The sequence below is a fragment of the Pseudomonas sp. SM4 genome (assembly GCF_051913165.1).
Taxonomy (GTDB): Bacteria; Pseudomonadota; Gammaproteobacteria; order Pseudomonadales; family Pseudomonadaceae; genus Aquipseudomonas.
Genome location: NZ_JBODOE010000012.1, coordinates 1 through 57,671 on the forward strand (window position 1 = coordinate 1; position 57,671 = coordinate 57,671).

Consider the following 57,671-nt stretch of genomic DNA (forward strand, 5'->3'; position numbering starts at 1 on the left):
TGGCTTCGATGAACTGAAGCACTTGCTGCCGAAACCTACACAACTCATTGAATCTCAAGGAGTTTTCCGTTTCGACTGCGCCGGAAGTGGGGCGAATTATAGACATCTGAAATCTACCGTCAACCCCTAATTCAGGTTTTCTATCAACGCACGCAAAAAGCCTGCTTATATATAGACGCCAATGCGCCGAATGCGCAGTATATTGCCCAACAATCAATAAAATGCCTGATCTGACCTTGGACGATGCCACGCAATGACTGACCAACCTCGCACTCTCGCCTCAATGCTGTTCCCGGTTGGCCTGCTATTAATAGCCATGGCATCGATCCAGTCCGGCGCTTCCCTGGCGAAAAGCATGTTCCCGGTGATCGGCGCACAGGGGACAACCACGTTGCGGCTGATCTTCGCCAGCGTGATCATGCTGTTGCTGCTGCGCCCATGGCGAGCCAGGCTCACCGCCAAGTCGCTGCGCACAGTGATCGTTTACGGCATGGCCCTGGGCGGCATGAACTTTCTCTTCTATATGTCTTTGCGTACGGTACCGCTGGGTATTGCCGTCGCCCTGGAATTCACCGGCCCGCTGGCCGTTGCTATTTATGCCTCCCGCCGAGCCATCGACTTTCTATGGATAGCCCTGGCCGCAGCGGGCCTGTTGCTTCTTATACCTACAGGTGCGACAACCGCGGGAATCGACCTGGTCGGGGCCGGGTATGCATTGGGAGCAGGTGTTTGCTGGGCGCTCTATATTCTGTTCGGCCAGAAAGCCGGCGCTGACAACGGCGTCACGACCGCCGCATTGGGCGTCATGATCGCAGCGCTGTTCGTTGCGCCCATCGGCATCGTCCACGCCGGTGCCGCACTGCTGACACCTTCGTTGATTCCGATCGCCATTGGCGTCGCCATCCTGTCCACCGCCCTGCCCTACACACTGGAAATGGTCGCCCTCACTCGCCTGCCCGCACGAACCTTCGGCACACTGATGAGTATCGAACCCGCGTTCGGCGCCTTGTCCGGTCTGCTGTTTCTGCAGGAATACCTCACGCTGTCACAATGGATGGCGATTCTGTGCATTATTCTGGCGTCCGTTGGAGCCACGCTGACCATGGGCAGTAGCGCCAAGCCTGCCATTGCGGCAGATTGAAACGGGATTTGACGAAGGTCTGGCAATTGGCGCTGATTTAGGCCATGTTTAAGCGTCTAACTCAGTGCCAGATATGGATTTTTTCGGACAGGGATTTCAGAACGCTTCAAGCGCGATCGAATGCAGGCAGACCCGAACGTCAGACTCGAGGCTGTCATAAGGACGGTAATGAAACGAATTTTGATAGTGATCGCCATACTGGCAGTAGCAGGTTGTGCGGCGACCTCGGAAACTCAGGTAAAACGCGGAAAAAAAGGGTTGCACATCAACTGCTCGGGGCTCTCGTCCTCCTGGGACAAGTGTTATGCCAGCGCTGCCAATTCCTGCGCGCCAAAGGGCTACAAGGTGATCGCCAAATCGGGTGACGCCGTGGAAGAACCCGGCGACTACCCGTTTGGCCTCAACCCTGCCGGCTATACCAGCCGCAGCATGATCGTCATCTGCAAATAGATCGGTGCGGCTGGGCGATCTGACGACCAATCTCTTCATGGCTGGACGTAAGCACCGCTCGTTGCATGTCCGGCGTGGCCAGCATGCGTGCGACGACCAGTGCACCAACACACTGGGACAGGACCGACCATGCCAGGCTGTCACTCTCAAGTATCTGCGCCCAACTCTGCTGCAGTCGACAGATCCACAGCTCGGCTTGCTCTCGCACTTGCAGGTCAGACCGGGCAATTTCTGCGCCCAACGCCGGCAACGCACACCCCGCCTCAGGCTGCTCGACATGGGCCATGCTCAGATAGTGTTTGAGGCAACGCTCCAGACGCTGGCGGTCCTGCACGCCCTGTCCACCCAAGCGTTCCAGACTCTGACCCAACTCCCGCTCGACAATGGCCGTGAACAGCGCGTCCTTTGACGAAAAATGGCTGTAGAACGCCGCGCCACTCAGACCGATCGCCTTCATCAAGCCATCCACACCAACGGTGGAAAAACCGGATCGCTTGGCCGACAAAGCACTGCTTTCGAGCAACTTCTCGCGGGTTTCCAGCTTGTGACTGGCGGAGTAACGCATGTGTTTGGCCTCGACATTGACTCGCTTGACGTTGTCGAAATCCTAGCATAACGTTCGTTCACTTAACGATCGTTTACTAAAGGGATCTGCCCATGAATAACAAGAAGGTCGTATTGGTTGTCGGCGCTGGCGACGCCACTGGCGGGGCGATTGCAAAGCGCTTTGCCAAAGAAGGCTTCATCGCCTGCGTCACGCGGCGCAGCGCCGACAAGTTACAGCCGCTGGTGGAGGCCATTCAGGCCGACGGCGGCGAAGCGCATGGATTCGCCTGCGACGCGCGCAAAGAAGAAGACGTTATCGCGTTGATCGAAGACATCGAAACCCGCGTCGGCCCGATTGAAGCGTTTGTCTTCAACATTGGCGCCAACGTGCCCTGCAGTATTCTCGAAGAAACCGCGCGCAAGTATTTCAAGATCTGGGAAATGGCCTGTTTCTCGGGTTTCCTCAATTCACGTGAAGTGGCCAAGCGCATGGTCGCCCGTCAGCGCGGCACGATTCTATTCACCGGCGCCACCGCCGGGCTTCGCGGTGCCTCCGGGTTCGCCGCGTTTGCCGGTGCCAAACACGGGATTCGCGCCTTGGCACAAAGCATGGCGCGAGAGCTGGGCCCAATGAACATCCACGTCGCCCACGTGGTGGTCGACGGCGCCATCGATACCGACTTCATTCGCAACAGTTTCCCCGAGAAGTACGCCACCAAGGATCAGGACGGTATTCTCAATCCTGAACACATCGCCGAAAACTATTGGTATCTGCACAGCCAGCCACGTGACGCCTGGACGTTCGAACTGGACCTGCGTCCATGGAATGAACGCTGGTAAGCCCTCCCCCTGCATAACAATAAAGAGAGTGCAGCAATAATGACGAAAACCGTGGAGTTCTATTTCGACCTCGGCAGCCCTGCCACGTATCTGGCCTACACCCAACTGCCGAAAATCTGCGCACAGACCGGCAGCGAGTTGATCTACATTCCAATGCTGCTGGGGGGCGTGTTCAAAGCCACCGGCAACGCATCACCGGCGATGATTCCGGCCAAGGGCCGCTACATGTTTGAGGATCTGGATCGCTACGCCAAGCGGTATGACGTACCGCTCACGTTCAATCCGCACTTCCCGATCAACACGTTGATGTTGATGCGCGCGGTCACCGGCATTCAATTGCATCATCCAGAACGCTTTCAGGCCTTTATCGATTGCCTGTTCCACGCTCTTTGGGTTGAAGGACGCAGCCTAGATGAACCCGAGACAGTCGCGGCAGTATTGACTGAACAAGGTTTTGACCCGCAGACCGTACTGGCATTGGCCAATGACGAATCAGTCAAAGCCGTGCTCAAGGAAAATACCGAAACAGCAGTTAAACGCGGCGTCTTCGGCGCCCCCAGCATGTTTGTCGGCCAGCAGTTGTTCTTTGGTCAGGATCGACTCGACTTCGTCGAACAGGCATTGCGCCAGAGCTAGAACGAAGCCACGACCCGGGCGCTGGCAACAGCGCCCGGGCGACAATCGCTTAAATAGCGGCAGTGCGGGTATTCAGCCACTCCAGCGCAGCGCCGTTGAGCAATGGACTCAAACGCTCACGTACTTGCGCGTGGTAGGCATTGAACCACTGCTTCTCCTCCTGACTCAGCAACGCCGGCAACAGACACCGCGTGTCGATCGGGCAGAGGGTCAAGGTTTCAAACTTGAGGAAATCGCCAAACTCGCTGCTACCGGCCTCGCGATTCATCGCCAGGTTCTCGATGCGCACACCCCAACGCCCAGGGCGATAGGTGCCCGGTTCGATCGAAGTGATCATCCCCGGCTGCATGGCGGTCTGCGGTGCAGGCGCTGCTTGATAGGCGATGACCTGCGGGCCCTCGTGAACGTTGAGGAAATAGCCAACGCCGTGACCGGTGCCGTGACCGTAATCGACGTTATCCGCCCAGATCGGCGCCCGCGCGATGGCATCCAGCAGCGGCGACAGAATGCCTTTCGGGAAATGCGCTCGGGACAGGGCAATCACGCCCTTCAACACCCGTGTGCAATCGCGTTTCTGCTCTTCGGTCGGCGTACCGACCGGCACCATCCGCGTGATGTCGGTAGTGCCGCCGAGGTATTGGCCACCCGAGTCGATCAACAGCAGGCCATCGCCTTCGATCACCGCGTGTTCTTCTTCAGTGGCGTGATAATGCGGCATCGCGCCGTTGGCGTTGAACGCAGCGATGGTGTTGAAACTCAACGACACATAATCCGGACGACGCTCACGCGCTGCGGTGAGTTTTTCGTCGATGGTGAGCTCGGTGATGCGTTCGCGCCCCCAGGCCGATTCCAGCCAGGCGAAGAATTCGCACAGCGCCGCACCGTCCTGCTCCATCGCCTTACGGATGTGCTGAGCATCCGCTTCACTTTTTTGCGACTTGGCCAAGGTGGTCGGGTTCAGACCTTCGACCAGCGTTACTTCACCGTCGAGATTATCCAGCAGGCCACGGGTGACCCGCGCCGGATCCACCAGCAAGCTCTCGCCACTCGGTACCGCACGCAAGGCCTCTGCGACTTCGCTGTAATCACGCAGCGTCACGCCATCCTTCTCCAGCACCGCGCGCAAATCTTCATCAACCTTGCTCAACGCCACGAACAAAGTCGCTTGCTGTTGATTGATCAGCGCAAACGAAACAAACACCGGGTTGAACGAGACATCACCGCCGCGCAAGTTGAACAGCCAGGCGATGTCGTCCAGGGTCGCGATGAAATGCCAATCAGCGCCGCGTTCCTGCAAGGTTTTGCGCAAGCTGGCGAGTTTTTCGCCACGGCTGACCGTCGCTTGCGGCGGCAGATGCTGATAGATCGCTGCGTTCGGCAGGCTCGGGCGATCACTCCAGACTTCATTGAGCAGATCGATGTCCGTACGCAAACGAGCGCCCCGCGCTTCCAGTTTGCTGCTCAACGTGCGGGCCGAGGCCACGGCCATCACCGCACCGTCCACCGCGACCACGCCACCTTCTGGCGTCTGTTCGGCCAGCCAGTCCAGCGGGCTCGGTTGGCCCGGTTGCAACTTGACCAGTTCGATGCCGCTGCCGTTGAGCTCCTTGGTCGCCTGTTCCCAGTAACGACTGTCGGCCCAGACCCCGGCGAAATCGTCAGTGACAATCAACGTGCCGACCGAACCGTGGAAACCCGACAGCCACTGCCGGCCCTGCCAGTAACCCGGCAAATATTCCGACAAATGCGGGTCGGCGGACGGCACCAACAACGCATGAATGCCTTCGCGGCGCATCAACTCACGGGTGTGCGCCAGGCGCTGGGGCACCGATCCTTCGGTCGAGGTCTGGGTACTCATCATGTCTCCTGCTAATCACTTATTCGTTATTGTTCGTAGCCGTCAGGACGGCTGGTTAAAGCCCTGTCGCCCAGAATGCCGGAGCACTGGCGCAGGCGCTCTTTATCAGTTCGCAAGCCTTGTCGATGTCCTCGGCAGTGGTGAAACGGCCGAGACTCAGGCGAATGGTGCGCCCGGCCAGATGCGCGTCGTGGCCGAGTGCCAACAGCACGTGGGAAGGCGCGTTGCTCGCCGAGTTGCAGGCCGAGGTCGCGGAAAACGCGATCGAATGACTCAACGCAGCGCTGTTGAATTCGCCCTCGCTGAAAGTCAGGCTCAAGGTGTGCGGAATGCGCTGGCTGGCGCTGCCATTCAGGCGCACACCCGGCAGGCTCGACAGTTGTTCGAGCAAGCGTTCGCGCAACGCGACGATCGAAGCTTTTTCCTCATCGAACGCAGCAGCCGCCAAGGCAAACGCCGAACCCATTCCAGCTATCTGATGAGTTGCCAGCGTCCCGGAGCGCAATCCACCTTCGTGACCGCCGCCGTGAATCTGCGCCTGCAAACGCTGTTGCGCCCGCGGGCCGACGTACAACGCGCCAATACCTTTGGGGCCGTAGAGTTTGTGCGCCGAAAACGACATCAGGTCGACCGGCAACTGCGCCAGATCGATCGCCACTTTGCCGGCACCCTGCGCCGCATCGACATGAAACAGCGCCTCGCGGCTGCGCACCACCTCGCCAATCGCCTGAATGTCGTTGAGCGTACCCAGTTCGTTGTTAACCAGCATCAGTGACACCAGAAAGGTGTCCTCGCGCATCGCTTCGCTGACCGCCTGCGGCGTGATCAGCCCGTCGGCGTCCGGCACCAGATAGGTCACGGCGATGCCGCCGTCCTGCAACTGGCGGGCGGTATCGAGGATGGCCTTGTGTTCAATCTGGCTGGTAATGATGTGGCCGCCGGGCACACCGCGTGCCTGCGCTACACCCTTGAGGGCGAGGTTATTGGACTCGGTTGCACCGGAGGTCCAGACAATCTGCTCGGCATTCGCGCCGACCAGCTCGGCGACTTGCCGGCGGGCCTGCTCGACCGTGTGCCGGGCCTGCTGGCCGAAGGCGTGGGAGCTGGAGGCCGGGTTGCCGAAGTTACCGTGAAACCCCAGACATTCGATCATCACCTGGATGACCCGCTCGTCCACCGGGGTGGTGGCGGCGTAATCGAAATACAACGGACGTGTGTTCATAAAAGACTCGCAGAGCGTGTTCCGGGATCAGGAGGCTCGTGTCTGCAAACGGCACCGCGCAGCCTTGTGAGCTGCGCGTCGGTTCGAGAGCGTCATCAATACCTGATCGGATGCCGTTAAAGAAGAACAACTTCATTTAAAAGTGCGTAGGAACGCTCCTGAAGTCGAGCTTAACAGGCATCGGCCCGGCGGTTGAAGCAATGCATCAGCTAAAGCTTTCGAGAAGTAACGGATACAGCGAAATCACCAACAACACCGCCATGCCCCAGTTGAACACGCGCAACCAGCGCGGCTCCTTCAGGACATTGCGCAGCAAGGTGCCGCAGGCTGCCCAGAGGCCGACACTCGGCAGGTTGATGATGGCGAACACTGCTGCGATCACCAGCACATTGGTGAAATAACCCTGCATTGGCGTGTAAGTGCTCATAGCACCGATGGCCATGATCCACGCTTTGGGGTTGACCCACTGAAACGCCGCAGCGCCGAGATAGCTGATCGGTTTCGCTTCGCCCTGCGCGCTGTCGCCGACCGGCCCGGAGTGGGCGATTTTCCACGCCAGATACAACAGATACGCCGCGCCGACGTAACGCAGCACCGTGTAAAGAATGGGATATGTCTGGAATACCGCCCCGAGGCCGAAACCCACCGCCACAACCAATACGAAGAAGCCGCAGGTGATCCCGAGCATATGCGGAATGGTTCGGTTAAAGCCGAAGTTCACCCCAGATGCCAGCAACATGGTGTTGTTGGGCCCCGGTGTGATCGAGGTGACGAGGGCGAACAGGGCAAAGCCCAGCAACAAATCAAGCGAAAGGGTCATGGCAGACAATCCATCTGGGTCATTCAGGTGTTGACCCTATCCCACGCCGCCCGGCAAACCCACGGACAGTTGGGTAAAACTTCTGGCAGTACAGTTTGTTATCAGCTTGGCCGACCGTGCAGCTGTACGGCACGCTCAGCGCTCATTTCAGCTTTTTTGTCGAACTGTGTCTGACCGAGCAATCGGGCTTTCTTGGCGTGGTATTCGTCGAACGACAGACCGCTACGGTTCAACGCCTCCATCGCCAGCTCCTGGGATTCTTCGGCGGTATAGGGCCGCAGTTCCGGGGAAACATGACCGGCACAACCAGCGAGTACGGAAACAGCGAGCATCAGCGAAACAGTCAGTAAATGATTCATGGGAGCGTCCTGGCGAGCAGTGTGGGTCGATGGAGAAAGGCTACGCCCGGGCACGCTCGCGCAGAAATCAACGCTTTCGATAGTGGCTATCGGGTTTCGCGCATCTAACACCACATATTTCTAATCGATCTATAAATATCTAATAACAGTCTTTTACGGAATAACAGCTAGCCTTTATAACTCCCTCTCATGCGCTCATCACTGTTGCTCCAGCAACTGTTGCTCAGGCAACACGCGTTCAACAAAGCGTCCTGAAATCTGCACAGCTGCTCGCCCGCGCAATACGCAAAGCCCCGTAAACCGGGCCCCACAGGAATTGGTACAGCGCTTGCTCAAGCCTGGTGACTTACTCACTGCTCGCTGAGCAACTGTTGAAAAAGGAACTGATCATGTCGCGTCCCCTGAAAGTCGTCGCTGTGTCCGGCGGTACCTGGCGTCCATCGCGCACGCTGGTGCTGACCCAAGCCCTGCTGTCCGAACTGGGCGGACATTTACCGATCGAGAGCCACCTGATCGAACTCGGCGACATCGCCCGTGCGCTGGGCGGCGCCCTCTCGCGTCAGGAACTGAGCGCTGAGGTCGAGGCCGAGCTGCAAGCCATCGAACAGGCCGATTTGCTGATCGTCGCCGCACCGGTTTATCGCGGTTCCTATCCGGGCCTGCTCAAGCACTTGTTCGACCTGATCGACCTCAATGCCCTGATCGACACCCCGGTGTTGCTCGCCGCCACCGGGGGCAGCGAACGCCATGCGCTGGTGCTCGATCACCAATTGCGACCGCTGTTGAGTTTCTTCCAGGCGATGACGTTGCCGATTGGCGTGTACGCCACCGAAGCCGATTTTGCCGATTACCAGATCACCAGCGAAGCGCTGAAAGCGCGTATCCGCCTGGCCGCTGAGCGCGCCGCGCCGCTGTTCGTTAGCCAGATCAAACCGTTGCTGAAGATCGCTTAAGGAGCTGTTCATGGATGTTTTCTGGTTCCTGCCGACCCACGGCGACGGTCACTACCTGGGCACCACCCAAGGCGCGCGCCCGGTCACCCTCAATTATCTGAAACAAGTGGCGCAGGCCGCCGACAGCCTCGGTTATCACGGTGTGCTGATTCCCACCGGACGCTCCTGCGAAGACTCGTGGGTGATTGCCTCAGCGCTGGTGCCTTTGACTGAGCGCTTGCGGTACCTGGTGGCGATTCGTCCGGGGATTATTTCGCCGACGGTTTCGGCGCGTATGGCTGCGACGCTGGACCGATTGTCCAACGGCCGCTTGTTGATCAACGTGGTGACCGGTGGCGATCCGGATGAAAACCGTGGCGACGGCAGCTTCCTCAGCCACAGCGAACGCTACGAAGTCACCGATGAATTCCTGAAAATCTGGCGCCGCGTATTGCAGGGCGAATCGGTGGATTTCGAGGGTAAACACCTGAAAGTGCAGAACGCCAAAGCGCTCTACCCGCCCGTGCAGAAGCCTTATCCGCCGCTGTACTTCGGCGGCTCGTCTGACGCTGCGCATGACTTGGCGGCCGAACAGGTCGATGTCTATCTGACTTGGGGTGAGCCACCGGCCGCCGTCGCGGAGAAGCTCGCCGACGTGCGCGAGCGCGCGGCACGGCACGGGCGCACGGTGAAGTTCGGCATTCGCCTGCACGTGATCGTGCGTGAGACCGCCGAAGAGGCTTGGAAAGCCGCCGACAAATTGATCGAGCACATCAGCGACGAAACCATCGAGGCCGCACAGAAATCCTTCTCACGTTTCGACTCCGAAGGCCAGCGGCGCATGGCCGCGTTGCACGATGGCCGCCGCGACAACCTCGAAATCGCCCCCAACCTGTGGGCCGGGGTCGGGCTGGTGCGCGGCGGTGCCGGCACCGCACTGGTCGGCGATCCGCAACAAGTGGCGGCGCGGATCAAGGAGTACGCGGACCTGGGCATCGAAAGCTTCATTTTCTCCGGCTACCCGCACCTCGAAGAGGCTTACCGCTTTGCCGAACTGGTGTTCCCGCTGCTGCCCGAACCGTACGCAAGCCTGGCCGGGCGCGGTGTGACCAACCTGACCGGACCGTTCGGCGAAATGATCGCCAACGACGTACTCCCCACAAAAGCCACGGCATAAACAAATCCCCTGTAGGAGCTGCCGCAGGCTGCGATCTTTTGATCTTTTTTTAAAAAAATCAAAGGCAAAAGATCGCAGCCTGCGGCAGCTCCTACAGGGGGTGCTTGAATTCAGGAGTGTTGGTGTGACTGCCAAACCGCAAAGTACGTTGCTATCCCCGTTGCAAACCGCCCGCCAACTGGCCGCCGAGTTTGCCCTCACCGCTGTCGAACGCGACGAACGCGGTGGCACGCCGAAAGCCGAGCGCGATGCCCTGCGCGACAGCGGCCTGCTGGCCCTGAGCATACCCACTCGCTACGGCGGCCTCGGCGCGAGCTGGAGCGAAACCCTGCAAATCGTCCGCGAGTTCGCCAAGGTCGACAGCTCGATCGCCCACGTCTTCGGTTTTCACCACCTGATGCTCGCCACCGTGCGCCTGTTTTCGCGGCCGGAACAATGGCAGCCGTGGTTCGAACAGACCGCCCGCCAGAACTGGTTCTGGGGTAACGCGCTCAACCCGCTGGACACCCGCACGGTGGTCAAGGATCTCGGTGGCTGGCGCGAGTTTTCCGGCAAGAAGAGTTTCTGCTCCGGCGCCAGCGACTCGCAGATGCTGATCGCCTCGGCGGTCGATGAAAGCGCCGGCGGCAAATTGCTCATCGCCGCAATCCCCAGCGGCCGCAGCGGCATCACCCTGCACAACGACTGGAACAACATCGGCCAGCGCCAGACCGACAGCGGCAGTGCGACGTTTGAACGGGTGCGGGTCGAAGAGTCGGAATTGCTTCTCGACCCCGGCCCGTTGAGCACGCCGTTCGCCTGCCTGCGACCGCTGATTGCGCAGCTGACATTCACCCATATGTTCCTCGGGATTGCCGAAGGTGCCTTCGAAGAAGCGCGCCAATACACCCTCAGTGAAACCCGCCTCTGGCACAAATCCTCGGCGCGCAGCGTGCGTGAAGACCCTTACGTGCTCGCGCATTACGGCGAGTTCTGGGTCGCCCTCGAAGGTATTCGCTTGTTGGTCGAACGCGCGGCGGCGCTGCTCGACGAGGCCTGGGCCAAAGGCCCGAACCTCAGCGCCGAGGAGCGCGGCCAGGTCGCCACGGCGATCGCCACCGCCAAAGTCGCCGCCAGCCGTCAGGGCCTGGACATCTGTAGCCGACTGTTCGAAGTGACTGGCGCGCGCTCGACCCACGCCTCGCTGCGCCTCGACCGGCACTGGCGCAACCTGCGCACGCAAACCCTGCACGATCCGCTGGATTACAAGCTCCATGAGCTGGGCGACTGGGCGCTGAACCAGTCGCTGCCGGTGCCGACGTTCTATTCCTGATTCTTTCCTTTGTGGAGCGAGCCCATGCAACTGCTGACCCTACCGCCCTCACCCGCCCTGGCGACGTCGATCCGCGCCACTGCGCAGGTGTTCGAAGACCCGAAGTCCCAGGCCCTGCTCGCGCATCTGCAACAAGTCGCGCCGAGCGAAGCCAGCGTGTTGATCATCGGCGAGACCGGCACCGGCAAAGAGTTGGTCGCCCGGCATATCCACAACTTGAGCCATCGCCGCCATCGGCCCTTCATTGCGGTGAACTGCGGGGCATTCTCCGAATCGCTGGTGGAGGCCGAATTGTTCGGTCATGAAAAAGGCGCCTTCACGGGCGCCTTGAGTGCCAAGGCCGGCTGGTTCGAGGAAGCGGACGGCGGCACCTTGTTTCTCGATGAGATCGGCGATCTGCCGATGGCGATTCAGGTGAAGTTGCTGCGGGTCTTGCAGGAGCGCGAAGTGGTGCGGCTGGGCTCGCGCAAAAGCATTCCGATTGATGTGCGGGTATTGGCGGCGACCAACGTGCAACTGGAAAAAGCCATCAACGCAGGGAATTTCCGCGAGGATCTGTATTACCGACTGAACGTGGTCAATCTGGAGCTGAGCCCGTTGCGCGAACGCCCCGGCGATATCCTGCCGCTGACCCGGCATTTCATCGAAGCCTACAGTCAGCGCCTCGGGTACGGGCGGGTCAGCATCAGCCCCGGTGCCGAGCACAAACTGCGCGGCTACAGCTGGCCGGGCAACATCCGCGAGCTGGAAAACGTCATCCATCACACTCTGTTGATCTGCCGCAACGGCGTGATCGAGCGTGATGATTTACGCCTGTCCAATCTGCGCATCGAACGCCCGGACGACCAGCACGCCAGTGTTGATGACTCTCCGGAAGCACTGCTTGAGCAAGCCTTTCAAAAACTCTTCGCGCAGCAGGCCGGTGCGCTGCACGAAAAGGTTGAAGACGCTTTGCTGCGCGCCGCTTATCGCTTCTGCCATTACAACCAGGTACACACCGCCGCGCTGCTCGGGCTGAGCCGCAACGTCACGCGCACGCGACTGATCAAGATCGGCGAACTGGCGGTGAACAAACGGCGCCTCACGGAAAACCTGCACGGCGAGCGTTTGATTCAACTGTCGATCTAACCGACCAGGTTGCAGTGCAGCGCATCGTCGTGACTGCGGGCGATGCTGCTCAGCACCTGGAAGGAATTGAAGGTGATCGTTTTCGCCTGATGCGTGTGAATCAGTTGCCAGAAATCCTGCTCACCGCTTTCAAAGCTGCGTAACGCCGCCTCCCCCGCTTCGCGGGTCTGCCATTGCAGAAAGCTCAATACGCGGCGGCCGTCATCGCTGGCCTGCACGCTGGCACTGACAAAGCCCTCATAACGCTGGGCCAGACGCTCTGACTGTACAGACAGCGCATTGACCAATGCCGGTTGCTGGCGCGGCTCGATCTCGAATTCGATCAACTGAGTGAAACTGCGGTTTTTCGCTGATGCTTGCATGAAAATCCCCACTTGGCGGTAAGGCGAATCTTGCGACTCGAAGGCCTGCAGGGTAAAACCTCTAGTTAAGTCAAGGTCAAGAGCTGTTTTCAGATGATCAGCAAAGAAAACCTGCACAAACAGTTAACCGTCGGCGAAGTCGCGGCACGCAGTGGCGTGGCGGTGACGGCGCTGCATTTCTATGAGTCGAAGGGGCTGATCAAAAGCCAGCGCAACGCCGGCAATCAGCGGCGTTATCCGCGTGAGGTGCTGCGGCGGGTAGCGTTGATCAAGGTCGCGCAACGCCTGGGTATTCCGTTGGCGGAGATTGGCGAAGCGCTGAAGATTCTGCCTGATGATCGCGCGCCGACGGCGGCAGACTGGAAAGTTTTGTCCGAGCAGTGGCGGCGGGAACTGGATGAGCGGATCGAGCAATTGACGCTGCTGCGCGATCGGCTGAATGGCTGTATTGGCTGTGGCTGCCTTTCAATGCAAGCCTGCCCGCTGCGCAATCAGGGCGATGTGTTGGGTGAAAAAGGGCCCGGGCCGCATTTCCCAAAGGATTAATCGATTTCAGGAGGCTTTTGTGGTGAGGGGATTTATCCCCGATGGGCTGCGAAGCAGCCCCTAAGCCAGTCAATTAGGTATTACTGTAAAAATGGGGACTCAGGTTTTGGGGCTGCCTTGCAGCCCATCGGGGATAAATCCCCTCACCACAGGGGTTGCATGCTCTTGCTGCTCGTCGGGCAAAAGTCAGCACTGCGCGGACAGTTCTATAGTGATTCTTCACCTCGCAAAACAACAATCAGGGAGTACGTCATGAGCGTCAAACCCATTCCCGAGGGGTATCACAGCATTACCCCGTATCTCGGCATTCACAAAGCCGCCGAGGCCATCGACTTCTACAAAAAGGCTTTCGGTGCCACCGAAGTCATGCGTTTATCCATGCCGGACGGCGGTATCGGCCATGCCGAACTGCGCATCGGCGACAGTGCAATCATGCTCGGTTCGCCGTGTGATCAAGGGCCGTTGAGCAGCCCGGACAATGCCGTGTCGGTCGGTTTGCATTTGTATGTGACGGATGTCGACAAATCCTTTCAGCGAGCGCTGGATGCCGGGGCGACGACGGTGTCGGAGGTCAAGGATCAGTTTTACGGTGATCGCAGCGGGACGTTGAAGGACCCGTATGGGCACCTGTGGTTTCTGGCCTCGCGCAAGGAGGATTTGACGCAAGAGCAGATCAGGCAGCGGGCGATGGAGATGTTCAGCCAGGGTTGAATTTCTCGGTGAAATTGATGGCCTCATCGCGGGCAAGCCCGCTCCCACAGGGATCTGTGGTGTGACCGCTTTCTACGCTACACCACACAACCCTGTGGGAGCGGGCTTGCCCGCGATGGGGCCGGTACAGACGAACACATCACATTTCATGAACCGGCCCATCACGCTTTGCGCCTTGCCCCAAACCCCGGACACTTTCAGGATGCAGGCAACAAGCCCCCTGAAACAAGGATCAGCCCGATGTTTGCCGGATTCCTCAAAGACCAGCGTCACGTCAACGGCGTCGACATTGCCTGCCGCGTCGGCGGCAGTGGGCCGGGCCTGTTGCTGTTGCACGGCCACCCGCAGACCCACGTCATCTGGCACAAGATTGCCGAACAACTGGCCGAACACTTCACCGTGGTCGCCGCCGACCTGCGCGGTTACGGCGACAGCAGTCGCCCCGACGCTGACGAGTTGCACCGCGGTTACTCCAAGCGCGAAATGGCCCGCGACAATGTCGAATTGATGAAAGCACTGGGCTTCGAGCAGTTCTCGATCCTCGCCCACGACCGTGGCGCGCGGGTCGCTCATCGCCTGGCGCTCGACCACCCCGCCGCCGTGCAACGCATGCTGTTGCTGGACATCGCGCCGACCCTGTCGATGTACACGCAAACCAACGAAGCCTTCGCCCGCGCCTACTGGCACTGGTTCTTCCTGATTCGCCCGGCGCCGCTACCGGAAACGCTGATCGAAGCCAACCCGGAAGGTTATCTGCGCAGCGTGATGGGCAGTCGCAGCGCCGGGCTCAAACCGTTCACCGATGAAGCCTTCAGCGAATACCGGCGCTGCCTGCAACAACCCGGCAGCGCACGCGGCATCTGCGAGGATTACCGCGCCAGCGCCGGCATCGATCTGGAACACGACCGGGCCGACATCGCTGCCGGACATCACCTGAGTTTGCCACTGCGCGTATTGTGGGGCGCCGAAGGCACCGTCGGCCGCTGCTTCGATCCGCTGAGGGAATGGCAGCAAGTGGCGACGAATGTCTCCGGCCAGGCCCTGCCCGCCGGCCACTACCTTGCCGAAGAAGTCCCCGAACGGGTGCTCGCCGAAGCGCTGGCCTTCCTGCGCTGAGCAAAACCCCCAATGCTATGCTCGCGGCTCCTGCCGCCAGTGTGCGTTTTGCCATGCCCCAGAACAAAGACACCGTGCCCCTGCCCGAAGACCTGCGAGTGCTGCTCACCGTGATCCGCCAGAACGGCTTTGCCGCCGCGGCCGATGAGCTGGGCCTGTCACCGGCTTACGTCAGCAAACGTATCCAGATTCTCGAAACCACCCTCGGCACTCGCCTGCTGCACCGCACCAGCCGTCGCGTTTCGCTGACCGAGGACGGTGAACGGGTGCAACGCTGGGCGTTGCGCATTCTCGATGACTTTCAGCAACTGCACGACGAACTTTGCGACGCTCACGACAGCCCGCGTGGGCGTTTGCACCTGTGCAGCAGCTTCGGTTTCGGGCGCAATCACGTGGCGCCGGCGGTGTCGTTGCTGGCCGAACGTTATCCCGACCTGGAGATTCGCCTCGACCTGTTTGACCGGGTCGTGGACATCATCAATGAAGGCTTCGACCTGGAGATCCGTGTCGGTGATGACCTTCCCGGGCAGCACATCGGTCGACAACTGGTGAGCAATCGGCGCGTGTTGTGCGCGGCGCCCGGCTATCTGCAACGGCGCGGCACCCCGCTGACGCTGGAGGACTTGCGCCAGCATGACTGTCTGGTGATCAAGGAACGTGACAACGCCTTCGGCATCTGGAATCTGGACCGTGACGGCGGCGAGGAAAGCGTGCGGGTCAGCGGGCCGTTGTCATCGAACAATGGCGAGATTGTTCTGCAATGGGCGCTGGATGGGCGTGGGATTTTGCTGCGTTCGTTGTGGGATGTGAAACCGCTGCTGGAGCAAGGGTTGCTGGTGCAGGTGCTGGAAGATTACGGGCAGAGCGCGAATGTCTGGGCGGTGTACCCGACACGGTTGGCGCATTCGGGGAAATTACGCGCGTGTGTGGAATTCTTGCAGGAGCACTTCAAAAGCCTGTCCCTGTAACCCCAAACACCCAAACACCTTAACACCTTAACACCACGAAACCCTGTGGGAGCTGGCTTGCCAGCGATGGCATCAGTACATCCAACATCATTTTTGCAGACACACCGCCATCGCTGGCAAGCCAGCTCCCACAGGTTATGCGTTTAACTTAGCCACGGGTTGGCAGCCAGGTGTTGGCGTTCGAATGCGCTGATCTGGTCGCGGCGTTGCAAGGTGCTGCCGATCGCGTCCAGCCCCAACAACAGCGACGTTTTGCGCAACGCATCAATGTGGAAATCGACCACGCTGCCATCTGCGAGGCTGATCCGCTGCGCCTGCAGATCGATACTGAGCCGCGCCGTTTCAGCCTCGCCGACAAGCGTTCCGATTTGCTGCACCTGCGCCTCTTCCAGGGTGATCAACAACACGCCGTTGCGTTGGCAATTGTCGTAAAAGATCCCGGCAAAACTGCTGCCGATCAACGCGCGAACGCCAAGTTGCTGCAACCCCCACACCGCGTGCTCACGACTGGAACCGCAGCCAAAATTCGGCCCGACCACCAAAAAACTCGCGCCTTGCCACGTCGCTTGATTCAACACGAAGTCGGGGTTGGGCGTGCCATCGGGCAAAAACCGCAGATCGAAAAACACGCCGCGATCCAGCCCTTGCCGGTCGATGCCCTTGAGAAACTGTTTGGGCATGATCACGTCGGTGTCGACATTGGCCGCCAGAAACGGCGCGGCCTGACCGCTGACCTGAGTGAAGGGTTGCAGGCTCATGGGCGTTCTCCAAAGTGGCGGATGTCGGTGAGTCGACCGCTGATCGCAGCGGCGGCGACCATTGCCGGGCTCATCAGATGCGTGCGCGCTCCGGCGCCCTGCCGGCCCTCGAAATTACGGTTGGTGCTGGATGCGCAGCGGTCGCCGGGGGCGAGCACGTCATCGTTCATCGCCAGGCACATCGAGCAACCGGACTGACGCCATTCAAAACCGGCGTCGATGAAAATCTGCGCAAGACCTTCCGCCTCTGCCTGCGCCCGCACCTCACTGGAACCGGGCACGATCATCGCGCGTACATGCCCGGCGACCTGTTGCCCGCGCACGACGCTGGCAGCGTCGCGCAAATCTTCGATCCGCGCGTTGGTGCACGAGCCGATAAAGGCGTGGCTGATGACAATATCGCTGAGCGCCATGCCCGCTTCGAGGCCCATATAGTTGAGGGCGCGGCGCATGTCCTGACGCAGGATCGGATCGCTGATCAATTGCGGATCCGGCACTCGCGCACCGATGGCAGCGGCCTGATCCGGGCTGGTGCCCCAGGTCACCATTGGTTCCAGCCCACTGGCGTCGAGGTGTATTTCGCGATCGAACACCGCGCCGGGATCGCTGCGCAATTCGCGCCATTTTTCCACGCCGCGATCCCACAACTCACCTTGGGGCGCGCGCGGTTTGCCTTTCAAGTAGCTGAAGACTTTCTCGTCCGGCGCCATAAAGGCCCCGCGCGCACCGGCCTCGACGGCCATGTTGCAAATGGTCATGCGCGCTTCGACGCTCAAGGCATCGATGGTCGAACCGCAGAATTCGATGGCGTAACCGGTGGCCCCGGACGCGCCGATCTGGCCAATCAGCGCCATGATCACGTCTTTCGAAGTCAGGCCCGGTGCCAGTTCGCCGTCCACCGTGACGCGCAGGCTTTTCAGGCGTTTGTAGACCAGCGTCTGCGATGCCAGCAGGTGCTCGATTTCCGAGGTGCCGATCCCGAAGCCGAAAGCTCCCAGTGCGCCATAGGTCGTGGTGTGGCTGTCGCCGGCAGCGATGACCATGCCTGGCAGAATAAAACCCTGCTCCGGGGCGATCACATGTTCGATGCCTTGGCGCTTGTCGAGGATGTCCAGCAGTTCGATACCGAAGTCCCGGCAGTTTTCCGCCAGATACGACACTTGCCGGGCGCCGCCGGCATCGGGCATCGCGGCGATACGCAGCGGCGTAGTCGGGTTGACGTGATCGACCACCGCCAGCGCCGTGCCCGGTCGCCAGACCTGGCGCCCGGCAGCGCGCAGGCCGCTGAAAGCCTGCGGGCTGGTGTACTCGTTGATCACCTGACGATCGATATACAGCAGGACATGGCCCTGATCGTCGAGGCAGCACACCGTGTGCGAATCGATATGTTTGTCGTAAAGGGTTCTGGGACTCATCAGGGCGTTCACTCAAGCAATCCGGGTGATTGCCATCATAGGCAGGCGCTGCCGCCCATCAATTGCCAGACAGTGATCGCGCGGATCATGAATCGTGTTCAATCCCCCCCTGTAGGAGCTGACGAGTGAAACGAGGCTGCGATCTTTTGACCTTGAAAAATAGAATCAAAAGATCGCAGCGTGCCGCAGCTCCTACAGGAGAGATTGCGAAACATTTGCTTTCATATCGCCTTTCGGGATTTGCCTCTCTCATTCGTCTTATAGAGATGCAGGCCGTTCGCGTAGGCAAAAGCCACGAGCGGTCGTTCGGGGACTGCTGTGCTGCGAAGCCCGTAGTGCCGCGCCCTCCCACCGAAATCAAGACGCGCAATCATGTCGAAGAAATCCCGCTCCAAACTGTGGTTCCTCGTTCATAGCTGGCTGGCGTTGCCGATCTGGTTTTTTGTCCTGATCGTCTGCGTCACCGGTACCTTGGCGGTGGTCAGCCAGGAAATCGTCTGGCTGGCGAACCCGCAAATGCGCGCCAGCCAGCCGACCGACGACGCGCCGCTGCTCAGCTACGACCAGGTACTCGCGGCGATCAAAAAAGCCGAACCACGCACCGTGGTCGAGAGCATCAGCCGCCCGGATGAGTCGCATTTTGCCCTGGACGTGCAGGTCAGCTACCCGGACGGCCGCGAGCAGACCGTTTACGTCAACCCGTACACCGGGGTGATTCAGGGAGTCGCGCCCGATTTCAACTTCCAGGCCTTTACCCGCGCCCTGCATGGCTGGTGGCTGGTGCCGTTCACCAACGGTTTCAGTTGGGGCTGGTACCTGGTGTCGTTCCTCGGCCTGCCGTTGCTGGCTTCGCTGGTGACCGGGCTGGTGGTTTATAAACGCTTCTGGAAAGGATTCTTTAGTCCGACCCTGCGCTTTCGCCACGGCGCGCGAATCTTCTGGGGCGATTTCCACCGCCTCAGCGGCATCTGGTCGATCTGGTTTATCGCCGTCATTTCGATCACTGGCACCTGGTTCCTGATTCAGGCGCTGCTGTTCGACAACCACATTTCCATCTCCAGCGAACCGATCATTCCGGCGATGTCCCGTGAAGCGGTGCCGATCTCGGCCGACGGCAGCCCGCCGCCGCGCATCAGCCTGGATCGCGCCATTGAAATCGCCCAAGAGAAAATTCCCGGCCTGGAAATCAGCTTCGTCAGCCTGCCGGCCAACGCCTACACCCATCTGAACGTCGGCGGCCGCGGCTGGTATCCGTTGATGTTCCAGACCGCGACGCTCGATCCTTACAGCGGTGAGTTGGCCACTTCACGTTTGTTGAGCGACCGTACCTCACTGGAGTTTGTCACCGAATCCATGCGTCCCCTGCACACCGGCGACTTTGGCGGGTTGTGGATCAAGTTGATCTGGTTCTTCTTCGGCCTGCTGCTGAGCATGATGGTGCTCAGCGGTTTGTTGATCTGGACCAAACGCACGGCGCTGGCCACGGCCAATGCACTCAAGCGTGAATCGAAGAAAAACCGCGTGCAGGCGCAACCGGCGATGCGCCGGGAAACGTCGGAGGTCAACCCATGAGCAAGTCCGCAGCTTTGCCGCAACCGTCGCGCTTGAGCGTGTTCTGGCACAAATGGCGTTTCCACATCAACGTGCTGTTGCTGCTGATTCCGCTGGGTTTCATGCCGAAGTACTTCGCCGATGTCGCGCTGTTTCGCGGCGATGCCGGCCTCGGTGAACGCGAAGTCGGCGAAATCGCGGTCGGCCCGTGGAGCCTGCGCCTCGCCGAATTGCGCAACGAGGCGCCACGCCTGGAAGGCCCGGCCGGCTACATGAAAGGCTTTAACGCCGCGCTTTGTGATGCCTGTATCGACAAGGTTAAAGCCACTTATCTGCGCATCGGCAAGCCGCGCAGCCTGCGCGCCGCCGGGGTGATTTTCTTCGGCGCGCCGTACCGCATGGGCGCGCAGTTGCCGGTGCCGGAGAAAACCAAAGCCGACGCCGAACTGTGGATCACCATGGAAGGCTGGGACGGCAGCATGCACCAGGCCTCGATTCCCCTGAGCCAGGCCTCCCCCGCCACCATTGCCTGGCTGACTCAACAAGGAGCCAAACCATGACCCGCTCGCAACGCCCTTCCCGCCTGCGGCTGAGCGCCGCGTTACTGGTGCTCTGCGCCGGTTTCACTGGCAGCGCTCTGGCGCATAACCCGATGTGCGAATGCAAAGCCATCGACGCCGACCAGATCAAATGCACCGGTGGTTTTTCCGACGGCAGCGGCGCCCCCGGCGTGACCCTCGACGTGATCGGTTACGACGAAACCATTCTGGTACCGGGCAAGCTTGGCAGCGATTCAACGCTGACCTTCAAGAAACCCGGCGCCGAGTTCTACGTGCTGTTCGACGCAGGCCCAGGCCACGTTGTTGAAATCGACCAAGCGGATATTGAGGCCCCATGAGTACGCCCACCACGCAAGTCGTCCGCCCGGCCGGTGCCGGCCATGAAACCCTCAATGTGTTGCTGTTGTGCCTGCTGATTCTGGCGGTCGCCGGTTCGGTGGTGGCGTGGCGCGGGGTGTCGCATGAGCCGGAGCCGGTCGCCAGCAATCAGTTCGATGCGCGCCGCGATCTCAGTGCTTCCGAGCAGGGCATCTACGCCGATCTGCGAGTGACCCTCGACGAAATCCGCCTGCTGCGCGAAGACCAGCAAACGTTGCCATCGCCGCAGAATCTCGCCGACGAAGGTTTCGCCCCGTTTGCTCAGGATGCGAGTTCGGTCAGCCGTGGCGGTCATGCCTGGCAATTGCTGGCCGACACTGCCTACTTTGGCCACAGTCAGGCACCCGCCGTCGCTGGTTCATTCGTGATGCTGTTGAGCGCCGATCACAGCGCTGCACCGGACATCTGGCTCAACCGCGACGCCGATCTCAAGGTGCCGACCGAACTGACCGACGCCGCCCTGTCCGCGTCGGGCTGGAAACAGATCGTCGCGCAATACGATGCCGGGGTTACCCGCGAACATCGCCATTGATTCCTCGCCCTCACCCGAGAGAAGACCGTTTGCCCATGTCTATTTCATCGCCTCGCCGTCCCTTGTTGCGTATGTTTCTGGTCGGCCTCTGCGCCTGCCTGCTGAGCCCGCTGGCCAGCGCCGATCAGGCCAAGCGCCTGCGCATCGGCATCACCCTGCATCCTTATTACAGCTATGTGGCGAACATCGTCGGCGACAAGGCCGAGGTCGTGCCGCTGATTCCCGCCGGTTTCAACCCGCATGCTTACGAGCCGCGCGCCGAAGACATCAAGCGCATCAGCGGGCTGGACGTGATCGTGCTCAACGGTGTCGGCCATGATGATTTTGCCGACCGCATGATCGCCGCCAGCGAAACACCGAACATCAAGACCATCGAAGCCAACGAAAACGTGCCACTGCTGGCCGCCACCGGGGTCGCTGCGCGCGGCGCCGGCAAAGTGGTCAACCCGCACACGTTTTTGTCGATCAGCGCCTCGATCGCCCAGGTCAACAACATTGCCCGCGAGCTGGGCAAGCTCGACCCGGACAACGCCAAGACCTACACGCAAAACGCCCGCACCTACGGCAAACGCCTGCGGCAGATGCGTGCCGACGCGCTGGCCAAGCTGACCCAGGCGCCGAACGCCGAGCTGCGCGTCGCCACCGTCCATGCCGCTTACGACTATCTGTTGCGTGAGTTCGGTCTGGAAGTAACCGCCGTGGTCGAGCCGGCGCACGGCATCGAGCCGAGCCCGAGCCAGTTGAAGAAGACCATCGATCAACTGCGCGAACTGGACGTGAAAGTGATCTTCTCGGAGATGGATTTCCCGTCGAGTTACGTCGATACCATTCAGCGTGAATCCGGGGTGAAGCTGTACCCGCTGTCGCACATTTCCTACGGCGAATACACCGCCGACAAGTACGAAAAGGAAATGACCGGCAACCTCAACACCGTGGTGCGGGCGATTCAGGAGTCCGGCGCATGACCTCAAAAGAAACCCTGATCGCCGACCACACCGAATCCCCTGTAGGAGCGAGCCTGCTCGCGATGGGGCCAGGTCAGCCGGCATCATTGTTGGATGACACTCCGCTATCGCGAGCAGGCTCGCTCCCACAGGTTTCGGGGCCGACTCTGGATTTTGCGGGGGGTTGTCTGACGCTGGGGCGTACGACGATTCTCGACAAGGTCACCTTCCAGGTGCAGCCCGGCAGCGTCCATGCACTGGTCGGCCCCAACGGTGGCGGCAAGAGTTCGCTGATCAAAACCCTGCTCGGGCAGATGCCGCATCAGGGCCAGCTCAGCCTGCACTGGCCCGGCGAGCCCGGCACCATCGGTTATGTGCCACAGGCACTGGAATTCGATCGCGGTTTGCCGATGACCGTCGACGATTTCATGGCCGCGATGTGCCAGCGTCGCCCGGCGTTCCTCGGTTTGAGCAAACACTACGCCGGCGCCATCGGTGATGCGCTGGAACGCGTCGGCATGCAGGACAAACGCAAGCGCCGCATGGGCGCGCTGTCCGGCGGTGAACGGCAGCGGGTTTTGCTCGCACAGGGTTTGATTCCGGCGCCGCAATTGCTGGTGCTCGATGAGCCGATGTCCGCGCTCGACGAAGCCGGGATTCAGGTGTTCGAACGCCTGCTCGGCGATTGGCGCGCGGCCGGCATCACCGTGTTGTGGATCGAGCATGATCTGGAAGCCGTCGGTCGTCTGGCCGATCGCGTCACCGGCCTCAACCGTCGTGTGTTGTTCGACGCCTCGCCTCGCGAGGCGTTGACCCCGGAGCGTCTGCTGACACTGTTTTCGACCCATCCACGGAGCGCGAGCTGATGAGTTACGAAGCCTTTCGTTTGATGGTTCAGGGGTGGGCCTCGTCCGGTTACCTGCCGGAAGCGCTCGCTTATGGGTTTGTCGTCAATGCGTTGCTCGCCGGCCTGCTGATCGGCCCGGTACTCGGCGGCCTCGGCACGCTGGTGGTGGTCAAGCGCTTCGCGTTCTTCTCCGAAGCGGTCGGCCACGCGGCGCTGACCGGTGTGGCCATCGGCATTCTGCTCGGCGAACCCTACACCGGGCCGTACGGCAGCCTGTTTGGTTACTGCCTGTTGTTCGGCATCCTGCTCAATTACCTGCGCAACCGCACCGGTCTGGCGCCGGATACCTTGATCGGCGTGTTCCTCTCGGTCTCGCTGGCCTTGGGTGCGAGCCTGCTGCTGATTCTCGCCGGCAAGATCAACGTGCACATTCTCGAGAACGTGCTGTTCGGTTCTGTATTGACCGTCAACGGCAATGATCTGGCGGTGCTGGCCATCGTCGGTTCGCTGGTCATGGCATTGGCGCTGCCACTGTACAACCGCATCATGCTCGCCAGTTTCAATCCGCAACTGGCGGCGGTGCGCGGCGTCGCGGTGAAGACCCTGGATTACCTGTTCGTGATTCTGGTGACGCTGATTACCGTCGCGGCAGTGAAAGTCATCGGCGCGATTCTGGTCGGTGCCCTGCTGGTGATTCCGGCGGCGGCAGCGCGTTTGCTCAGCCAGTCGCTCAAGGGCTTTTTCTGGTGTTCGGTGTTGATTGCCACGGTCAGCACCTTGTGCGGGATTCTCGCGCCGATCGTCTTCGATCTGCCAATTCCGTCCGGCGCCGCGATCATTCTGGTCGCCGGCATCGCCTTCGCCCTCGCCGCCATCGCGCGCGGTGTCGTCCCGAGCCTGAAAGGGAATCTTGGATAAATGACTTTTTCAATGCGCAAACTGACTTTGGCCATGGCCCTGTGCGGCGTCGTCTGCACGCCACTGCTCGCCGCCGAAAACGCTAAACCGCTGCGGGTTCTGGCGTCGCTGCCGATCACCTACGGCTTGGGTGAAGTGCTGCTCAAGGGCACCGACATCAACCTCGAACGCGCGGCACCGGCGAACCTGCCGGGCAGTCGCCAGACCGCCTACTTCACCGGGCGTGGCGCGCCGGCGCTGAGCAAACTGGCGACCGGTGCCGACGCGGTCATCGGCGTACGCTCGCTGTGGGCTGACGATCCGCTGTATCCGATTTCTCGGCGCAGCAATATTCGTATCGTTGAAGTCGACGCGGCACGGCCGGTCGACGGTGCCCTTCCCGGCATCGCTGTGCAGCCAGGTCTGAAGATCGATGGCTTGAACAGTCAGCCATGGCTTTCCAGCAACAACATGGGCCGCATGGCCGACGTCATGGCGGCGGATCTGGTGCGCCTGGCACCGAGCGCCAAACCTGCGATCGAAGCGAATCTGGCGGCGTTGAAACAGCGCCTGCTCAAGCTCAGCGCCGACAGCGAGGCGCGCCTGGCCAGTGCCGACAACCTGAGTGTGATGAGTTTGAGCGATCACTTCGGTTATTTGATTGGCAGCCTGAATCTGGAGCTGATCGCAGAGGATCCGCGTCCGGATGCGGAGTGGACGCCGGAGGATCTGAAAAAGCTGACAGCCACGCTCAAGGACAATGACGTGGCGGTGGTGCTGCATCATCGCCAGCCTGCGGAGGCGGTGAAAGCGGCGATTGCCGAGTCGGGTAGCCGGTTGCTGGTGTTGAGCACCGATGCGGCGGATCCGGTGGCGGAGCTGGAGGGGAATGTGGATCTGCTGCTCAAGGGGTTGAGCGGGGCGTAATTTCATCCGAGACCGCGTTATCGTTCATCGCTGGCAAGCCAGCTCCCACAGGGTTCGCGGTGAACGCAGATTTTGTAATCCCCCCGATACCTGTGGGAGCTGGCTTGCCAGCGATGAGGCCCTGATCATCAACACAAATCCAGGGCATGAAAAAACCCGCTGACCATCACTGGTTCAGCGGGTTTCTTTTTGCCGGGCGCTTATTGCGCCACGGCCTGCGCTTCCATCTTCTGGCGCAGGCTCAGCGGACGCATGTCGGTCCAGACTTCTTCGATGTAGGCCAGGCATTCCTTTTTCAGGCCGCTCTTGCCCACGGTGCGCCAGCCTTCCGGCACGGCTTTGTAGTCCGGCCAGATCGAGTACTGCTCTTCGTGGTTGACCACGACCTGAAAGAGGATGTCCTCGCGGTCGAATACTGACGTCATGCTGGTTCTCCATCGTTGTAAGGGTGGGCTGCACAACGGGTGCAGCCGGGTATGTAGAAAGAACGTTCGGCGCGGCGAAAAATTTACACGGCGGCGGTCGCGGCCACCAAGGCACGGCCGAAGATCTCGGCAACACGGTCGATTTCAGCGGCGGTAATCACCAGCGGCGGCAGGAAACGCACCACCGCACCGTGACGGCCGCCCAGCTCCAGGATCAGCCCGCGTTTGAGGCACTCGCGTTGCACCAAAGGCGCCAGAGCCGCGAACGCCGGCGGATGACCGAGGGCATCCGGCGCACCGTTCGGGTCGACCAGTTCAACACCGAGCATCAGGCCACGGCCACGAATGTCGCCCAGCTGCGGGAAGTCGCGCTGCAGGATGCGCAGGTGCTCGCTCAGGCGTTCGCCCATGGCCGCGGCGTGCTCGCAGACCTTGTGCTCGACCAGATAACGCATCACCGCAGAACCGGCGGCCATCGCCATCTGATTGCCACGGAACGTGCCAGCGTGTGCGCCCGGTTGCCAGGTGTCGAGCCAGTCGCGATAAACCACCACGGCCAGCGGCAGGCTGCCACCGATGGCTTTGGACAGCACCACCACGTCAGGCGTGATGCCGGCGTGTTCGAAGGCAAACATCTTGCCGGTACGGGCGAAACCGCTCTGGATCTCGTCGACGATCAACGCCACGCCAGCCTTCTCGGTAATTCGGCGCAGGCCGCGTAGCCACTCGATGTCGGCGGGTATCACCCCACCCTCGCCCTGCACGGCTTCAACGATCACGGCGGCGGGCAGTTGCACGCCGGCTTCGGGGTCGTTGAGCAGGTTTTCCAGATAACTCAAATTGGCTTTGACGCCCGCAGCACCACCGAGGCCGAACGGGCAACGGTAGTCATACGGGAACGGCATGAACTGCACGCCGCTGCTGAGCAACGCGCCCAACGGCTTTTTCGGCCCCAGGCTGCCCATCAGGCTCAAAGCGCCCTGGCTCATGCCGTGGTAACCACCGGAAAACGACAGTACGGTGCTGCGCCCGGTGGCGGTGCGCACCAGTTTCAGCGCCGCTTCCACTGCGTCAGTGCCGGTCGGGCCGCAGAACTGGATTTTCGCCTCCGCCGCGAGGGCAGACGGCAGCAGGCCGAACAGGTCCTGAACGAATTGATCCTTGACCGGTGTGGTCAGATCGAGGGTGTGCAACGGCAATTCATCGGCCAGCACTTGCTGGATCGCTTCGATCACCACCGGGTGATTGTGGCCGAGCGCCAAAGTGCCGGCACCGGCCAGGCAATCGATAAAGGTGCGACCTTCAACGTCTTCGACGTACAGGCCTTTGGCACGCTTGAGCGCCAGCGGAATGCGCCGTGGATAACTGCGGGCGTTGGATTCCTGTTGCGCCTGACGCGCGAGCAACGGCGACTCGTTGAACTGGTACAGCGTTTCCGCTGGCGCCGAGCTGACCCGGGCCGACGACTCTTCGATAAGGCTGGTGGCGACTGACATCTCTCGACCCCTCAATACGCTATGGATAGTGACCAAAACAGCACACCGCACAGGTGCGCATTCCGGTCGCGGAGCGCACTTGCAGGTTTTCCTGTTCTGGAAACGCTTAAGCGTCCCGAGGATTTAGACCCTTGATCGAGTTGTCAGGCCGAGGCGTCGAACGACTGGGTCATTGCGTAGGTCGGTAAGCCGTCGCGAGTAGCCGGTTGCGCCGATTCGCGATAGCCCAGGCGCCGATAAAAAGCCTGACCGGTGCGGGTGCTGTTGAGATTGACATGCAGAACGCCGCGAATGCGCAGCCAGCCGTGCAGATCGTTCATCAACGCCCGCCCTGCGCCACGACGAAACCATTCCGGCTGCACGTAGCAGAACGTGATTTCCCCGCAGGCGGCGGCCATGCCGACGCCCACCGGTTTATCCCCGAGCAGCGCAACATTCACATAGCACTGCGGATTGGCCAGCCAGGCACTGATCTGTTCGGCAGACAGTTGCGCAAGCCAGGCGCTGACTCGTTGGGGATCGTTGCGGTGATCGAACGCACAACCGACGCGGATCGAGCGTTCGATGATGCGGCTGATGATGCCGCTGTCGGCCGGGAGGGCCGAACGAATACAGATGGGTGCTTCCATGGCGCTGTTCCCTCAATCCATTGAGTCAAAGCAGGGGCCGACCTTAACCCCGCCCCGCCCGGATAGCGAACGCCAAGAAGTTACATTTGATGAGAATCCCCTGTAGGAGCTGCCGAAGGCTGCGATCTTTTGATCTTGTTTTCCAGGATCAAAAGATCGCAGCCTTCGGCAGCTCCTACAGCGGGGAGTGAAATCAGAGCGTTTGCAGGGGCATGGTCAGTTCGACGCGCAGGCCGTCCGCGCGGCTGTCGAAATGCAGCGCGCAGTCGCAACGCTGGACGATCGCCTGGACAATCGCCAGGCCGAGGCCGCAGCCGGTGCTTTGGCCGTTGCGCCAGAAGCGCTGGGTCAGGTGCTGCAAATCATCCGGGGCAATGCCCGGACCATGGTCGCGCACGACAAAACGTACGCGGTTGCCGATGGTTTCCAGGCTCACCTCGACTGCGCAATCCTCCGGTGTATGGCGCAGCGCGTTGTCGAGCAAATTGCGCAGCGCGGCAATCGCCAACACCGCTGGCATCTGCAACGGAGCCTCAGAAAGCTGCGCCGGCAATTGCAGTTTGATCCGCAGTCGTTCGCCGCCGGTAGCATCCTGAATCGCCAGTCGGGCGACCTGTTCGGCACTGCATTGCGAACCGTCGTCGAACGACAGACTGCCTTCGACTCGCGCCAGCAGCAGCAATTGCTCAAGGGTCCGATGCAGGCGATCAGCGCCCTCTTCCGCCCGCGCCAGCGATTGATCGCGAGCGCTGCCTTCGGTCATGCGCGCCACTTGCAGGTGGGTCTTGATCGCCGTCAGCGGGCTGCGCAGTTCGTGCGCCGCGTCACCGGTCAGCCGCCGCTCACGCTCGATGGTCTTGCCAATGCGCTGGAACAATTGATTCTGCGTATCCAGCAGCGGTTTCAATTCGCTGGGAAATGCCTGCAATTGCAGCGGTTCAAGCGAGTCGGCATTGCGCCGCATCAGCGCTTCACGCAAGCGATTGAGCGGCGCCAGCCCTTGGCCGATGCCCAGCCACAACAGGCACAGGCACCCAAGCAACGCCACGCCGACCGGCACCGACGCGGCCAGCAGAATCGACATGTTCAGGGCCTCGCGCTCGATCTGCCGATCCGCCGTGGTAATCCGCACATCGCCGCGCGCAAGGGTGAAACTGCGCCACGGCGCGCCGTCGATGATCTGGTCGTGGAAGCCCATTTTCTCGGCCTCCAGCGCTTGCTCGGGGTTGTTATGACTGCGGGCGAGAATTTCCCCGCGCAACGAACTGACCTGACAGGCCATGCCGCCAGGAATATTCAATTGTTCAGCGCTGAAATGCGTGCCCTCGCCTTTGCTCGGCAGTGTCGGCAACTGTTCCAGCAGCCCGGCGACCATGCGCGCCGACGCCACCAGACGCTGGTCGAGGGAAAACATCATCTGGTTGCGCAGGTCGCTGAGCATCCAGGCCGCCGCCAGCGCCCAGATCAGCGCGAACGCGGCGCCGAGGGTCAGGCTCAGGCGCAGTCGCAGACTCATCACTTGCCTTGATCTCCGCCATCTGCCGGGCCGAGCCGATAACCCAGGCCGCGCACGGTTTCGACGATGCCCTTGCCGAGTTTGCTGCGCAGGTGATGGATGTGTACGTTGAGGGCGTTGCTTTCCAGCTCGTCGTTGAAGCCGTAGACGCTGTCCTTCAGTTGCTCGGTGGAAAGCACCCGCCCACGATTGTGCAGCAGGGCCTGGAGCAACGACTGTTCGCGGCGCGACAAATCCACCGGTTGCCCGGCGAGGGTGGTTTCGCGGCTGCTCGGGTCATAAGTCAGCGCGCCGTGTTCGATCAGATTGACGCTGCGGCCCGCCACGCGGCGCAACAGGGTTTGCAAGCGCGCGAACAGTTCACGCAGATCGAACGGTTTGAGCAGGTAATCGTCAGCGCCGGCCTGCAAGCCATCAACGCGGTCGGTAACCGAATCGCGTGCGGTCAGAATCAGTACCGGGATTTCCAGGCCGCTTTGCCGCAATTGTTGCAGCAACTTGAGGCCATCTTCGTCGGGCAGGCCGAGATCGAGCACCATCACGTCAAATTCGGCGACCTTGAGCATCGCCCGCGCCTTCGATGCCGTGTTGACGTGCTCGACGGTCAACCCCTGCGCCGTGAGACCGGCAACGATCCCGCTGGCGATCAACTCATCGTCTTCGCAAACCAGTACGTGCATGGTGAGTCCCGTAGAAAAAAGCCGATTAGGCAGTTGGCCGATTAAGCTGACATTATGCCCCGAACGTCACAGCGACAAGGGCATGGCGGTTAATCATCGGTTAATCGCCACCGCCCATTGTGCACCTCACTTGCACAGGGACAAGGCTCCTCCATGCGTCATTTTTTTCTTTTGTTTGCTCTGCTGATTTCGAGCCTGGCCCAGGCTGGAAACAACCCATTTGAGTCAAAACCGGAGTTTCTGCCGGTCGATAAAGCGTTCGTGCTCACCTCCGAGCGTCTGGAATCGGGTGAAACCCAGCTGTTCTGGCAAATCACCGACGGCTATTACCTGTATCAGAAACGCCTGAAATTCGACGGTCTGAGCGCCGAACAACAACCGGCATTGCCCGAAGGCGAATCGCACAGCGATGAGTTTTTCGGTGAGCAACCGGTTTACCGCCAAGGCCTGGAAGTCAAAATCCCCGCCTCGGCCAGCGGCCAGATCAAGGTCAGCTATCAGGGCTGTGCCGATGCCGGCCTGTGCTATCCGCCGCAGACCCGAGTGATTGACCTCGGCGGTAAAACCGCCGTCGCGGCAAGCGCCGAAGCACCTGATCAGGCCTTGGCCAGCAGCCTGCAACAGCGCGCACTGGGCTGGAGTCTGCTGGTGTTCTTCGGCCTCGGCCTGCTGCTGGCGTTCACCCCTTGCACGCTGCCGATGCTGCCGATTCTCGCCGGTATGGTCGTCGGCAGTGGTGCCACACCGCGTCGCGGTTTTGCGCTGGCCGGCAGTTATGTGATTTGCATGGCGCTGGTGTATGCGGCGATGGGCGTGATTGCCGCGCTGCTTGGCGCGAACCTGCAAGCATGGTTGCAGAACCCTTGGCTGCTCGGCACCTTTGCCGCGATCTTCGTGGTGCTGGCGTTGCCGATGTTCGGCTTCTTTGAACTGCAACTGCCGGTGGCGCTGCGTGATCGCCTCGAACACGCTTCGCGCAGTCGCAGTGGTGGCAGCCTGGTCGGCGCCGGCGCGCTCGGCGCGCTGTCGGGCTTGCTGGTCGGCCCGTGCATGACCGCGCCGCTGGCCGGCGCGCTGTTGTATATCGCGCAGAGTGGCAATGCCCTGCACGGTGGCTTGATTCTGTTCTCGCTGGGCATCGGTATTGGTGTGCCGCTGTTGTTGCTGGTGACCGTCGGCAATCGTTTCCTGCCCAAACCCGGCGAGTGGATGAACCTGCTCAAGGGCGTGTTTGGTTTCCTCTTTCTCGCCACGGCATTGCTGATGCTGCGGCCGGTGCTGGACCCGTCGTTGTGGCTGGGCTTGTGCGGCGCGCTGTTGTTGATTGCCGCTTACAGTGCCTGGAAACAATCCGAAGGCTTTGGCCGTGTTGCACAGATGTTCGGGGCAACGGCGCTGCTGCTGGGTTTGTGGGGCAGTTTGCTGGTGATCGGCGCGGCGGGTGGCAGTGATGATCCGTACCAGCCCTTGCAGGTTTATAGCGCCGGTCGCACGACCAGCGCTGCACCCAATGGCCATGAAGCGTTCACCACGATCAACACTCCCGACGCCCTGCAACGCGAACTGGATACAGCGAAAACCAAAGGCCAATGGGTCTTGCTCGACTATTACGCCGACTGGTGCGTGTCGTGCAAAGTCATGGAAAAACAGGTGTTCGGCAAGGACAAGGTCATGCAGGCATTGAGCGATGTGCGCCTGCTCAGGCTTGATGTCACTGCCGACAATGCCGCCAGCCGCGAGCTGCTCAGCCGTTACAAAGTGCCGGGGCCACCGAGCTTCGTCTGGATCGGCACGGATGGCGTAGAGCGTCGCAGCCAGCGCATCACCGGCGAAGTCGATGCCGACACGTTCCTGCAACGCTGGGCCACCACCCGAGACGCCAATTAATGCTGACGTTCACCCTCGGCACCTTTGCCATTGCGCTCAACCATCTGCTGCTGATCAGTGCTCTGGCGCTGGCGACCTTTGTCGGCTGGCGGGTGGCCAAGCGCGGCGGTGACAACCCCGAGTCGGCGCTGTTCAGCCTGTTTCTACTGGGCATGCTCGCGGCGCGCGTGGCGTTTGTCGTGCTGTACTGGGCGCACTATCGCAATGACCCGTGGCAGATCATCGACCTGCGCGATGGCGGTTTTCTCGCCTGGCCGGGGGTGATCGTATTACTGCTGGCGGCGCTGTATCGCGGCTGGCGCCGGCCCGGATTGCGCCGGCCGCTGGGCTTTGGCGTGGTCAGCGGCGTGGCGTTCTGGTTGCTCGCAACCCTGTCACTGAATATCTATGAACAAGGCACCCGGCTGCCGGACATCTCCCTGCGCAACGCGGCCGGGGAAACCATCCAGCTCAGCGACTATCAGGGCGGCCCGTTGGTGATCAACCTGTGGGCCACGTGGTGCCCACCGTGCCGCCGCGAAATGCCGGTGCTGGAAAACGCCCAGCAGCAACGACCGGATCTGACCTTCCTGTTCGTCAATCAGGCCGAAAGCATGCAGAGCGTGGCGACGTTTCTCGAAACCCAGGGCCTGAGCCTCAATAACGTGCTGTTCGACCGCAGTGGTCGCCTCGGTCAAGCCGTGGGTTCCATGGCATTGCCGACTACGCTGTTCTATAGCCCTGACGGTCGGTTGCTGAGCAGTCACCTTGGTGAGCTATCGAACGCCAGCCTGGCCCGTGCCCTGGAAAACTTTGGCACGCCAACCCCGAATTCGAACCCGGCCACCGCACCGGCCACCTCTGCAAGGAAACTGCCATGCCCCGCCTCCGCCACCTGCTGACGCTGACCCTGGGCACCGCCCTGCTGCACTTGCCGTCCGTGCAGGCTGCTGAAGAATTGCCGGCGGCGATCAAACAGATCGAAGCCAAAGGCGCGAAAATCGTCGGCCAGTTCGATGCGCCCGACGGTCTGCGCGGTTATGCGGCGCAATACCAGAACCGTGGCATGGCGCTGTACCTGACCCCGGATGGCAAACACGTTCTGCTGGGTAATCTGTACGACGCCGACGGCAAGGACCTGAGCAGCGAACCCTTGCAGAAACTGGTCTACGCGCCGATGGCCAAGGAAGTCTGGGCCAAGTTCGAGGCGAGCAACTGGATTCAGGACGGCAACAAGGATGCACCGCGCACGGTGTACCTGTTCAGCGACCCGAACTGCCCGTACTGCAACATGTTCTGGGAACAGGCGCGGCCTTGGGTCAAGGCCGGCAAAGTGCAACTGCGGCACATTATGGTCGGGATCATCCGTGAGGACAGCCCGGGCAAATCAGCGGCGTTGCTGGCGGCGAAAGACCCGAGCAAGGCGCTGGAAGATCATGAGAAGGCTGGCAAGGGCAGCTCGCTTAAAGCGCTGAAGGATATTCCGGTGGCGGTGCAGAGCAAACTGGCGGCCAATATGCAGTTGATGGAAGACCTCGATCTGCAGGCGACGCCGGCGATTTTCTACATGGATGCCAAGGGTGAGCTGCAACAACAGCAAGGGGCGCCGTCGCCGGACAAGCTGGCGCAGATTCTCGGGCCCAAGTAAGCAAGATCAAAAGATCGCAGCCTGCGGCAGCTCCTACATGGGCTGTCGCAGGCTGCGATCTTTTCAATGGCGCTCAGCCAGGAAGGCGAACAACACCTCCGTGACAAACTCGGGATTCTCCAGATTGGAGATATGCCCCGCCTGCGGCACCAGCACCCACGGGCAGCCAATCAACTCAGCCATTTCCTGTGCTTCCGACGGTGGTCGCGGTTTGTCCTGATCGCCGCACAGCACCAGCGTGGTTGCAGCGCTCAACTCGCCCAGACGTGGCAACAGATCATCGCGGCCAAAGGTGATACGCCCCATCGGCACGATGCTTTCGCGCAAGCGGTCCGACGAATACGCCGCCAGTTTTGCACGGAAATCCTGATACAACGCCGACTGCGGATCGATGCCCGGGCGGAAAAAGATCGGCACAACGATGTCGAGCAGTGGCTCGCTGATTTCACCGGTTTCTTCGATTTGCTTGAACAGCGAGAAGTAATACTGACGGGTAGGCTCCGGTTCGACGCCGAGGTAGGTGTCCATCAGCACCAGGCCGTTGATCCGCTGCGGTGCCGCCAGCGCCAGACGCACGCCCCACATGCCGCCGACCGACAAGCCGACCAAGGTAACCTGATCGATGTTCAGATGATCGAGCAAGGCCTGCGCCTGCCTGACGATGTCGTCCAGCGAGCGGGTGTTTTCAGGCAGCCGCCCCGACTCGCCATGACCCCACAAATCCAGCGCAATCACCCGATAGTGCGGCGACAACGCGGCGATCTGCGGTGCCCACATGGCCTGATCCCACAGATAACTGCCGGCCAGCAAGACTGCCGGGCCGGTGCCTTGATCGATGTAATGCAGTGCTTGTCCGTCAACCGTTAAAAAAGGCATCGATTCACCTGCGCGGTAAAAAACAGAACCGGCAGACTGAGCTGCCGGTTGCTGATCGTCAATCGGGCAAATGTCTAAAAATGTTCCTGTTGAAATGTGTTGAATGCACTGACGCCATCGCTGGCAAGCCAGCTCCCACAGGTTCTAAAGTGAACACAAAATTTGTGATCATGTTCGATTACTGTGGGAGCTGGCTTGCCAGCGATGAGGCCAGTACAGATACCGAAAAAACTACAGACCCTCCAGCTCCGCCATCAGATCATTCAAGCGGTCGACCTTCTCCTCGGTGATGTCACTCGCCGCCAGCCCATCGATGTACTCGGCCAATTCCTCCACCGTGCTGCACTCGAACATCGCCCGCAGCGGCACGTCGCGTTGCAGCGACTTCTGCACCCGCGAGGCAATCTGCGTGGCCAGCAACGAGTGCCCGCCCAGCTCGAAGAAGTTGTCGCGCACACCGACCTGCTCGACCTTCAGCACCTCGGCCCAAATGTCCGCCAGCGTCTGCTCGAGGTCATTGCGCGGGGCCAGGTAATCCTGGCTCTGCAACTGGCCGATCTCCAGCGCTGGCAAGGCTTTGCGGTCGAGTTTGCCGTTGGCGTTCAGCGGCAGCTGATCGAGCCACAACCAGTGCAGCGGCACCATGTATTCCGGCAATTCGGCGCGCAGGCGCTGTTTGATCCGCTCCAGGCGTTCGCTTGGGTTGAGTGCCGAATCGGCCGCCACCAGATAACCGACCAAGTGCTTGCCATTGACGCCCTCCTGCACACCGACCGCGCCATCGCGCACTTCCGGCTGTTCGTGCAGGCGCGCTTCGATCTCACCCAGTTCGATGCGGTAACCGCGAATCTTCACCTGATGGTCGACGCGGCCGACGTACTCCAGCACGCCGTCGCTGCGACGCCGCGCCAGGTCACCGGTGCGATACAGACGCTCGCCCGGCGCGCCGAACGGGTTCGGCACAAACACTGGCGCGGTGCGTAGCGGATCGCTGACATAACCGCGACCGACGCCCGTGCCGGCCACGCACAACTCGCCCACCGCACCCAGCGGCACCAGCTCCAGCGCACCATCAACCAGATACAGCAAGTTGTTGTCGGTCGGTGTCCCGATCGGCAAGTAACTGCCGCGCGTCGACGCCATGTCGACACGGAAGAACGCCACGTCATCGGAACATTCCGCCGGGCCATAAGCGTTGACCAGACCGATGTCCGGGTAACGCAGCAACCACTGATGCGCCAGTTCCGGTGGCATCGCCTCACCGGTCGGCAACATCCAGCGCAAGCCATCCAGACTCAAGCGATCCGAGGCGAGCATGCCCTGAATCAGCGATGGCACGCTCTCCAGCACGGTGATGCCCTGCGCCTGCACATGCACCAACAAACCTTGCGGATCGTGGGCAATCGTATTCGGCACGATGTCCACCCGCGCACCGAACAGCGGTGCGGCGAGGAACTGCCAGACCGAAATATCGAAGCTTTGCGAAGCGGTCTGCGCGATCACGTCGGCGTCGCTCAAGTTCAAGTACGGCACCTTGCTCAACTGGTTGTTGAGCATGCCGCGCTGCTCGACCATCACGCCTTTCGGCAGGCCGGTCGAACCCGAGGTGTAGATCACGTAGGCGAGGTTGTCCGGGCCACTGTAAATACCCAGGTCCTGCGCCGAAATCGCCGCTGCTTGAACCTCTTCCCAAACCAACAAGCGTGGGCGATTGGCGCAACTGAATTCATCCAGCAACGTCTGCGCCTGTTCAAAGCAGGCTTTAGAGCAGACCAGCACCGGCGTGCGGCTCAGCTCGATGATGCGTTGCAGACGCTGGCTCGGCAGGCCCGGATCCAGTGGCAGATAACCCGCGCCAGCCTTGAAGCTGCCGATGATCATGCCGAGCAGATCGAGATTGCGTTCGCCGAGCAACGCCACCGGTTGATCCATCTGCACCCCGGCCGCGACCAGGGCATGGCCGAGACGGTTGGCGTTGTGGTTCAGCTCGGCATAGCTCTGTTGCTGATCAAGACACGTCGCGGCGATGCGCTGTGGATGCGCAGCAACCTGCGCTTCGAACTGCGCGACGTAGCTCTGCTCCAGCGGATAATCGTGGGCACTCTGGTTGCAACCGTGCAGCAGGAAGTCCTGTTCATCGGCACCCAGCAGCGGCAGATCAGCCATGTCGCCATGGAAGCCGTCGACCAGTGCCAGCAGCAGACGCTTGAACTCGCCGAGCATGCGCTCGATGGTCGACTCGTCGAAATAACGCTGGTCATACGACAGGTGTAAACCGAGGTCATCGCCCGGGTAGCACACTGCCGTCAGCGGGAAGTTGGTGTGGGTTCGGCCCGAGTCCGACGTCGCGTTCAGGCTCTGCGCGCGGTCCAGCACCGAGACTTCCACCGGGGCGTTTTCGAAGACGAACAGGCTGTCGAACAGCGGCTGGCCTTTCGGCAGTTCGCTTTGTTCCTGGATGTTCACCAGCGGCAGGTATTCGTACTCGCGAAGTTGCATGTTGCTGTCGAGCAAAGCGCTGAGCCACTGACGCACGCTGCTGCGTTCATCGTCTGCCGGCATCTGCACCCGCAGCGCGATGCTGTTGATGAACAGGCCGACGGTGCGTTGCATCTCCGGCATTTCCACCGGCCGCCCGGCGACGGTAACGCCGAACAGCACATCACGATCGCCACTCATACGCCGCAGCACCAACGCCCACGCTGCTTGAGCAAACGTGTTGATGGTCAGTTGATGCGCCTGCGCCAGTTCACGCAGACGCGCACCGTCCTCGACATTGAGGCGGGTGTAGCGGTCACCGACGACCATCCCGCCGCTTTCACCGGCGTGTTCGCGCAGGAACGGCCGGTCACTCGGGATCGGCGTGGTGCGCTCGAACCCTTGCAGGTTCTGCTGCCACCACTGCCGCGCTTCGGCGAGGCTCTGGCGTTGCAGCCAGCCGATGTAATCGCGATAACGCGGCGGCACGGCGAGTTGCGCTTCACGGCCCTCGCCCATCGCGGTGTAGATCTCGAAGAAGTCGTTCATCAGCAACGAACGGCACCAGGCATCGATGAGGATGTGGTGGTTGCTCATCATGAACCAGTAGCGCGCCGCGCCGACCTTGATCAGGCGCAGGTGAAACGGCGCCTGATTGAGCAGATCGAAACCGGCCTCGCGCTCGTTTTTCAGCAACGCTTGCAGCTGCGGTTCCTGCTCGGTTTCGGCGACGGCGCTCCAGTCCAGATATTCGATTGGCGTGCGACCCGGCGTGTGAATCACTTGCAGCATGTCTTCGCCAACGTTCCAGCAGAACGAGGCGCGCAGCGCTTCGTGACGGGCGATCACCGCTTGCCAGGCTTGGGCGAAACGCTCGGCATCGAGTTCGCTGTTGATGCGGTAGCGATCCTGCATGTAGTACAGACCGGTGCCCGGTTCGAGCAAGGTGTGCAGGAGCATGCCTTCCTGCATCGGCGTCAGCGGATAGACGTCTTCGATGTGCGCGGCCGGCACCGGCAAGGAATCAAGTTGCGCCTGAGTCAGCCTGGACAACGGGAAGTCCGACGGCGTCAGGCCGCCGGCCTCGTCTTGCAGGCAATGGGCGATCAGGCTTTGCAGCTCACCGAGGTAGGCATCGGCCAGATCGTTGATGGTTTGCGTCTCGTAACGCTCGGCGCTGAAGGTCCAGCGCAGGAGCAATTCACCACCGTAAACCTGACTGTCGATGCTCAGCTCGTTCGGCAGTGGCGCGTGCGGATCGTGGGCGGCACCGACCGGCTCATCCAGCGGACGGAACAGCGCATCGCTGCCAAAGCTCTGGTCGAACTGGCCGAGGTAGTTGAAGGTGACCGGCGCATGCGGCAGCGCGGCCATGCTGCGCTGGCTGAGGTCATCGGCGAGATAACGCAGCACGCCATAACCCAGGCCTTTGTGCGGCACGGCGCGCAATTGCTCTTTGATTGCCTTGATCGAAGCGCCCTGCCCGGCGGCTTCTTCGATGTTGTGCGGGGTCAGGCGTAATGGATAGGCGCTGGTGAACCAGCCGACGGTGCGGGTCAGGTCGATCTCGTCGAACAGGGTTTCGCGGCCGTGGCCTTCCAGCTGAATCAGCGTCGACGGTTGCTCACTCCAGCGGCACAACACGCGGGCCAGCGCGGTCAGCAGCAGATCGTTGACTTGCGTGCGATAGGCGGCCGGCGCCTGTTGCAGCAACTGTTTAGTGTGTTCGGCATCGAGGCGCACGCTGACGGTTTGCGCGTGGCGATTCTGCTGGCCGCCCTGCGGGTTTTCGCACGGCAGATCAGCGTTCGGGCCGGCCAGTTGGGTCTGCCACCAGTCGAGTTCTTCGCGCAGGGATTCGCTGCCGGCATAAGCCTGCAAACGTGCCGTCCAGTCCTTGAAGGCACTGGTTTTCGCCGGCAGTTTGACCGACTGCCCAGCGTCGAGTTGGCGGTAAACGGTTTGCACATCGTCGAGCAACACACGCCATGAGACGCCGTCGACCACCAAGTGATGAATCGCGATAAACAGGCGTTGCTGTCCTTCAGGGCCGTCGACCAGCAAGGCGCGAACCAGCGGGCCATTTTGCAGATCGAGGCTGCGTTGCGCATCGGCAAACAGCGCTTCGCACTTGTCCATCGAGGTAACGCGCACTTGCCACAACACCGCCGCATCGGAGACCGGTTGGTGCATCGCTTGCCACGCGTCGTTGACTGCGCTGAAGCGCAGACGCAAGGCGTCATGCTGCTCGATCACTGCCAGCAGCGCCTGTTCCAGACGGTGCGGTTCCAGCGGCACGGTCGGCTCCAGCAACAACGCCTGGTTCCAGTGCTGACGCTCAGGAATATCGGTGTCGAAGAACCAATGCTGAATCGGCGTCAGCGCTGATTCACCCACCACCAGACCCTGCTCGGCCGTCACCTGCTCGGTGCGACTGGCTACCGCCGCGAGGGTCTGCACGGTCTGATGCTGGAACAGGTCCCGCGGACTGAAATGAATACCTTGCTGACGTGCACGGCTGACCACTTGAATCGACAGAATCGAATCGCCGCCGAGTTCGAAGAAGTTGTCGTTAAGGCCGACCTGTTCGACGTTGAGCACCTCGCACCAGATCTGCGCCAGGGTCTGCTCCAGTTCGTTGCTCGGCGCGACGTAGTCCTGACGATTCAACTCAGGATCCGGCGCCGGCAACGCACGACGATCGAGTTTGCCGTTGGCGGTCAGCGGCATGCTCGCCAGCAGAATCAGGTGCGTCGGCACCATGTAATCCGGCAGTTGCGCCTTGAGGTGCGACTTGAGGGCGTCGCGCAGTTCAGCCTGTCTGGCTTCGCTTTGCTCGGCGATTTCAGTAACCAAATAGCCAACCAGTTGTTTGCCGCTCGGCGCATCGAGGGCGAGCACCACGGCTTCGCGGATCGAATCGTGATCGAGCAAACGGGTTTCGATTTCGCCCAGCTCAATACGGAAACCACGAATTTTTACCTGATGGTCGATCCGGCCGAGGTATTCCACCAGACCATCGGCACGCTGGCGCACCAGGTCGCCGGTGCGGTACATGCGCCCGCCATCGGTGGCGAACGGGTCAGCGACAAACCGTTCGGCAGTGATGCCCGGACGGTCGTGATAAGCCTGCGCCAGACCGGCGCCGCCGACGAACAATTCGCCGGTCGCGCCTTGCGGCACCAGCGCCAGATCGGCGTCGAGAATGTACGCGACACGCGCGCCAATCACGCTGCCGATCGGCACACTGCCGGCGCCCTCTTCCAGCACCTCCGGCGCCAGACTGGCGAGTGGCATGACCACGGTTTCGGTCGGGCCATAGGCGTTGAAGAACATCGCCGGTTTGAACGCTGCACGAATCCGCTGCAGATGTTCACCGGTCAACGCTTCGCCACCGGTGATGATCATCCGCACCGGCAGGATTTCGTTTTGCGTCGACAGGAACTGCGCCAACTGGCTGCCGTAGCTCGGTGTGAAACCGAGCACGTTGATTTTATGCGTGCGGATCAAGCCGCAGATTTCTTCCGCGTCCCACTGACCTTGCGCACGCAACACCACTTGCGCGCCGCTGAGCAGCGGCACCAACAGACGCTCAGTCGCAGCGTCGAAGTTGATCGAATAGAAGTGCAGCTCGCAGTCGTCCGGGCGCATGCCGAATCGCTCGATCACGGCTTGGCAGTGCATGGCGATTTCGCCGTGGGAGACCACCACACCTTTCGGTTTACCGGTCGAACCCGAGGTGTAAATCAAATACGCCTGATGCTGCGGCAGGCTGATAAACGGCAGCTCAGTGGCCGGGTAATCGGAGAGTGCCACGCTGTCGTCTTCCAGGCACCAGCGCGCCACGCTCGGCGGCAGATCGCCGAGGGCTTTGAACATTGCCCGATCACTGAGCAGCAGGCCGATGCGGCTGTCGTCGATCATGTAGTGCAGACGGTCGAGCGGGTATTCCGGGTCCAGCGGCACATAGGCGCCGCCGGCCTTGAGAATCGCCAGCAGGCCGATGACCATTTCCAGCGAACGCTCCAGCGCCAGGCCTACGCGCACTTGCGGGCCGACGCCACGCTCACGCAAGGCCCAGGCCAAGCGATTGGCGCGGGCGTCGAGTTCGGCGTAGCTCAGGGTCTGCCCGGCGAAGGTCAGGGCCGGCGCGTCTTTGCGCGCCAGTGCCTGTTCGGCGAACAGGTGATGGATGCACTGATCGAGACGATGCTCGCCCGGCTCGATACCGAGGCTGTCGAGCAGTTGCTGTTGCTCCGGCGCATCGAGCAGCGGCAATTCGCTGAGGCGTTGTTGCGGATCGGCGATCAGTGCTTCGAGCAAGTTGCGCCAATGTCTGGCCATGCGCGCGATGGTCGGCTCGTCGAACAGATCGGTGCTGTAAGTCAGGCAGCAACCGAGGCGATGGTCGAGATCGGTGACTTCCAGGTTGAGGTCGAACTTGGTCGCCCGCGCATCGTTGGCCAGATATTCGACGGTCATGCCGGCGAGCATGCGGCTCTGCTGGAATTCCCAGCGCTGCACGTTGCACATCACCTGAAACAGCGGGTTGTACGCGGCGCTGCGTGGCGGCTGCAAGGCTTCAACCAGATGATCGAATGGCAGATCCTGATGCGACTGGCCTTCGATCACCGTGTGGCGCACCTGCTCGAACAACTCGCCGACCGACATCATGCCGTCGAGCTGGCAACGCAGCACCTGGGTGTTGAGGAACGCACCGATCAGCCCTTCACTTTCCGGACGAATGCGGTTGGCCACCGGCGCGCCGATGCGCAGATCGGTCTGGCCGCTGTAGCGGTACAGCAGCGTGGCCAGTGCGGCAGTCATGGTCATGAACAGGGTCAGACCGTTTTGCGCATTGAATGCACGAACGCGCGCGGCGAGGTCGTCGCTCAGATCAAAACGGAACAGCTCGCCCTGATGACTCTGCACCGGCGGACGCGGACGGTCGCCCGGCAGCTCCAGTAGCGGATGTTCACGGCCAAGTTGTGCGGTCCAGTAGTCGAGTTGACGCTGACGCTCGCCGGATTCCAGCCAGTTGCGCTGCCAGACGCTGTAGTCGAGGTACTGCACCGGCAGCGGCTCGAGCGGCGAATCGCGATCATCAACAAACGCTTCGTAGAGCGCGCTGAGTTCGCGGGCGAAGATATCCATCGCCCAGCCTTCGGTGACGATATGGTGCAGGGTCAGAACAAAGTAATGCTCGTGCTCGGCAGTCTTGACCAGACAGGCACGCAGCAGCGGGCCGGTTTCCAGGTCGAACGGCAGATGCGCTTCTTCATCGGCCAGTTGCTGAACCTTTTGCTCGCGCACGTCGGCGGCGAATTTGGAGAAATCCTTCCAGCCCATGCGCACGCCGGTTTCGGCATGCACCTGCTGACGCGCAACGCCGTCGACACTCGGGAACGTGGTGCGCAGGGTTTCGTGACGCAAGATCAGCGCTTGCAACGCCGACTCGAAACGCTCGACATGCAACACGCCACGCAGGCGCGCCATGCCGCCAACGTTGTACGCCGGGCTGTCCGGCTCCATCTGCCAGAGGAACCACATGCGCTGTTGCGAGTATGACAACGGCACCGGTTGGCTGCGGTCGACCTTGTCGATCGGCGGCTGTTTGTTGGTGCGGCCGCTGGCCTGGATCAACCGGATCTGTTCGGCGAAATCACCGAGTTCGCTGTGCTCGAACAACGCGCGCAACGGCAACTCGACGTCACAGGCCTGACGGGTACGCGAAATGATTTGCGTGGCCAGCAGCGAGTGACCGCCGAGGGCGAAGAAGTCGTCGCGCAGACCGATTTGCGCCAGACCCAGCACTTCGCGCCAGATCGCGGCGATCTGCTGTTCCAGCTCAGTCACCGGTTCAACGTGTTCACGTACTTGCCATTGCGGCTCGGGCAAGGCACGGCGGTCGAGTTTGCCGCTGGGGCTGAGCGGCATTGCGTCGAGACGCATCAGTTGCGCCGGGACCATGTATTCCGGCAGTTCGGCGGCCAGAGCGGTTTTCAGCCGGGTGATTTGCTCGTCAGGATTTTCGCTGGCATCGGTTGCGGTGAAGTAGCCGATCAGTTGCGCACCGGCAGCGGTTTCGCGCACCAGCACCACGGCTTGGGCGACGCCGTCCTGGGCGAGCAGACGTGCTTCGATTTCTTCCGGTTCGACACGGAAGCCACGCAGTTTGACCTGCTGATCGAGGCGGCCGAGGTATTCGATGACGCCATCGGCGGTCCAGCGCGCGCGGTCGCCAGTGCGGTACAAACGCGCGCCCTGCTCGCCCAATGGATCGACGACAAAGCGTTCAGCGGTCAACGCTGGACGACCGAGGTAACCGCGAGCCAGACCAATGCCGCTGATGCACAACTCGCCCGGCACGCCGGCCGGCACGGGATTGAGGTCGGCGTCGAGCACGCGGCACATCACGTTGCCCAGCGGCCGGCCGATCGGCGAGCGTTCGCCATCGGCCGTGGTGCAATGCCAGTGGGTGACGTTGATCGCGGTTTCGGTCGGGCCGTAACGGTTGTGCAATTGCACCGCTGGCAGTTGCGCCAACACACGGTTGCGCAGTTCGGCGGGCAGCGCTTCACCGCCCGAGAATACCCGGCGCAGGCTGGTGCATTCGGCGCTCAGCGGTTCGTCGATGAACAGCGAAAGCAGTGGCGGCACAAAGTGCAGCGTGGTCACCCCATGCTCTTGAACAAGCTGCGCGATGCGATGCGGATCGCGGTGTTCACCGGGACCTGCAATCAGCAGACGTGCGCCAGTGATCAACGGCCAGAAGCACTCCCACACCGACACGTCGAAACTGATCGGCGCCTTTTGCATCAGCACATCGGTTTCATCGAGCGCGTAAGTGTTCTGCATCCATTGCAAGCGCTCGGCCAATGCCGCGTGAGTGTTGCCGACGCCTTTCGGCTGGCCGGTGGAACCCGAGGTGTAAATCACGTAGGCGAGGTTGTCGCCGTGCAGGTGCAGGCCCGGTGCCTGGCTCGGCCAGTTCTCCAGGTGCAAGGCGTCCATGGCGATGACGCTGACGCCATCGCTGGCCGGCAAACGGTCGAGCAATTCTGTTTGCGTCAGCAGCAGTTCGACGCCGCTGTCGCTGAGCATGTAGGCCAGACGATCAGCCGGGTAATCCGGGTCCAGCGGTACATAGGCGCCACCGGCCTTGATGATCGCCAGCAGGCCGATCAGCAGTTGTGGCGAACGCTCGGCGGCGATGGCCACGCAAACGTCGGGGCCGACGCCTTTGTCGCGCAAATAGTGCGCGAGGCGGTTGGCCTGAGTGTGCAGTTCCGCGAAGTCGAGGCTGCCACCGTCCCACACCAGTGCGGTGCGTTCCGGGGTCTGGCGGGCCTGTTCATTGAGTAGCTCTGGCAGCCATTGTTGCGCCGGGGTGCACGCTGCGACGCTCCAGTTTTTTTGCTGGTTGTGTTCGCCGGCGGTCAGCAGTTGCAGATCGCCGATGGCTTGCTCCGGGCGTTCGCAAACTTCGCGCAACAGGTTGCTGAAGTGCTCGGCCAGACGCGCAATGGTCGTGGCATCGAACAATTCGCTCGCGTAGTCGAACGACAAGGTCAGGCGACCGTTACGGTCTTCTTCGCTGTGCAGTTGCAGGTCGAACTTGGCTTCGCGGCTGTGCCACGGCAGCTCTTCGGCGAGCAGACCCGGCAGGCGTTTCAGCGCGCTGAGGTCGCGTTGCTGATGGTTGAACATGACCTGGAACAGACCTTGTTCGCGGGCCTGCGGGAAGGCTTCGAGCAACTGTTCGAACGGCAGATCCTGATTCGCTTGGGCACCGAGCGCGGCCTGGCGGGTCTGCGCCAGCAGTTCGACGAACGACAGGCGCGAATCGATCTCGGCGCGCAGCACTTGGGTGTTGATGAAGAAGCCGATCAGGCCCTGGGTTTCCAGGCGCGGACGGTTGGCATTTGGCACGCCAATGCGGATATCGCGCTGACCGCTGTAGCGATGCAGCAGGCTCTGGAATGCCGAGAGCAGCAGCATGAACGGTGTCGACTGGTGCGCTTGCGCGGTGTTGCGGATCGCCTCGCTGAGGCTCGCGCCCAGGCGCACGGTATGGCGCTCTGCGCTGTGAACATGCTGCGCCGAACGCGGAGAGTCAGTGGCCAGTTCCAGGGTCGGATGCTCGTCACCCAACTGGGTTTTCCAGTAGGCCAGTTGCCGCTCGCCCTCGCCTTGCGCCAGCCATTGGCGCTGCCAGCTGCCGTAGTCGGCGTATTGGGTTGGCAACGGCGCGAGGTTGGCGGTCGCGCCTTGCGAAGCGGCGGCATACAGGCGCGAGAACTCGTCGATCAACACGTTCAGCGACCAGCCGTCGGCGATGATGTGGTGCAGCGTCACCAGCAACTGGTGATCTTCGTCGTCGAGACGCACCAGCGTCACCCACAGCAGCGGGCCTTTTTCCAGGTCGAACTGGGTACGCGCTTCGTCTTCGCGAATCTGCACCGCGCGGGCTTCGCGCTCATGCGCTGGCAGGTCGCTGATGTCGATCAGTTGCAGGTTGAATTCAGCGGCGGCATCGACGCGCTGCAGGGCCACGCCGTCGCGTTCGAAGAAGCGTGTGCGCAGCGATTCGTGGCGCTCGATCAGTTGCTGGAAGCTGGCGCGCAAGGCGTCTTCGTCCAGTTCACCACGCAGGCGCAGAGCACCGGGAATGTTGTAGGCGCTGCTCTGCGGGTCGAGTTGCCAGGTGATCCACAGACGGTTTTGCGCCAGCGATTGCGGCATCGGCTCGCTGCGCGACAACGCGGTGATTGCACCTTGGGCGCTGCCGCCGTCTTGTTGCTGTTGCGCCACCGCAGCGGCAAATGCCGACAGCGTTGGCGCTTCGAAGAGCAGGCGCAGGTTCAGCTCAAGGCCAAGTTCTTCACGGACCCGGGCGATGACTTGCGTGGCGGCGATCGAGTTGCCGCCAAGCAGGAAGAAGTGATCGTCGGCATTGACCTGTTTGACGTTGAGTTGCTCGGCCCAGATGCTGCCGATCAGCGCTTCGAGTTCGCAGGCGCCGGTGGCCGACTCTGCGGTTGCGGCTGTGGTCGCCGGGAACACTGCGTAGCTGTCGAGGCTGCCATCAGCCAGGCGATTGCGGCACGCTGAACGCTGCAATTTACCGCTGGAGGTTTTTGGCAGCGCGCCCGGATTGAGCAGCACCACCACGCTCGGTGCTTCCTGGTACGCCTCGGCCACGGCTTGGCGGATCGCCTTGATCAACGCTTCCGGCGGCAGGATTTTCTGCACGCTGCGGCTGATTTCCGCGGCGATGCCGATGCCCTCTTCGCCATTCTGGTTGACGGCGAATGCCGCGACGCGGCCCTTGCGCACCACCTCCACTTCGTTCTCGACGGTCTTCTCGATGTCCTGCGGATAGAGGTTGTGGCCGCGCACGATGAGCATGTCTTTCAGACGACCGGTGATGAACAGCTCACCGTCGCGCATAAAGCCCAAGTCACCGGTGCGCAGCCAAGTGCGGCCGGCGTGCTGAACGAACGTCTTGGCGCTGGCTTCGGGGTTGCGCCAGTAGCCGAGGGCGATGCTCGGCCCGGCCGCCCAGACTTCGCCGACGGCGTTGTCGACCAGTTCTACGAGCGTGTTCGGCTCGACGATCAACACCGCGTGCTCGGGCTGGCTGATGCCGCAGCTCATGATCGGGCTGCCTTCGCCCGGCTCGGCGCGGTTTTGCGCCAGCGCCTGATCGTCCACGCGCAGTGCTGGGATACCGGTGCCGCGCGGGGTACCGGCGACGAACAGCGTGGCCTCGGCCAGACCGTACGAGGCCATGAAACTGTCGTCGCTGAACCCGCTCGCGGCGAACTTCTCGGCGAAGCGTTCAAGGGTGTCGAGGCGGATCGGCTCGGAGCCGGAATAGGCCACGCGCCAGCGGCTCAGATCGAGGCGTTCGAGCGCCGACTCGCTGACGCGTTCGCTGCACAAACGGTAGGCGAAGTCCGGCCCGCCGCTGATGGTGCCGCCGTATTGGCTGATCGCTTCGAGCCAGCGCAAGGGCCGACCGAGAAAGTATGCCGGCGACATCAGGACGCACGGCACGCCGCTGAAAATCGGCTGCAGCAGACCACCAATCAGCCCCATGTCGTGGTACAGCGGCAACCAGCTGACGATGACATCGTCGGGGTTCACATCGATGCCGAAGCCATGACGGATCAGCAGTTCGTTGGCGACCAGGTTGCCGTGGCTGACCTGCACGCCTTTGGGCAAAGCGGTAGAGCCGGAGGTGTATTGCAGGAAGGCAATGTGGTCCTGCGGCAGGTTCGGCTCGAGCCAGTTTTCGGCAAGCGCATTGTCGAGGGTATCGACGCACAGCAGCGGCGGCGCGCCTTCGATTTGCTGCAAGGCGTCGCGCAGGTCAGCGCTGGTCAGCAGCAGGCGCGGTTCGGCGTCGGCAATGATCGACAGCAGACGCTCCTGATGGTGACGACGGGCGGATTCCGGCGGATAGGCCGGCACCGCGATCACGCCTGCGTACAGGCAACCAAAGAAGGCCGCGACGTAATCCGGTCCGCTGGGAAACAACAAGACTGCACGATCGCCGAATTCGGCTTCGGCCTGCAACGCGGCGGCAATGGTGCGCGCGCGTTGATCCAGTTCGCGATAGCTGAGTACCACAGCCTGCTCTGCGTTTTCGGCGAGAAAACGCAGGGCCAATTGGTCCGGTGTCAGGGCCGCACGGCGCTGGAGGGCTTGGACCAGAGTGCTGGGGATTTCGAACGCGTCGGTCATGAGGTTTCCTGCCTGAATTCGGCTTGCGAGTGGAATCGGGTTGCTGTGTCACGCCCCTCTTGGGCATGCAGGGCGCGGTCTGTGCCGACCGCGCAAGGCTTGGGAATGCTGTCTGGCCGGGCTCGGTACCCGGAACCATTCACCAATGAGAACGGATGACGTCTTGAAATAATTAGTCGGCAGGCTGGATCGCCAATGGGGCCGGGATGCGGCGGCGTGTCGCAGTTCTCACAACGCACCGATTTGGATCATTAGTTCTTTTTCTCATTTGACAATCATTATCATTCAACATAATTTGTCGCTCGATGTGTAGGACGGCCCCGTCCCCCCAAGGCGTCCCACTAACCTATTTGGCAGCAAGGTGATTTCCATGACGGAACAAGTATCCACAAGCAGGTGCGATTCACCGCTACTTCAGGCATTCGTCGACAATCGACTGATTCTGGTCAAAATTGCAGCCCGCATTACCGGCTGCCGGTCACGTGCCGAAGATGTGGTGCAGGATGCGTTTTTCCGACTGCAGTCGGCGCCGCCGATCACATCGTCGATCAAGGCTCAACTGAGTTATCTGTTCCAGATCGTGCGCAACCTCGCCATCGATCACTACCGCAAACAGGCGCTGGAACAGAAATACTCCGGCCCTGAAGAGGAAGGGCTGAACGTGGTCATTCAGGGTGCTTCGCCGGAAACCTCGCACATCAATTTCTCCACCCTGGAACACATCGCCGACGCGCTGACGGAGCTGCCGAGCCGGACCCGTTATGCGTTTGAGATGTATCGCCTGCACGGTGTGCCGCAGAAAGACATTGCCAAGGAACTGGGCGTCTCGCCGACCCTGGTCAACTTCATGATTCGCGATGCGCTGGTGCACTGCCGCAAGGTCTCGGGCAGCCGTCGGGATGCGGTGATTGCCGGTCGCCGCTGAGACCGCATCTGCAGATAGAAAAAGATCGCAGCCTGCGGCAGCTCCTACATGAGGACCCGGTCGCAGGCTGCGATCTTTTGCTTTCAGGTCACTTCAAGCCAGCTTGCACCGATCAAAAAACCGCTCACGCCCCAGAATCATCAACGCCGCGCGCTTGTGCGGGAAGTCGAATTCCTTCTCGCAGTGGAAGCACTGGTTCTGCATGTGGCCAATCATCTTGGCGTTATCGGCCCGTGGCTCGGCGACCACGCGTTGCGTGCGCGGATCATCCAGAAACAGGTAATGCACCAGCGCCGACAACCAGCTCGCGACTTTGTGCGGGCCGCGATGATCTTCTTCACCGACCAGCATGTGAATGCCACGATCGTAATTGTCGGCGTCGTAAAACGGCGCGATGCGATCTTCCTTGGCCCAATAGGCTTCGAAATAGGCAAACGGCTGATCATCGAAGCAGCCGATCAAGGTCAACGTGTGCGGGTCGGCGTCGAGTTTGCTCAGGTATTCGCGGTGCTTCTCGATGCTGCCCTCTTCCTGCCAGAAACTGGCGACGCGCGGGCTGTTTTGCCAGCGGTTGAAACGCGGCAGATCCTCTTCGATTTCGACAGTGCGCAGGGAAATCCACGCGCCCAGTCGCGCATCGAAACGCCGATAGACTTCACCGCGCGGTTTCACCGGTCGCAGTGGATGGCGCTTGCCATCGCTGATGACCATTTGCTGCGGGTAGTTGCCGGTAAGCGAAGTGCCGAGCCACGGTTGCGGCAATTGCCAGAACAGCGTGCGCTCACAACGATATTCGCCAGCGACCTCAGTGCTTACCAGCAAACCGCTGAGCAACGCTTCGGTCGGCGGCTGATCCAGCTGCCAGGTCAATTGCTGGCATTCGGGATCACGGGCAAACAGCCAATAACAGGCCGCCCACAGGGCTTGCCCTGGTGGCAAGGCAAAACGCTCATCGAGCTGGATTGGCCCTTTGGCCTGACGATCCAGGCGCAGGCGAATCAGCGGTTGCCCGTCGAGGCTCAGGCTCAGGCGGCTTTCGGTTGCATCAGCGATCAGATGACTGCCTGAGGGCAAGGCCAGGGCAGTCAGGTCATTCAGATTGGACATGGGTCGGGCTCACGATAATCGTCGACAGTTCAACGATGGGACGTGAGCCGGGCAGGGAAATTTAGGCTTGAAGCCCAAATCAGTCCCTCAGTGGCGCGGCACCGGGACCACGGCAATCTTGTACGGATCGAAGATTTTCAGCATCTCGCCGTTGTCGCGCAGGCCTTGCAGCAACTTGCCAAACGCTTCGCCCGTGATCGGCGCGGTCGAACGCAGAATCGCGTAGTGGTGGTAGACCTGATCCATGCGCTGGGAAACCAGCAATTCATCACGCACCTTTTCGTTGCGCAGCAGGTAATCACTCAAGTAAGAACGGGTCACCAGGGCAATGTCGGCGCGCCCGCGCAGCACCATCAACAGATTGCTGTCATGGGAATAGGTCAGCGTGGCGTTGAAATTCTGCGCAAGAAATTTCGGGTCGGCGTTGAAATTGGCGAATTCGTAGTGATACCCGCTGAACAGCGCCAGTCGCTTGCCGGTGAGATCGGCAAAATAGTTCTGCTGGCGGCCGTCTTCGCGTTGCGCAACGAAAATCTCCGCGTCTTCAAGGCCCATGTCGACGTCCGTGTGGGGTATCTCCTTCCAGCCCCACTCCGGGTTTTCGAAGATCGCCATGTCGATCCGGCCCTGCTTGAAATCACCGAAACGCCGAGGAATCGAGGTCGGTACCAACACAAACTGGTAATCGCTTTGCAGACGGTTCAAGGCCTCGACCAATTGCGGCAGCAGGCCGGTGTCGGCGCCGTTTTCCGGGCGAATGGTGTAGGGCGGAAAATGCGCCGCGCCGACCCGAACCAGTTGCGCTGCCTGAGCGGGCAATACCCATATTGCAGCCAGCGCTGCGAGCATCAACCCCGCGGCCGTCCGAATTGGCGAAGACTTCAAAACACCCCACTCCCCGAAAAAATACCGATCAATGCATTCAAGCTAGGCGGTTTCGCCCAGTTAGCCAGTTTCCCGACGCGATAGAAAGTGCCTTAACGTTCCTCAAGGACCAGAATCAACGCCTCGTCCGCCAACTGATCAAGGCTCAGACTGCCGCCGGCACGGAACCAGGTGGTGGTCCAGGACAGTGCGCCCGTGAGGAAACGTCGGGTAATAAATACGTCGCCACGGATAAACCCGGCTTCTTTGGCCTCACCCAGCACCTGCAGCCAGAGTTCTTCGTAGACGTCGCGCAGCGCCAGCACTTGCGCCTGGCCGTCTTCGGACAACGAACGCCATTCATAGACCAGCACCGCCATGGCTTCGCCGCTGCCGCCCATGATCGACTGCAATTCGCAGCGGATCAGCGCCAGTACGCGCTCGCGCACATTGCTGGCGTCGGCAAGCGCTGCACGCATCAAAGCGGTGTTGTAGCGAATGGTTTCTTCCATCACCGCGCGGAGAATTTCATCCTTGCTTTTGAAGTGATGAAAAATACTCCCCGACTGGATGCCGACCGCGCCGGCCAGATCGCGCACCGTGGTGCGCTCGTAGCCTTTGTTGCGGAACAGGTGAGCCGCCACTTGCAGCAGTTTGCCGCGGGCGCTGTCCGGGTCGGTCAACTGGCCTTGCTCGACCAATTGGCGCATGACCCTCAGGGCTTTTTGCTCGTCCACCCGTTCTCTCCTACAGTCGATCTGTCTGTTGCCCCCTGAAACCGCAGGGTTGCGCGCAATTTAAGCCGCCAGCCGCGACCAAGCAAGCGCTTGGGCAGAAGATAGTTTCAGCTGTTTACAAACCAAGCGCTTGCTTGGTAGCCTCCAGACACTTCTGTCGCAGGTTGCTGAGTCGGAGATAAAAATGCCCACCACCGTTCGCATCGGATGCGCCAGTGCATTCTGGGGAGACACATCGACCGCCGCCGCGCAGTTAGTGGACGGCGGCGATCTGGACTATCTGGTGTTCGATTACCTCGCCGAAATCACCATGTCGATCATGGCCGGCGCGCGCATGAAAGATCCGCAGGCAGGCTTCGCCGGCGACTTCATCGAAGTGTTGACGCCGCTGCTGCCGCAATTGGCCGAGCAGAACATCCGCGTCATCAGCAACGCTGGCGGAGTCAACCCGCAAGCCTGTGCCGCCGCCCTGCAAGCTATCTGCGACAAGGCCGGCATCAAGCTGAAAATCACCGTGCTGCTCGGCGATGACCTGCAACCACAGTTCAAACAACTCACTGGCATCACTGAGATGTTCAGCGGCGCCCCGCTGCCGCCGATGTGCGTGTCGACCAACGCCTACCTCGGCGCCCCGGGCATCGTCGAAGCCCTGCGCCTGGGCGCCGACATCGTCATCACCGGACGGGTGGTCGACAGCGCCGTGGTCAGCGCCGCTCTGGTGCACGAATTCGGCTGGTCGTGGCACGACTACGACAAACTCGCCCAAGCCGCACTGGCCGGGCACATCATCGAATGCGGCGCGCAATGCACCGGCGGCAATTTCACCGATTGGCGCGACGTGCCGGATTACGAGCACATCGGGTTCCCCATCGTTGAAGTCAGCGCCGACGGCCAATTTATCGTCAGCAAACCCGAGGGCTCCGGCGGGCTGGTCACGCCGCTGACGGTCGGCGAGCAAATGCTTTATGAAATCGGCGATCCACAGGCATACCTGCTGCCCGACGTGGTCTGCGATTTCAGCGAGGTCAAACTTCAGCAACAAGGCAAGAACGCCGTGCATGTTCACGGCGCCAAGGGCCTGCCGCCGACGGATAAATACAAAGTCAGCGCCACCTACCCGGACGGTTTTCGCTGCACCGCCAGTTGCCTGATCGCCGGTATCGACGCCGTTGAAAAAGCGCAACGCGTCAGTCAGGCGATCATCGACAAGACCGCCGAAATGTTCAGCCAGCGTGGCTGGGCGCCCTACAGCGAAACCCACATCGAACTGCTTGGCAGCGAAGCGACTTACGGCCCGCACGGGCAACGCCGCGACAGCCGCGAAGTGGTGATCAAACTCGCCGTGCGTCACCCGAGCAAGCAGGCACTGGTGTTGTTCTCCCGAGAGATCGCACAGGCTGCGACCGGCATGGCGCCGGGGCTGACCGGCATCGTTGGCGGACGGCCAACCGTGTACCCGCTGATTCGTCTGTTCTCGTTCTTGATCGATAAAAACGCCTGCACCTTGCAGATCGATCTGGCCGGTGAACATCATCCTTGCGCCTTGCCCTCATTGGCCGCACTCGACAGCGAAGATTTGCCGATTGCCCAACAACCGCCGAAACCTCAGGGTCGCGCCGATGCCAGTGTGCCGTTGATAAAACTCGCCGTGGCGCGTTCTGGCGACAAGGGCAATCACAGCAACATCGGCGTGCTGCCGCGCAAACCCGAATACCTGTCGTGGATCGCCGAAGCGTTGACTCCGGCAGTGATCGTCGACTGGATGAGCCACGTGCTCGACCCGATCCACGGCCGGGTCGAACGCTGGTATCTGCCCGGCACCCACAGCCTTAACTTTTTATTGGAAAACGCCCTCGGCGGTGGTGGCGTGGCCAGTCTGCGCATCGACCCGCAAGGCAAAGCCTTCGCCCAGCAATTATTGGAAATCCAGATCCCGGTGCCGCAGAGCATCGCCGAACAGCTCGACTAGAGGATGGTTTGCATGGCTTACGCGTCGATTTTCCACGCCGATCTGTTCAGCGGCCAGACCATCATTGTCACCGGTGGCGGCAGCGGTATCGGTCGCTGCACCGCGCATGAACTGGCAGCGCTCGGCGCCAACGTGCTGCTGGTCGGGCGCAAACCGGAAAAACTGGAAAAAGTCGCCGCCGAAATCGCCGAGGACGGCGGCCGCGCGCACTGGCAGGCCTGCGATATTCGCGATGAAGAAGCGGTGAAGCAACTGGTCAAGGAGCTGATCGCCGAGCACGGGCCGATTCACGGCCTGGTCAACAATGCTGGCGGCCAATACCCGTCGCCGCTGGCCTCGATCAATCAGAAAGGTTTCGAAACCGTGCTGCGCACCAATCTGGTCGGCGGTTTTCTGATGGCGCGGGAAGTGTTCAACCAGTCGATGAGCAAACACGGCGGCAACATCGTCAACATGCTTGCCGACATGTGGGGCGGCATGCCCGGCATGGGCCACTCGGGCGCGGCGCGTTCAGGCATGGACAACTTCACCAAGACCGCCGCGTTTGAATGGGGTTATGCCGGGGTGCGGGTCAACGCCGTGGCACCGGGCTGGATCGCCTCCAGCGGCATGGACACTTACGAAGGCGCGTTCAAAGCGGTGATCCCGACCCTGCGCGAGCATGTGCCGCTCAAGCGCATCGGCACCGAATCGGAAGTCAGCGCGGCGATTGTGTTTCTGCTCAGTCCGGCAGCGGCGTTCATCAGTGGCAGCACGTTGAAAATCGACGGCGCGGCCAGCCTTGGCAGTCGCGCGTGGCCATTGCACAAGGCCACTCACAGCGAGTCATTCAACGGCTTTCACCGCGCCTACCTCCCCGACGTCCTCAAGGACAAGGAGTAAGCCATGCCGCAGATCCTCTCCCAACTCGATCCGCACAGTGAGGCGTTTGCGCGCAATCGTGCGGCAATGCTCGTAGCCATCGAGCAAGTGCAGCAACTCGAACAAAACCTGCTGAACAAGGCTGCCGAAGCCAAAGCCAAATTCGACAAGCGCGGGCAATTGCTGCCGCGCGAACGCCTGAACCTGCTGCTAGATCCCGGTGCACCATTCCTCGAACTGGCCAGCCTCGCCGGCTACAAGTTGCACGATGACAAGGACGGCAGCTCGGCCGGCGGCGGGCTGATCGCCGGCATCGGTTACGTCTGTGGCATCCGCGCAATGGTCGTGGCCAACAACAGCGCGATCAAGGGCGGCACCATCTCGCCCAGCGGTTTGAAAAAATCCCTGCGCCTGCAGCAAATCGCTCAGGAAAACAAACTGCCGGTGATTACCCTCGCTGAAAGCGGTGGCGCCAACCTTAATTACGCGGCGGATATTTTCGTCGAAGGTGCGCGCAGTTTTGCCAACCAGGCACGAATGTCGGCGATGGGTTTGCCGCAGATCACCGTGGTACACGGCTCAGCCACGGCGGGCGGCGCTTATCAGCCGGGGCTGTCGGATTACGTGGTGGTAGTGCGCGGCAAGGCCAAGCTGTTTCTGGCCGGCCCGCCGTTGCTCAAAGCCGCCACAGGCGAAGTCGCCACCGATGAAGAACTCGGCGGCGCCGAGATGCACGCGCAGGTCGCCGGCACGGCGGAATACCTCGCGGAAAACGATGCCGACGGCGTGCGTCAGGTGCGCGAAATTCTGCGCATGCTGCCATGGAATGAACAGCTGCCATGGCTGCCGGAGCCGCAATACAAAGAGCCGCTCTACCCGATCGAAGAACTCCTCGGGCTAATCCCGGACGATGCGAAAAAACCTTACGACGTGCGCGAAATCATCGCGCGTATCGCCGACGAATCCTGCTTTCTCGAATTCAAGGGCGAGTTCGATCAGCAAACCATTTGCGGGCAATTGAAGATTCAGGGCCGCGCCTGCGGTTTCATCGGCAACAACGGCCCGATCACGCCGAACGGTGCGAGCAAAGCGGCGCAGTTCATTCAGTTGTGCGACCAGAGCCAGACGCCGTTGCTGTTTTTCCACAACACCACGGGCTTCATGGTCGGCACCGAATCGGAACAGCAAGGCGTGATCAAACACGGCTCGAAACTGATTCAAGCGGTGGCCAATGCGCGGGTGCCTAAACTGACCATCGTCGTCGGCGGTTCCTACGGTGCCGGCAACTATGCGATGTGCGGACGCGGTCTCGATCCACGCTTCATCTTCGCCTGGCCCAACAGCCGCACGGCGGTGATGGGCGGTGCGCAGGCCGGCAAAGTCTTGCGCATCGTCACCGAAGCCAAACAACTCAAGGACGGCCTGACGCCGGACCCGAAGATGCTCGACATGCTCGAACAGGTCACCGCGCAGAAACTCGACAGCCAGTCCACCGCGCTCTACGGCAGCGCCAACCTGTGGGACGACGGGCTGATCGATCCACGCGACACGCGCACCCTGCTCGGCTACTTGCTGGACATCTGCCACGAAGCCGACATTCGCATGCTGCAACCCAACAGCTTCGGCGTCAGCCGGTTCTGACCGCCACGGATCTTACGGAGAACAATAAAAAATGATCTTCACCCCGGAACACGAAGCCCTGCGCCGTACCGTCCGCCAGTTCGTCGAGCACGAGATAAATCCGCACGTCGAGGAATGGGAAAAGGCCGGACGCTTTCCCATCCACGAGATTTTCCGCAAGGCCGGCGACCTCGGTTTGCTGGGCATTTCCAAACCGGAAAAATTCGGCGGCATGGGCCTCGATTACAGTTATTCGATTGTCGCCGCCGAAGAGTTCGGCACCATTCATTGCGGCGGCATTCCGATGTCGATCGGCGTGCAGACCGACATGTGCACGCCGGCCCTCGCCCGTTTCGGCTCCGATGAATTGCGCGAAGAGTTCCTGCGCCCGGCGATCACCGGCGAGCAGGTCGGCTGCATCGGTGTCTCTGAAGTCGGCGCCGGTTCCGACGTCGCCGGGCTGAAAACCACCGCGCGCAAGGACGGCGACGACTACGTGATCAACGGCAGCAAGATGTGGATCACCAACTCGCCGAGTGCTGATTTCATCTGTTTGCTGGCGAACACTTCCGACGATAAACCGCACATCAACAAGTCGCTGATCATGGTGCCGATGACCACGCCGGGCATCAGCCTCAGTTCGCACCTCGACAAGCTCGGCATGCGCAGCTCGGAAACCGCGCAGGTGTTTTTCGACGACGTGCGCGTGCCGCAGCGCAATCGCATCGGCCACGAAGGCGCCGGGTTCATGATGCAGATGCTGCAGTTTCAGGAAGAACGCCTATTCGGCGCGGCGAACATGATCAAGGGCCTTGAGTACTGCGTCGACAGCACCATCGAGTACTGCAAGGAGCGCAAAACCTTCGGCAATGCACTGATCGACAATCAGGTGATCCACTTCCGTCTCGCCGAATTGCAAACCGAAATCGAATGCCTGCGCGCGCTGGTCTATCAGGCTACCGAGCAGTACATCAAAGGCCAGGACGTCACGCGCCTGGCGTCGATGGCCAAGCTCAAGGCCGGGCGCCTCGGTCGCGAAGTCAGTGACAGCTGCCTGCAATATTGGGGCGGCATGGGTTTCATGTGGGACAACCCGGTGGCCCGCGCTTATCGCGATGTGCGGCTGGTGTCGATTGGCGGCGGCGCCGACGAAATCATGCTGGGGATCATCTGCAAACTGATGGGCATCCTGCCGGGGAAAAAGAAATGAGCAGCCTGCCGGAATGCCAGACGCTGTTGCTGGAACTGCATGGCGGCGTGCTGCACATCACCCTCAACCGCCCAGACAGCCGCAATGCGATGAGCCTGCAGATGGTCAGCGAGTTGCGCGCGGTGCTCTCGTCGGTACGCGATGACCGCAGTGTTCGCGCTTTGGTACTCAGCGGCGCCGGCGGGCATTTCTGTGCTGGCGGCGACCTCAAGGACATGGCCAGTGCCCGTGCTCAGGGCGCTGATGCTTACCGAGAGTTGAATCGTGCGTTCGGGGCTTTGCTGGAAGCAGCACAGCACGCGCCGCAAGTGCTGATCACGGTGCTGCAAGGCGCAGTGCTCGGCGGCGGTTTTGGGCTGGCGTGTGTCAGCGACATTGCGATTGCTGATCATCAGGCGCAATTCGGTTTGCCGGAAACCAGCCTCGGTCTGCTGCCGGCGCAGATCGCACCGTTTGTGGTGCAGCGCATTGGCCTGACCGAGGCGCGGCGACTGGCGCTGACCGCTGCGCGTTTTGATGGGCATCAGGCTCGGCGTCTGGGGTTGGTGCATTTTGTCGAGCAGGACCCGCAAGCCCTCGCCGAGCGTCTGGATGAGGTACTGCAACACGTGCTGTGTTGTGCGCCGGAGGCGAATGCCATGACCAAGCAATTGTTATTGGCGAGTGCCGGACAGCCGTCGGGAGCTTTGCTTGATGAAGCGGCGCAGTGGTTTGCCGAGGCGGTGACGAGCGAAGAAGGGATCGAGGGCACCATGGCTTTTGTGCAGAAGCGTAAACCGCGGTGGGCTACCTAAAAAGCATCGCTGGCAAGCCAGCTCCCACAGGGAATTTGCGTCGTTAACAAAACCTGTGGGAGCTGGCTTGCCAGCGATGAGGCCAGCACATGCAACGCAACTTCCAAGGAAATAGCCCATGCCTGCCATTCAGAAAATCCTGATCGCCAACCGCGGTGAAATCGCCTGCCGCATCCAGCGCACCGCCCAGGCTTTGGGCTACCGCACCGTCGCCGTCTTCAGCGACGCCGACGCCAACGCGCTGCACGTGCAAATCGCCGATCAAGCCGTACACATCGGCCCCGC

General features: G+C 61.2%; 48 protein-coding genes (1 of these 48 running past the window's edge). 30 read left to right on the forward strand and 18 right to left on the reverse strand.

Annotated features, from left to right (window positions below):
- Positions 1-253: 253 nt before the first annotated feature.
- On the forward strand, positions 254-1,141 hold the full coding sequence (rhtA, locus tag ACQ4MY_RS21375; RefSeq protein ID WP_440096389.1) for a threonine/homoserine exporter RhtA: 888 nt from the start codon (positions 254-256) through the stop codon (positions 1,139-1,141).
- 168 nt (positions 1,142-1,309) lie between these two features.
- Entirely contained in the window at positions 1,310-1,591 is a 282-nt protein-coding gene (locus ACQ4MY_RS21380) for a hypothetical protein (protein WP_158833364.1), read from the forward strand.
- Here the strand turns inward: ACQ4MY_RS21380 and ACQ4MY_RS21385 are convergent.
- On the reverse strand, positions 1,578-2,156 hold the full coding sequence (locus ACQ4MY_RS21385) for a TetR/AcrR family transcriptional regulator (RefSeq protein WP_440096390.1): 579 nt from the start codon (positions 2,154-2,156) through the stop codon (positions 1,578-1,580). The two genes, ACQ4MY_RS21380 and ACQ4MY_RS21385, sit on opposite strands and share 14 nt — an antisense overlap.
- A gap of 92 nt (positions 2,157-2,248) precedes the next feature.
- On the opposite strand from ACQ4MY_RS21385, the gene ACQ4MY_RS21390 reads away from it, so the two are divergent.
- Together ACQ4MY_RS21390 and ACQ4MY_RS21395 are read left to right on the forward strand one after the other, a co-directional pair.
- Positions 2,249-2,977, forward strand: a complete 729-nt coding sequence (locus tag ACQ4MY_RS21390; protein WP_440096391.1) for an SDR family oxidoreductase — start codon at positions 2,249-2,251, stop codon at positions 2,975-2,977.
- Between the two features lie 39 nt (positions 2,978-3,016).
- The gene (locus ACQ4MY_RS21395; RefSeq protein ID WP_440096392.1) at positions 3,017-3,613 is read left to right on the forward strand and encodes a 2-hydroxychromene-2-carboxylate isomerase; all 597 of its coding nucleotides are present in this window, start codon (positions 3,017-3,019) and stop codon (positions 3,611-3,613) included.
- Between the two features lie 49 nt (positions 3,614-3,662).
- On the opposite strand, the gene ACQ4MY_RS21400 is transcribed toward ACQ4MY_RS21395, so the two are convergent.
- From ACQ4MY_RS21400 to ACQ4MY_RS21415, 4 genes are all read right to left on the reverse strand, one after another.
- Complete coding sequence (locus tag ACQ4MY_RS21400; protein ID WP_440096393.1) at positions 3,663-5,471, reverse strand: aminopeptidase P family protein; 1,809 nt, start codon at positions 5,469-5,471, stop codon at positions 3,663-3,665.
- Between the two features lie 55 nt (positions 5,472-5,526).
- Positions 5,527-6,693, reverse strand: a complete 1,167-nt coding sequence (locus ACQ4MY_RS21405) for an aminotransferase class V-fold PLP-dependent enzyme (protein WP_440096394.1) — start codon at positions 6,691-6,693, stop codon at positions 5,527-5,529.
- Positions 6,694-6,898: 205 nt separating this feature from the next.
- Positions 6,899-7,513 carry a LysE family translocator gene (locus ACQ4MY_RS21410; protein WP_440096395.1) on the reverse strand — a complete coding sequence of 205 codons (615 nt, stop codon included), beginning with the start codon at positions 7,511-7,513 and terminating at the stop codon, positions 6,899-6,901.
- Positions 7,514-7,614: 101 nt separating this feature from the next.
- Positions 7,615-7,872 carry a hypothetical protein gene (locus ACQ4MY_RS21415; protein ID WP_440096396.1) on the reverse strand — a complete coding sequence of 86 codons (258 nt, stop codon included), beginning with the start codon at positions 7,870-7,872 and terminating at the stop codon, positions 7,615-7,617.
- Positions 7,873-8,261: 389 nt separating this feature from the next.
- On the opposite strand from ACQ4MY_RS21415, the gene msuE reads away from it, so the two are divergent.
- From msuE to ACQ4MY_RS21435, 4 genes are all read left to right on the forward strand, one after another.
- Positions 8,262-8,825 carry an FMN reductase gene (gene msuE / locus ACQ4MY_RS21420; RefSeq protein ID WP_440096397.1) on the forward strand — a complete coding sequence of 188 codons (564 nt, stop codon included), beginning with the start codon at positions 8,262-8,264 and terminating at the stop codon, positions 8,823-8,825.
- Positions 8,826-8,835: 10 nt separating this feature from the next.
- A complete protein-coding gene (ssuD, locus tag ACQ4MY_RS21425; protein ID WP_008079343.1) occupies positions 8,836-9,981 on the forward strand; it encodes an FMNH2-dependent alkanesulfonate monooxygenase in 1,146 nt (381 codons plus the stop codon).
- A gap of 124 nt (positions 9,982-10,105) precedes the next feature.
- Entirely contained in the window at positions 10,106-11,293 is a 1,188-nt protein-coding gene (locus tag ACQ4MY_RS21430) for an acyl-CoA dehydrogenase family protein (RefSeq protein WP_045123338.1), read from the forward strand.
- A 24-nt stretch (positions 11,294-11,317) separates the two neighbouring features.
- Positions 11,318-12,421 (forward strand): sigma-54 interaction domain-containing protein, encoded by a 1,104-nt coding sequence (locus ACQ4MY_RS21435; RefSeq protein WP_440096398.1) that lies wholly within the window; start codon positions 11,318-11,320, stop codon positions 12,419-12,421.
- On the opposite strand, the gene ACQ4MY_RS21440 is transcribed toward ACQ4MY_RS21435, so the two are convergent.
- Complete coding sequence (locus ACQ4MY_RS21440; protein WP_008088129.1) at positions 12,418-12,783, reverse strand: antibiotic biosynthesis monooxygenase; 366 nt, start codon at positions 12,781-12,783, stop codon at positions 12,418-12,420. The two genes, ACQ4MY_RS21435 and ACQ4MY_RS21440, sit on opposite strands and share 4 nt — an antisense overlap.
- 93 nt (positions 12,784-12,876) lie before the next feature.
- Here ACQ4MY_RS21440 and soxR point away from each other — a divergent pair, with 93 nt between their 5' ends.
- From soxR to ACQ4MY_RS21460, 4 genes are all read left to right on the forward strand, one after another.
- Positions 12,877-13,329 (forward strand): redox-sensitive transcriptional activator SoxR, encoded by a 453-nt coding sequence (gene soxR / locus ACQ4MY_RS21445; protein ID WP_008088131.1) that lies wholly within the window; start codon positions 12,877-12,879, stop codon positions 13,327-13,329.
- Positions 13,330-13,581: 252 nt separating this feature from the next.
- Positions 13,582-14,040, forward strand: a complete 459-nt coding sequence (locus ACQ4MY_RS21450; protein ID WP_008088133.1) for a VOC family protein — start codon at positions 13,582-13,584, stop codon at positions 14,038-14,040.
- A gap of 240 nt (positions 14,041-14,280) precedes the next feature.
- Positions 14,281-15,156 carry an alpha/beta fold hydrolase gene (locus ACQ4MY_RS21455; RefSeq protein ID WP_440096399.1) on the forward strand — a complete coding sequence of 292 codons (876 nt, stop codon included), beginning with the start codon at positions 14,281-14,283 and terminating at the stop codon, positions 15,154-15,156.
- Positions 15,157-15,173: 17 nt separating this feature from the next.
- Positions 15,174-16,124 (forward strand): LysR substrate-binding domain-containing protein, encoded by a 951-nt coding sequence (locus ACQ4MY_RS21460; protein ID WP_440096400.1) that lies wholly within the window; start codon positions 15,174-15,176, stop codon positions 16,122-16,124.
- Between the two features lie 143 nt (positions 16,125-16,267).
- Here the strand turns inward: ACQ4MY_RS21460 and leuD are convergent, their stop codons facing one another.
- On the reverse strand, positions 16,268-16,882 hold the full coding sequence (gene leuD / locus ACQ4MY_RS21465; protein WP_440096401.1) for a 3-isopropylmalate dehydratase small subunit: 615 nt from the start codon (positions 16,880-16,882) through the stop codon (positions 16,268-16,270).
- On the reverse strand, positions 16,879-18,297 hold the full coding sequence (leuC, locus tag ACQ4MY_RS21470) for a 3-isopropylmalate dehydratase large subunit (protein WP_440096402.1): 1,419 nt from the start codon (positions 18,295-18,297) through the stop codon (positions 16,879-16,881). Before leuC ends, leuD begins: the two co-directional genes overlap by 4 nt.
- Positions 18,298-18,669: 372 nt before the next feature.
- Between leuC and ACQ4MY_RS21475 the strand changes: the two genes are divergently transcribed.
- Genes ACQ4MY_RS21475 through ACQ4MY_RS21510 form a run of 8 tightly spaced genes read left to right on the forward strand, consistent with a single transcriptional unit; the run spans position 18,670 to position 24,933 of the window.
- Positions 18,670-19,869 carry a PepSY-associated TM helix domain-containing protein gene (locus tag ACQ4MY_RS21475; RefSeq protein ID WP_440096403.1) on the forward strand — a complete coding sequence of 400 codons (1,200 nt, stop codon included), beginning with the start codon at positions 18,670-18,672 and terminating at the stop codon, positions 19,867-19,869.
- Positions 19,866-20,408, forward strand: coding sequence for a hypothetical protein (locus tag ACQ4MY_RS21480; RefSeq protein WP_053122195.1), 543 nt, complete (start codon positions 19,866-19,868; stop codon positions 20,406-20,408). Before ACQ4MY_RS21475 ends, ACQ4MY_RS21480 begins: the two co-directional genes overlap by 4 nt.
- Positions 20,405-20,746: a hypothetical protein gene (locus ACQ4MY_RS21485; protein ID WP_053122197.1), complete on the forward strand. Its 342-nt coding sequence runs from the start codon at positions 20,405-20,407 to the stop codon at positions 20,744-20,746. Before ACQ4MY_RS21480 ends, ACQ4MY_RS21485 begins: the two co-directional genes overlap by 4 nt.
- Positions 20,743-21,318 (forward strand): DUF6162 family protein, encoded by a 576-nt coding sequence (locus tag ACQ4MY_RS21490; RefSeq protein WP_440096404.1) that lies wholly within the window; start codon positions 20,743-20,745, stop codon positions 21,316-21,318. Before ACQ4MY_RS21485 ends, ACQ4MY_RS21490 begins: the two co-directional genes overlap by 4 nt.
- Positions 21,319-21,353: 35 nt before the next feature.
- The gene (locus ACQ4MY_RS21495; protein WP_440096405.1) at positions 21,354-22,283 is read left to right on the forward strand and encodes a metal ABC transporter substrate-binding protein; all 930 of its coding nucleotides are present in this window, start codon (positions 21,354-21,356) and stop codon (positions 22,281-22,283) included.
- Positions 22,280-23,128, forward strand: a complete 849-nt coding sequence (locus tag ACQ4MY_RS21500; RefSeq protein WP_440096406.1) for a metal ABC transporter ATP-binding protein — start codon at positions 22,280-22,282, stop codon at positions 23,126-23,128. Before ACQ4MY_RS21495 ends, ACQ4MY_RS21500 begins: the two co-directional genes overlap by 4 nt.
- On the forward strand, positions 23,128-24,027 hold the full coding sequence (locus ACQ4MY_RS21505) for a metal ABC transporter permease (protein ID WP_007917717.1): 900 nt from the start codon (positions 23,128-23,130) through the stop codon (positions 24,025-24,027). The genes ACQ4MY_RS21500 and ACQ4MY_RS21505 overlap by 1 nt, the downstream gene beginning before the upstream one ends.
- Positions 24,028-24,933, forward strand: a complete 906-nt coding sequence (locus ACQ4MY_RS21510) for a metal ABC transporter substrate-binding protein (RefSeq protein WP_440096407.1) — start codon at positions 24,028-24,030, stop codon at positions 24,931-24,933. It abuts the gene before it with no gap.
- A gap of 200 nt (positions 24,934-25,133) precedes the next feature.
- Here ACQ4MY_RS21510 and ACQ4MY_RS21515 read toward each other — a convergent pair whose 3' ends face one another.
- The 5 genes from ACQ4MY_RS21515 to ACQ4MY_RS21535 all read right to left on the reverse strand — a co-directional run bounded on the left by ACQ4MY_RS21515 (position 25,134) and on the right by ACQ4MY_RS21535 (position 29,679).
- Positions 25,134-25,358, reverse strand: a complete 225-nt coding sequence (locus tag ACQ4MY_RS21515; protein WP_008088166.1) for an MbtH family protein — start codon at positions 25,356-25,358, stop codon at positions 25,134-25,136.
- An 83-nt stretch (positions 25,359-25,441) separates the two neighbouring features.
- Complete coding sequence (locus ACQ4MY_RS21520; protein ID WP_158833323.1) at positions 25,442-26,854, reverse strand: aspartate aminotransferase family protein; 1,413 nt, start codon at positions 26,852-26,854, stop codon at positions 25,442-25,444.
- 143 nt (positions 26,855-26,997) lie between these two features.
- The gene (locus ACQ4MY_RS21525) at positions 26,998-27,483 is read right to left on the reverse strand and encodes a GNAT family N-acetyltransferase (RefSeq protein ID WP_440096408.1); all 486 of its coding nucleotides are present in this window, start codon (positions 27,481-27,483) and stop codon (positions 26,998-27,000) included.
- Positions 27,484-27,676: 193 nt separating this feature from the next.
- Positions 27,677-28,999: an ATP-binding protein gene (locus ACQ4MY_RS21530; protein WP_008088172.1), complete on the reverse strand. Its 1,323-nt coding sequence runs from the start codon at positions 28,997-28,999 to the stop codon at positions 27,677-27,679.
- Positions 28,999-29,679: a response regulator gene (locus tag ACQ4MY_RS21535; protein WP_007908710.1), complete on the reverse strand. Its 681-nt coding sequence runs from the start codon at positions 29,677-29,679 to the stop codon at positions 28,999-29,001. The genes ACQ4MY_RS21530 and ACQ4MY_RS21535 overlap by 1 nt, the downstream gene beginning before the upstream one ends.
- Positions 29,680-29,832: 153 nt before the next feature.
- Here ACQ4MY_RS21535 and dsbD point away from each other — a divergent pair, with 153 nt between their 5' ends.
- The 3 genes from dsbD to dsbG are packed head-to-tail and all read left to right on the forward strand — an operon-like array spanning position 29,833 to position 33,193.
- Complete coding sequence (dsbD, locus tag ACQ4MY_RS21540) at positions 29,833-31,566, forward strand: protein-disulfide reductase DsbD (protein ID WP_440096409.1); 1,734 nt, start codon at positions 29,833-29,835, stop codon at positions 31,564-31,566.
- Positions 31,566-32,447, forward strand: coding sequence for a TlpA disulfide reductase family protein (locus tag ACQ4MY_RS21545; RefSeq protein WP_158833315.1), 882 nt, complete (start codon positions 31,566-31,568; stop codon positions 32,445-32,447). The genes dsbD and ACQ4MY_RS21545 overlap by 1 nt, the downstream gene beginning before the upstream one ends.
- Positions 32,423-33,193 (forward strand): thiol:disulfide interchange protein DsbG, encoded by a 771-nt coding sequence (gene dsbG / locus ACQ4MY_RS21550; protein ID WP_008088180.1) that lies wholly within the window; start codon positions 32,423-32,425, stop codon positions 33,191-33,193. Before ACQ4MY_RS21545 ends, dsbG begins: the two co-directional genes overlap by 25 nt.
- Before the next feature lie 63 nt (positions 33,194-33,256).
- On the opposite strand, the gene ACQ4MY_RS21555 is transcribed toward dsbG, so the two are convergent.
- Positions 33,257-34,069 (reverse strand): alpha/beta fold hydrolase, encoded by an 813-nt coding sequence (locus ACQ4MY_RS21555; protein WP_440096410.1) that lies wholly within the window; start codon positions 34,067-34,069, stop codon positions 33,257-33,259.
- A gap of 231 nt (positions 34,070-34,300) precedes the next feature.
- The gene (locus tag ACQ4MY_RS21560; RefSeq protein WP_440096411.1) at positions 34,301-47,299 is read right to left on the reverse strand and encodes a non-ribosomal peptide synthetase; all 12,999 of its coding nucleotides are present in this window, start codon (positions 47,297-47,299) and stop codon (positions 34,301-34,303) included.
- Positions 47,300-47,669: 370 nt separating this feature from the next.
- Between ACQ4MY_RS21560 and ACQ4MY_RS21565 the strand changes: the two genes are divergently transcribed.
- Positions 47,670-48,224: an RNA polymerase factor sigma-70 gene (locus ACQ4MY_RS21565; protein WP_008088195.1), complete on the forward strand. Its 555-nt coding sequence runs from the start codon at positions 47,670-47,672 to the stop codon at positions 48,222-48,224.
- A 93-nt stretch (positions 48,225-48,317) separates the two neighbouring features.
- Here the strand turns inward: ACQ4MY_RS21565 and ACQ4MY_RS21570 are convergent, their stop codons facing one another.
- The 3 genes from ACQ4MY_RS21570 to ACQ4MY_RS21580 form a co-directional block, all read right to left on the reverse strand.
- The gene (locus ACQ4MY_RS21570; protein WP_158833306.1) at positions 48,318-49,331 is read right to left on the reverse strand and encodes a GNAT family N-acetyltransferase; all 1,014 of its coding nucleotides are present in this window, start codon (positions 49,329-49,331) and stop codon (positions 48,318-48,320) included.
- 87 nt (positions 49,332-49,418) lie between these two features.
- The gene (locus tag ACQ4MY_RS21575; protein WP_440096412.1) at positions 49,419-50,216 is read right to left on the reverse strand and encodes a substrate-binding periplasmic protein; all 798 of its coding nucleotides are present in this window, start codon (positions 50,214-50,216) and stop codon (positions 49,419-49,421) included.
- Positions 50,217-50,308: 92 nt separating this feature from the next.
- Complete coding sequence (locus tag ACQ4MY_RS21580) at positions 50,309-50,932, reverse strand: TetR/AcrR family transcriptional regulator (protein WP_440096413.1); 624 nt, start codon at positions 50,930-50,932, stop codon at positions 50,309-50,311.
- Between the two features lie 184 nt (positions 50,933-51,116).
- Between ACQ4MY_RS21580 and ACQ4MY_RS21585 the strand changes: the two genes are divergently transcribed.
- From ACQ4MY_RS21585 to ACQ4MY_RS21610, 6 genes are all read left to right on the forward strand, one after another.
- The gene (locus ACQ4MY_RS21585; protein WP_440096414.1) at positions 51,117-52,901 is read left to right on the forward strand and encodes an acyclic terpene utilization AtuA family protein; all 1,785 of its coding nucleotides are present in this window, start codon (positions 51,117-51,119) and stop codon (positions 52,899-52,901) included.
- Positions 52,902-52,913: 12 nt separating this feature from the next.
- The gene (locus ACQ4MY_RS21590) at positions 52,914-53,783 is read left to right on the forward strand and encodes an SDR family oxidoreductase (RefSeq protein WP_440096415.1); all 870 of its coding nucleotides are present in this window, start codon (positions 52,914-52,916) and stop codon (positions 53,781-53,783) included.
- 3 nt (positions 53,784-53,786) lie between these two features.
- On the forward strand, positions 53,787-55,403 hold the full coding sequence (atuC, locus tag ACQ4MY_RS21595) for a geranyl-CoA carboxylase subunit beta (RefSeq protein WP_440096416.1): 1,617 nt from the start codon (positions 53,787-53,789) through the stop codon (positions 55,401-55,403).
- Between the two features lie 31 nt (positions 55,404-55,434).
- Positions 55,435-56,592, forward strand: coding sequence for a citronellyl-CoA dehydrogenase (gene atuD, locus ACQ4MY_RS21600; RefSeq protein ID WP_440096417.1), 1,158 nt, complete (start codon positions 55,435-55,437; stop codon positions 56,590-56,592).
- Positions 56,589-57,386: an enoyl-CoA hydratase/isomerase family protein gene (locus ACQ4MY_RS21605; RefSeq protein WP_440096418.1), complete on the forward strand. Its 798-nt coding sequence runs from the start codon at positions 56,589-56,591 to the stop codon at positions 57,384-57,386. Before atuD ends, ACQ4MY_RS21605 begins: the two co-directional genes overlap by 4 nt.
- 118 nt (positions 57,387-57,504) lie before the next feature.
- Positions 57,505-57,671, forward strand: partial view of an acetyl/propionyl/methylcrotonyl-CoA carboxylase subunit alpha gene (locus tag ACQ4MY_RS21610; RefSeq protein WP_440096419.1) — the 5' portion only. The gene runs 1,795 nt beyond the window's last position; 167 of the gene's 1,962 nt are visible here — the first part of the coding sequence; it begins with the start codon at positions 57,505-57,507; its stop codon lies off the right edge, out of view.

Coding starts and splice junctions, on each gene's coding strand:
- rhtA (WP_440096389.1), top strand. CDS start 254: ATGACTGACCAACCTCGCACTCTCGCCTCAATGCTGTTCCCGGTTGGC.
- ACQ4MY_RS21380 (WP_158833364.1), top strand. CDS start 1,310: ATGAAACGAATTTTGATAGTGATCGCCATACTGGCAGTAGCAGGTTGT.
- ACQ4MY_RS21385 (WP_440096390.1), bottom strand. CDS start 2,156: ATGCGTTACTCCGCCAGTCACAAGCTGGAAACCCGCGAGAAGTTGCTC.
- ACQ4MY_RS21390 (WP_440096391.1), top strand. CDS start 2,249: ATGAATAACAAGAAGGTCGTATTGGTTGTCGGCGCTGGCGACGCCACT.
- ACQ4MY_RS21395 (WP_440096392.1), top strand. CDS start 3,017: ATGACGAAAACCGTGGAGTTCTATTTCGACCTCGGCAGCCCTGCCACG.
- ACQ4MY_RS21400 (WP_440096393.1), bottom strand. CDS start 5,471: ATGAGTACCCAGACCTCGACCGAAGGATCGGTGCCCCAGCGCCTGGCG.
- ACQ4MY_RS21405 (WP_440096394.1), bottom strand. CDS start 6,693: ATGAACACACGTCCGTTGTATTTCGATTACGCCGCCACCACCCCGGTG.
- ACQ4MY_RS21410 (WP_440096395.1), bottom strand. CDS start 7,513: ATGACCCTTTCGCTTGATTTGTTGCTGGGCTTTGCCCTGTTCGCCCTC.
- ACQ4MY_RS21415 (WP_440096396.1), bottom strand. CDS start 7,872: ATGAATCATTTACTGACTGTTTCGCTGATGCTCGCTGTTTCCGTACTC.
- msuE (WP_440096397.1), top strand. CDS start 8,262: ATGTCGCGTCCCCTGAAAGTCGTCGCTGTGTCCGGCGGTACCTGGCGT.
- ssuD (WP_008079343.1), top strand. CDS start 8,836: ATGGATGTTTTCTGGTTCCTGCCGACCCACGGCGACGGTCACTACCTG.
- ACQ4MY_RS21435 (WP_440096398.1), top strand. CDS start 11,318: ATGCAACTGCTGACCCTACCGCCCTCACCCGCCCTGGCGACGTCGATC.
- ACQ4MY_RS21440 (WP_008088129.1), bottom strand. CDS start 12,783: ATGCAAGCATCAGCGAAAAACCGCAGTTTCACTCAGTTGATCGAATTC.
- soxR (WP_008088131.1), top strand. CDS start 12,877: ATGATCAGCAAAGAAAACCTGCACAAACAGTTAACCGTCGGCGAAGTC.
- ACQ4MY_RS21450 (WP_008088133.1), top strand. CDS start 13,582: ATGAGCGTCAAACCCATTCCCGAGGGGTATCACAGCATTACCCCGTAT.
- ACQ4MY_RS21455 (WP_440096399.1), top strand. CDS start 14,281: ATGTTTGCCGGATTCCTCAAAGACCAGCGTCACGTCAACGGCGTCGAC.
- ACQ4MY_RS21460 (WP_440096400.1), top strand. CDS start 15,174: ATGCTCGCGGCTCCTGCCGCCAGTGTGCGTTTTGCCATGCCCCAGAAC.
- leuD (WP_440096401.1), bottom strand. CDS start 16,882: ATGAGCCTGCAACCCTTCACTCAGGTCAGCGGTCAGGCCGCGCCGTTT.
- leuC (WP_440096402.1), bottom strand. CDS start 18,297: ATGAGTCCCAGAACCCTTTACGACAAACATATCGATTCGCACACGGTG.
- ACQ4MY_RS21475 (WP_440096403.1), top strand. CDS start 18,670: ATGTCGAAGAAATCCCGCTCCAAACTGTGGTTCCTCGTTCATAGCTGG.
- ACQ4MY_RS21480 (WP_053122195.1), top strand. CDS start 19,866: ATGAGCAAGTCCGCAGCTTTGCCGCAACCGTCGCGCTTGAGCGTGTTC.
- ACQ4MY_RS21485 (WP_053122197.1), top strand. CDS start 20,405: ATGACCCGCTCGCAACGCCCTTCCCGCCTGCGGCTGAGCGCCGCGTTA.
- ACQ4MY_RS21490 (WP_440096404.1), top strand. CDS start 20,743: ATGAGTACGCCCACCACGCAAGTCGTCCGCCCGGCCGGTGCCGGCCAT.
- ACQ4MY_RS21495 (WP_440096405.1), top strand. CDS start 21,354: ATGTCTATTTCATCGCCTCGCCGTCCCTTGTTGCGTATGTTTCTGGTC.
- ACQ4MY_RS21500 (WP_440096406.1), top strand. CDS start 22,280: ATGACCTCAAAAGAAACCCTGATCGCCGACCACACCGAATCCCCTGTA.
- ACQ4MY_RS21505 (WP_007917717.1), top strand. CDS start 23,128: ATGAGTTACGAAGCCTTTCGTTTGATGGTTCAGGGGTGGGCCTCGTCC.
- ACQ4MY_RS21510 (WP_440096407.1), top strand. CDS start 24,028: ATGACTTTTTCAATGCGCAAACTGACTTTGGCCATGGCCCTGTGCGGC.
- ACQ4MY_RS21515 (WP_008088166.1), bottom strand. CDS start 25,358: ATGACGTCAGTATTCGACCGCGAGGACATCCTCTTTCAGGTCGTGGTC.
- ACQ4MY_RS21520 (WP_158833323.1), bottom strand. CDS start 26,854: ATGTCAGTCGCCACCAGCCTTATCGAAGAGTCGTCGGCCCGGGTCAGC.
- ACQ4MY_RS21525 (WP_440096408.1), bottom strand. CDS start 27,483: ATGGAAGCACCCATCTGTATTCGTTCGGCCCTCCCGGCCGACAGCGGC.
- ACQ4MY_RS21530 (WP_008088172.1), bottom strand. CDS start 28,999: ATGAGTCTGCGACTGCGCCTGAGCCTGACCCTCGGCGCCGCGTTCGCG.
- ACQ4MY_RS21535 (WP_007908710.1), bottom strand. CDS start 29,679: ATGCACGTACTGGTTTGCGAAGACGATGAGTTGATCGCCAGCGGGATC.
- dsbD (WP_440096409.1), top strand. CDS start 29,833: ATGCGTCATTTTTTTCTTTTGTTTGCTCTGCTGATTTCGAGCCTGGCC.
- ACQ4MY_RS21545 (WP_158833315.1), top strand. CDS start 31,566: ATGCTGACGTTCACCCTCGGCACCTTTGCCATTGCGCTCAACCATCTG.
- dsbG (WP_008088180.1), top strand. CDS start 32,423: ATGCCCCGCCTCCGCCACCTGCTGACGCTGACCCTGGGCACCGCCCTG.
- ACQ4MY_RS21555 (WP_440096410.1), bottom strand. CDS start 34,069: ATGCCTTTTTTAACGGTTGACGGACAAGCACTGCATTACATCGATCAA.
- ACQ4MY_RS21560 (WP_440096411.1), bottom strand. CDS start 47,299: ATGACCGACGCGTTCGAAATCCCCAGCACTCTGGTCCAAGCCCTCCAG.
- ACQ4MY_RS21565 (WP_008088195.1), top strand. CDS start 47,670: ATGACGGAACAAGTATCCACAAGCAGGTGCGATTCACCGCTACTTCAG.
- ACQ4MY_RS21570 (WP_158833306.1), bottom strand. CDS start 49,331: ATGTCCAATCTGAATGACCTGACTGCCCTGGCCTTGCCCTCAGGCAGT.
- ACQ4MY_RS21585 (WP_440096414.1), top strand. CDS start 51,117: ATGCCCACCACCGTTCGCATCGGATGCGCCAGTGCATTCTGGGGAGAC.
- ACQ4MY_RS21590 (WP_440096415.1), top strand. CDS start 52,914: ATGGCTTACGCGTCGATTTTCCACGCCGATCTGTTCAGCGGCCAGACC.
- atuC (WP_440096416.1), top strand. CDS start 53,787: ATGCCGCAGATCCTCTCCCAACTCGATCCGCACAGTGAGGCGTTTGCG.
- atuD (WP_440096417.1), top strand. CDS start 55,435: ATGATCTTCACCCCGGAACACGAAGCCCTGCGCCGTACCGTCCGCCAG.
- ACQ4MY_RS21605 (WP_440096418.1), top strand. CDS start 56,589: ATGAGCAGCCTGCCGGAATGCCAGACGCTGTTGCTGGAACTGCATGGC.